General features: G+C 69.4%; 38 protein-coding genes and 1 pseudogene (1 of these 39 running past the window's edge). 31 read left to right on the top strand and 8 right to left on the bottom strand.

Translation table 11 applies throughout. The annotated features are described in order from the left end of the window. Positions 1-858: 858 nt before the first annotated feature. Positions 859-4,494, top strand: coding sequence for a helix-turn-helix domain-containing protein (locus ACIBQ1_RS54110; RefSeq protein ID WP_397290513.1), 3,636 nt, complete (start codon positions 859-861; stop codon positions 4,492-4,494). A 317-nt stretch (positions 4,495-4,811) separates the two neighbouring features. On the opposite strand, the gene ACIBQ1_RS54105 is transcribed toward ACIBQ1_RS54110, so the two are convergent. Beyond that, a complete protein-coding gene (locus ACIBQ1_RS54105; RefSeq protein ID WP_397290511.1) occupies positions 4,812-7,859 on the bottom strand; it encodes a BTAD domain-containing putative transcriptional regulator in 3,048 nt (1,015 codons plus the stop codon). 36 nt (positions 7,860-7,895) lie between these two features. Further along, positions 7,896-8,474 (bottom strand): hypothetical protein, encoded by a 579-nt coding sequence (locus ACIBQ1_RS54100; protein WP_397290509.1) that lies wholly within the window; start codon positions 8,472-8,474, stop codon positions 7,896-7,898. A 1,071-nt stretch (positions 8,475-9,545) separates the two neighbouring features. On the opposite strand from ACIBQ1_RS54100, the gene ACIBQ1_RS54095 reads away from it, so the two are divergent. The 11 genes from ACIBQ1_RS54095 (at position 9,546) to ACIBQ1_RS54045 (ending at position 22,778) form a co-directional block, all read left to right on the top strand. After that, positions 9,546-10,082, top strand: coding sequence for a hypothetical protein (locus ACIBQ1_RS54095; protein WP_397290507.1), 537 nt, complete (start codon positions 9,546-9,548; stop codon positions 10,080-10,082). A 110-nt stretch (positions 10,083-10,192) separates the two neighbouring features. Continuing rightward, positions 10,193-10,786 (top strand): RICIN domain-containing protein, encoded by a 594-nt coding sequence (locus tag ACIBQ1_RS54090; RefSeq protein ID WP_397290505.1) that lies wholly within the window; start codon positions 10,193-10,195, stop codon positions 10,784-10,786. Further along, complete coding sequence (locus ACIBQ1_RS54085; RefSeq protein ID WP_397290503.1) at positions 10,783-11,790, top strand: hypothetical protein; 1,008 nt, start codon at positions 10,783-10,785, stop codon at positions 11,788-11,790. The genes ACIBQ1_RS54090 and ACIBQ1_RS54085 overlap by 4 nt, the downstream gene beginning before the upstream one ends. Before the next feature lie 84 nt (positions 11,791-11,874). Next, a complete protein-coding gene (locus tag ACIBQ1_RS54080; protein ID WP_397290501.1) occupies positions 11,875-14,256 on the top strand; it encodes a S8 family peptidase in 2,382 nt (793 codons plus the stop codon). A gap of 68 nt (positions 14,257-14,324) precedes the next feature. Further along, a complete protein-coding gene (locus tag ACIBQ1_RS54075) occupies positions 14,325-18,068 on the top strand; it encodes an SGNH/GDSL hydrolase family protein (RefSeq protein ID WP_397290499.1) in 3,744 nt (1,247 codons plus the stop codon). Between the two features lie 20 nt (positions 18,069-18,088). Further along, on the top strand, positions 18,089-19,042 hold the full coding sequence (locus ACIBQ1_RS54070; RefSeq protein WP_397290497.1) for an alpha/beta hydrolase: 954 nt from the start codon (positions 18,089-18,091) through the stop codon (positions 19,040-19,042). Positions 19,043-19,292: 250 nt separating this feature from the next. Then, the gene (locus ACIBQ1_RS54065; RefSeq protein WP_397290495.1) at positions 19,293-20,489 is read left to right on the top strand and encodes a sensor histidine kinase; all 1,197 of its coding nucleotides are present in this window, start codon (positions 19,293-19,295) and stop codon (positions 20,487-20,489) included. Positions 20,490-20,498: 9 nt separating this feature from the next. Further along, positions 20,499-21,149: a response regulator gene (locus tag ACIBQ1_RS54060; protein ID WP_397290493.1), complete on the top strand. Its 651-nt coding sequence runs from the start codon at positions 20,499-20,501 to the stop codon at positions 21,147-21,149. Positions 21,150-21,312: 163 nt separating this feature from the next. Next, on the top strand, positions 21,313-21,894 hold the full coding sequence (locus tag ACIBQ1_RS54055) for a hypothetical protein (protein WP_397290491.1): 582 nt from the start codon (positions 21,313-21,315) through the stop codon (positions 21,892-21,894). Between the two features lie 99 nt (positions 21,895-21,993). Further along, entirely contained in the window at positions 21,994-22,272 is a 279-nt protein-coding gene (locus ACIBQ1_RS54050; RefSeq protein ID WP_397290489.1) for a hypothetical protein, read from the top strand. Positions 22,273-22,523: 251 nt separating this feature from the next. Further along, complete coding sequence (locus ACIBQ1_RS54045) at positions 22,524-22,778, top strand: hypothetical protein (protein ID WP_397290487.1); 255 nt, start codon at positions 22,524-22,526, stop codon at positions 22,776-22,778. A 165-nt stretch (positions 22,779-22,943) separates the two neighbouring features. Here the strand turns inward: ACIBQ1_RS54045 and ACIBQ1_RS54040 are convergent, their stop codons facing one another. Beyond that, a complete protein-coding gene (locus ACIBQ1_RS54040) occupies positions 22,944-23,333 on the bottom strand; it encodes a hypothetical protein (protein ID WP_397290485.1) in 390 nt (129 codons plus the stop codon). Between the two features lie 103 nt (positions 23,334-23,436). On the opposite strand from ACIBQ1_RS54040, the gene ACIBQ1_RS54035 reads away from it, so the two are divergent. Further along, entirely contained in the window at positions 23,437-24,105 is a 669-nt protein-coding gene (locus tag ACIBQ1_RS54035) for a hypothetical protein (RefSeq protein WP_397290483.1), read from the top strand. Between the two features lie 2 nt (positions 24,106-24,107). Next, positions 24,108-25,706 carry an ATP-binding protein gene (locus tag ACIBQ1_RS54030; RefSeq protein WP_397290481.1) on the top strand — a complete coding sequence of 533 codons (1,599 nt, stop codon included), beginning with the start codon at positions 24,108-24,110 and terminating at the stop codon, positions 25,704-25,706. A gap of 75 nt (positions 25,707-25,781) precedes the next feature. On the opposite strand, the gene ACIBQ1_RS54025 is transcribed toward ACIBQ1_RS54030, so the two are convergent. Both ACIBQ1_RS54025 and ACIBQ1_RS54020 read right to left on the bottom strand, forming a co-directional pair. Further along, the gene (locus tag ACIBQ1_RS54025) at positions 25,782-26,171 is read right to left on the bottom strand and encodes a hypothetical protein (protein WP_397290479.1); all 390 of its coding nucleotides are present in this window, start codon (positions 26,169-26,171) and stop codon (positions 25,782-25,784) included. Between the two features lie 245 nt (positions 26,172-26,416). Further along, entirely contained in the window at positions 26,417-26,794 is a 378-nt protein-coding gene (locus tag ACIBQ1_RS54020; protein WP_397290477.1) for a hypothetical protein, read from the bottom strand. Between the two features lie 443 nt (positions 26,795-27,237). Here ACIBQ1_RS54020 and ACIBQ1_RS54015 point away from each other — a divergent pair, with 443 nt between their 5' ends. From ACIBQ1_RS54015 to ACIBQ1_RS53995, 5 genes are all read left to right on the top strand, one after another. Further along, positions 27,238-28,797 (top strand): UvrD-helicase domain-containing protein, encoded by a 1,560-nt coding sequence (locus ACIBQ1_RS54015; RefSeq protein ID WP_397290475.1) that lies wholly within the window; start codon positions 27,238-27,240, stop codon positions 28,795-28,797. Continuing rightward, positions 28,770-29,690, top strand: a complete 921-nt coding sequence (locus ACIBQ1_RS54010; protein ID WP_397290473.1) for a hypothetical protein — start codon at positions 28,770-28,772, stop codon at positions 29,688-29,690. The genes ACIBQ1_RS54015 and ACIBQ1_RS54010 overlap by 28 nt, the downstream gene beginning before the upstream one ends. Then, on the top strand, positions 29,588-30,928 hold the full coding sequence (locus ACIBQ1_RS54005; RefSeq protein ID WP_397290472.1) for a hypothetical protein: 1,341 nt from the start codon (positions 29,588-29,590) through the stop codon (positions 30,926-30,928). The genes ACIBQ1_RS54010 and ACIBQ1_RS54005 overlap by 103 nt, the downstream gene beginning before the upstream one ends. 8 nt (positions 30,929-30,936) lie before the next feature. After that, positions 30,937-33,882, top strand: coding sequence for a pPIWI_RE module domain-containing protein (locus ACIBQ1_RS54000; RefSeq protein ID WP_397290470.1), 2,946 nt, complete (start codon positions 30,937-30,939; stop codon positions 33,880-33,882). A 367-nt stretch (positions 33,883-34,249) separates the two neighbouring features. Beyond that, on the top strand, positions 34,250-35,212 hold the full coding sequence (locus ACIBQ1_RS53995; protein ID WP_397290468.1) for a TerC/Alx family metal homeostasis membrane protein: 963 nt from the start codon (positions 34,250-34,252) through the stop codon (positions 35,210-35,212). 71 nt (positions 35,213-35,283) lie between these two features. On the opposite strand, the gene ACIBQ1_RS53990 is transcribed toward ACIBQ1_RS53995, so the two are convergent. Beyond that, a complete protein-coding gene (locus ACIBQ1_RS53990) occupies positions 35,284-35,505 on the bottom strand; it encodes a hypothetical protein (RefSeq protein WP_397290466.1) in 222 nt (73 codons plus the stop codon). Between ACIBQ1_RS53990 and ACIBQ1_RS53985 the strand changes: the two genes are divergently transcribed. The 7 genes from ACIBQ1_RS53985 to ACIBQ1_RS53955 all read left to right on the top strand — a co-directional run bounded on the left by ACIBQ1_RS53985 (position 35,495) and on the right by ACIBQ1_RS53955 (position 41,674). Continuing rightward, positions 35,495-35,974 carry a BTAD domain-containing putative transcriptional regulator gene (locus tag ACIBQ1_RS53985; RefSeq protein ID WP_397290464.1) on the top strand — a complete coding sequence of 160 codons (480 nt, stop codon included), beginning with the start codon at positions 35,495-35,497 and terminating at the stop codon, positions 35,972-35,974. The genes ACIBQ1_RS53990 and ACIBQ1_RS53985 overlap by 11 nt on opposite strands. Before the next feature lie 114 nt (positions 35,975-36,088). Beyond that, positions 36,089-36,817: a two-component system response regulator CseB gene (cseB, locus tag ACIBQ1_RS53980; RefSeq protein ID WP_397290462.1), complete on the top strand. Its 729-nt coding sequence runs from the start codon at positions 36,089-36,091 to the stop codon at positions 36,815-36,817. Between the two features lies 1 nt (position 36,818). Then, positions 36,819-38,078, top strand: a complete 1,260-nt coding sequence (locus ACIBQ1_RS53975; RefSeq protein WP_397290460.1) for an ATP-binding protein — start codon at positions 36,819-36,821, stop codon at positions 38,076-38,078. 173 nt (positions 38,079-38,251) lie between these two features. After that, on the top strand, positions 38,252-38,734 hold the full coding sequence (locus ACIBQ1_RS53970) for a hypothetical protein (RefSeq protein ID WP_397290458.1): 483 nt from the start codon (positions 38,252-38,254) through the stop codon (positions 38,732-38,734). After that, positions 38,731-39,786: an efflux RND transporter periplasmic adaptor subunit gene (locus ACIBQ1_RS53965; protein WP_397290456.1), complete on the top strand. Its 1,056-nt coding sequence runs from the start codon at positions 38,731-38,733 to the stop codon at positions 39,784-39,786. Before ACIBQ1_RS53970 ends, ACIBQ1_RS53965 begins: the two co-directional genes overlap by 4 nt. Further along, the gene (locus ACIBQ1_RS53960; protein ID WP_397290454.1) at positions 39,783-40,472 is read left to right on the top strand and encodes an ABC transporter ATP-binding protein; all 690 of its coding nucleotides are present in this window, start codon (positions 39,783-39,785) and stop codon (positions 40,470-40,472) included. The genes ACIBQ1_RS53965 and ACIBQ1_RS53960 overlap by 4 nt, the downstream gene beginning before the upstream one ends. Continuing rightward, positions 40,469-41,674 carry an ABC transporter permease gene (locus ACIBQ1_RS53955; RefSeq protein ID WP_397290452.1) on the top strand — a complete coding sequence of 402 codons (1,206 nt, stop codon included), beginning with the start codon at positions 40,469-40,471 and terminating at the stop codon, positions 41,672-41,674. Before ACIBQ1_RS53960 ends, ACIBQ1_RS53955 begins: the two co-directional genes overlap by 4 nt. Positions 41,675-41,770: 96 nt before the next feature. Here the strand turns inward: ACIBQ1_RS53955 and ACIBQ1_RS53950 are convergent. Beyond that, positions 41,771-41,953, bottom strand: a pseudogene (locus ACIBQ1_RS53950) (LuxR C-terminal-related transcriptional regulator); the annotation flags it as partial. Positions 41,954-42,485: 532 nt separating this feature from the next. Between ACIBQ1_RS53950 and ACIBQ1_RS53945 the strand changes: the two are divergent. The 3 genes from ACIBQ1_RS53945 to ACIBQ1_RS53935 all read left to right on the top strand — a co-directional run bounded on the left by ACIBQ1_RS53945 (position 42,486) and on the right by ACIBQ1_RS53935 (position 44,899). After that, a complete protein-coding gene (locus tag ACIBQ1_RS53945; protein WP_397290450.1) occupies positions 42,486-42,881 on the top strand; it encodes a hypothetical protein in 396 nt (131 codons plus the stop codon). After that, entirely contained in the window at positions 42,878-44,338 is a 1,461-nt protein-coding gene (locus tag ACIBQ1_RS53940; RefSeq protein ID WP_397290448.1) for a multicopper oxidase family protein, read from the top strand. Before ACIBQ1_RS53945 ends, ACIBQ1_RS53940 begins: the two co-directional genes overlap by 4 nt. A gap of 222 nt (positions 44,339-44,560) precedes the next feature. Then, positions 44,561-44,899, top strand: a complete 339-nt coding sequence (locus ACIBQ1_RS53935; protein ID WP_397290446.1) for a family 1 glycosylhydrolase — start codon at positions 44,561-44,563, stop codon at positions 44,897-44,899. Positions 44,900-45,290: 391 nt separating this feature from the next. On the opposite strand, the gene ACIBQ1_RS53930 is transcribed toward ACIBQ1_RS53935, so the two are convergent. Beyond that, positions 45,291-45,653: a hypothetical protein gene (locus tag ACIBQ1_RS53930; RefSeq protein WP_397290444.1), complete on the bottom strand. Its 363-nt coding sequence runs from the start codon at positions 45,651-45,653 to the stop codon at positions 45,291-45,293. 98 nt (positions 45,654-45,751) lie between these two features. On the opposite strand from ACIBQ1_RS53930, the gene ACIBQ1_RS53925 reads away from it, so the two are divergent. Beyond that, positions 45,752-45,973 (top strand): hypothetical protein, encoded by a 222-nt coding sequence (locus ACIBQ1_RS53925; RefSeq protein WP_397290442.1) that lies wholly within the window; start codon positions 45,752-45,754, stop codon positions 45,971-45,973. Continuing rightward, on the top strand, positions 45,970-46,024 hold the start of the coding sequence (locus ACIBQ1_RS53920) for a nuclear transport factor 2 family protein (RefSeq protein ID WP_397290440.1). Its footprint extends 398 nt past the window's final position; only the first 55 of its 453 coding nucleotides appear in the window; its start codon is at positions 45,970-45,972; the stop codon falls past the right edge of the window. Before ACIBQ1_RS53925 ends, ACIBQ1_RS53920 begins: the two co-directional genes overlap by 4 nt.

Raw genomic sequence — 46,024 nt, 5'->3', positions numbered from 1 at the left:
CAGGGGGAAGCCGGCCGCGCACTGCATGATCCCGGACGTCAAAGACTCAGGTCACGAACCTACAGCCGCGAGTCGCGAGTTAACCAGCAGGATCACGACTATGTTCAAACCCATAAGCCATCTCCGTGGACGCTGGATGCTTATGCACCAGGCCGCTGCCCGGGCTCGGTCCGGCGACCACGAACAGGCCATCGGCGACTACACCGCGGTCGTCACCGTCGACCCGAACGAGTCACGCGCCTATTTCGAGCGCGCTGCCCTCCACCGGCACCTCGGGCGCTTGACCGAGGCCCTGAACGACTACGACCAGGCCGCCCGGCCGGCCCCCGCCCCCCTCCGAGGTGGTCTGCAACCGCGGCAACGTCCGCGTGGACGTCAAAGAACTGGACGGGGGCGTCCAGGTCTCCGTCCTGGTCAGCCGGCGCATCGCGGGACGCTCCCGCCTCGGCCAGCCGGGAATCGGCTGCGACCGCGGCTGACAGGGCCGCCTTGGCGGCCGGAATGTCGTTGTCCTCGGCCAGGAGTCGGCCGCGCAGGCACAGCAGGTGGGGATCGGACGGCGCGAGCGTCAGGCCGGCCTCGACGTCGCGCCGGACGTAGACCCTGTCGCCCATGCCGCACAGGAGCCCGGCCCCGTTCACGTAGGCGTCGACGGCTCCGTCCCCCGTGTGGATCTCCAAGGATCCCAGTACGTGGAATCTCATTATTTGCCCCCTCTTGTCGTGCTGGAGATCTAAGGTCTAAGGCGGCCCAGGGATGTCCGAAATAGCCCTCCGTGGGTCCAGGACAACGCGGCGAAGACTCCGGACAACAAGAGGTGAGTGCGCATTGGGGCGGCCCGAGCAGCCGGTGGATCCGTTGGCCGGTCCCGTCGAAAGGCTCGCCTGGGAATTGCGCCGGCTCAGGGACGAGGCCGGGCGACCGAGCTACCGCGTACTCGCGGAGCGCGCGCATTTCTCGCGGAGCACCCTCGCCGAGGCGGCCACCGGGACGCGGCTGCCCACTCTTGAGGCGACACTGGCGTACGCCGTCGCCTGCGGTGGCGACCCCGCCGAATGGGAGCGGAAGTGGCAGCTGGTCGCGGCCGAACTCGAACGGTCGCAGCGCCGTTGCCCTTACCCCGGCCTGCTTCCGCTGGACGTCGACGCCGCCGACCTGTTCTTCGGCCGGGACGACCTTCTCGAGGTCCTGATGAAGGCCGTGAAGCAGGGACCCCTGACGGTGGTCCGCGGGGCCACCGGCAGCGGCAAGTCCTCGTTGCTGCGGGCCGGGCTGGCCGCGCGGCTGACCGCCGACGGAACTACCGTCACGCTGCTCACTCCGGGCGCGCACCCGCTGTCCCGGCTGCACGCCTCCGACGCGGACGGCGCCGACGTGATGATCGTCGACCAGTTCGAGGAGACGTTCACGCTCTGCGCCGACGAGCGGGAACGCGCCGGCTTCCTCGACGCGCTGAGCGAGCTCGTCAGCGGTCAGGACGGCCCGGCGCTGGTGATCGGGATCCGCACCGACTTCTACGAGCGCTGCATGTCGCATCCCGGTCTGGCCGCAGCCCTCCTCGACAGCGTTCACCTGCAGGTCGGACCCATGTCCGAGCAGGAGATGCGCGCCATCATCACCGAACCCGCCGCCCGGGCGGGGCTGAGCGTGGACCCGGATCTGGTGGTCACGGTGGTGGCCGAGGCCGCCGAGCAGGCGGGGGCGCTCCCGATGGTCGCGCACGCGTTGCGCGAAACGTGGAGCAGACAGCAGGGAGACACGCTGACGCTGGCGGACTACCGGGCCGTGGGTGGCGTGTCCGGCGCGATCGCGCGGACCGCTGAGCACCTGTACGCCGATCTGGAAGCCGACCAGCGGCAGTTGCTCCGCGCCGTGCTGCTGCGGCTCGTCGCCCTGGGCTCGGGCAGCTCCGACACCCGCCGCGGTCTCGACCGGGACGAGCTCGCCGGCATCGGACCCGCCGGCGAACTGGACGCGGTCCTCGACCGGCTCGCCGCCGCCAGGCTCATCGTCGTGGACCAGGACCTGGTCGACATCGCGCATGAAGCACTCCTCACCGGCTGGCCCCGGCTGCGGGAATGGCTCACCGCCGACCGTGAGACCCTTCTGCGGCACCAGCGGCTCACGTCTGACGCGGCCGAGTGGGACCGCAACGGGCGCGGCGAGGACTACCTGTACCGCGGCACTCGCCTCGCCCTCTGGGACGGCGAGGCGAGCTTCGTACCGCTGAACGAGCTGGAGCGAACCTTCCTGGCTGGCTGCCGCTCGAGCGCGGCCGAGCGCGACCGGGCCCGCCGCCGGACCCGTCTCGCCTTCGGCGGGCTGCCGGTCGCCGCCGTCGCGGTCATCGTGCTGGCCGCGCTCGTCCTGGTCCAGGTAGGCAACAGGAACGTCGAGCGCGACCGTGCCGCCTCGGTACGGCTGGCCGCCGAAGCGCGCCGCCAGCTCCAGCAAGACCCGGAACTGGCGTTGCTGTTGGCGATCGAGGCGTACGAGGTGGAGCCCACTCCGGAGGCCGACCTCGTGCTCCGCCAGGCCACTGCAGACTCCCGGCTACGCGGCTCCACCCCGGTCAGCCTGCGCAGGGTTACAGGAATGACGGCCACCCCGGACGGTCGGAAGATCGCGATCTGGGGCGCCGGGTCGGGCCCGGCGGGCCTGGAGATCTGGAGCCTGGACGGTACCGCGCCGCGCCGGGCCGGCCATGTGCTCCAGGCGGATCGGACGGACGGCATCCTGAGCGCCGCGTTCAGCGAGGACGGCCGGCAACTCGTCACCGGAGGCTCCGGAGGAGAACTGGTGCTATGGGACCTGGCGTCAAGCGGTCCGCCCGTGGTTCTGGGGACCGTTGACGGTAGCGTCCACGGCGTCAGCGTCAGCCGGGACGGCAGGATGGCGAGCGCGCACAGCGACGGCGTGCGCATCTGGAAGCCGGGACGCTCCAAGCCCGTCAAGCTCAATGTCCCCGGCCGCGCGGTCAGGAGCGTCTCGTTCAGCCCCAGCGGCCGGCTGCTCGCCACCGGGGGCAACGGATCGCCGCTGCGGCTGTGGGACATGACCCGGGACCGGCCCGTTCTGCAACGCGCGGCCGCGCGCGGTGAGCCGGAGCAGGTGGCCGTCAGCCCGCGCGGACCATGGGTCGCGACCGTCGAAGGCGACGTTCCCCGTGTCTGGGACGCGACGGAGGCGTCTGCCGGCGACTGGATCCCGCAGATCGAGCTGGCCGGCCACCCCCCGAAGCTGAACGGCCTGGTGTTCACCGTGGCCGGGGATCGCATGGCGACCTACGGCGCCGACGGCGTGATCCGCGTCTGGACGACGGGCAGCGACGCCGACCCGCTGGTGTTGCGCAGCCCGAAGGGGAATCCGCGCGGGGCGGCGTTCACCCCGGACGGGAAGTCATTGGTCAGCGTCGATGCGGACGGCTCCCTGCGGACGTGGGACGTCACGGCGGGCGACCCGACACCGAGCGAGGGCAGGCCTCTGGCGCTCAGCGCTGACACGAGCACGGTGGCGGTCAGCGCGGGGCCGGATTCGCTCCTCAGCCCGCGGGACGTCCGCATCAAGATATGGCGCGGCACGACCCCGGCCGAGGTGCACGGCCCGCGTGATGCCGGCTACCTCGTCGCGCTGAGCCCTGACGGCCGGCGGATGGCGGGCATCGGCCGGGCCGGGACCCTGAGCCTGTGGGACCTCACCACCGCCGGCGCGCCAGTCACCACACCCGCGCCCTTCCGCGGCCTCCCGGGCGGCCTGGTGTTCAGCGCCGACGGAAAGCGGATCGTGGCGGGCGCCTTCGACACCGAACCGCAGGTGTGGCAGATCTCCCCGTCCGGCGGGCTGACAGCGCTCACCGGCTGGCACGCCCGGCCCACGGGCCGCGCCGACGGCGACGTGGCACTCAGCCCGGACGGCATGAAACTGGCCGACGCCCGCGACGACCACACCGTCGTCGTCTGGGACCTGACCGGCAAGAGCGAGCCGAAGATTCTTCGCGGCCATGTGGAGGACATCACCGGCCTCGCCTTCAGCCCAGACGGGCTGCGACTGGCCGCCGCGGCCGCGGACGGCGCCATCCGGCTCTGGGACACCGGCGGCCGGGGCGAGCCCGCGGCCGTGCTGCAGGGCGCCGAGAACACCGTCCGTAAGGTGAGGTTCAGCCCTGACGGCACCTGGCTGGTCACCAACGAACCCGCGGGCCACCTGCGGCTCTGGCGGGCAACAGGCGGCGGCGAACCGCTGGAGTTGACCGGCTGGGGCGCGACCGGCAGTCTCGCGGCGTTCAGCCCCGACGGTACACGGATCGTCAGGGGGTTGAGCCCGCAGATCATCCTCGGTCGCCCGTTGGCGACCGGTCTGGGCGACAGCCTCGTCCGGACCCGCGCCTGCGAGGTGTGCGGCCCGGCCGGAACGGTGCTCGAACTGGCCAGATCGCGCCGTACCCGCGAGCTGACCGCGGAAGAACGCCGCAGCCATCTCGGCCCGAACTCCTGACCTGCACCGTTGCCCCGGGGCGTGGGAGTCCAGCGTGGCAGTCGTGGGCGAGCGCGCCGTCCGCTTCATCGACGGCCACCTGCCAGGTATACCGGGGGACGCATCCTGCGCCGAAGCTCGCAGCGGACGGCGTCCAGCATCACGGCCCGGGCGCCGTCGAGATCTTCAACGAGGTCGCTCCGAGCAGCTCCATGATCCGGCGGCCACGCGAAACCGCTGGTAGAGGCGCTTGCGATCGGTGGGCGCCATGCGTCGACGGCGGCCGAGCGTGGTTCTGGCACCCATTCCGGTCGTCTACCGGGCGATCATCGATCTGATCAACGCGCTCCCGCGCTCAAGTGCTTGACAGGGTCGGGAGCTTGAGGGAGGTCCTGGGCGACCAGGACCTCCAGCTCCTCCTCGGTGAGGAGATGGACATCACACAGAATCCGAGCCGACTGGTGCCAGCGCTGCCGCGCCTCGTCCTGCCGTCCAAGATCGTGCAGGGTGTCGCCGAGCCCCCACAGAGTACCGGCCTCCAGCGCGCGGGCACCGGCCTTGTGGTGGAGGTAGGCCGCCCTCCGGTATCCGGCCTCGGCCTCAACGAGCCTGCCGGCGTGTCGGCAGGCATCGGCCAGCGTGTCGGTCGCCGTTCCCTCGCCGTAGGGATTGTCGAACTCCGCCCAGATCTCCAGGCTTCGTCGACTGGCGTCGATCGCGTCGTCCAGCCGGCCCATTCTGATCAGCACCGCGGCCCGGCCGTTGAGTACCATCGCTTGGTAGTCGCGCAGGCCACTGGCTGTCGCTGCCGCTGCCGCCTCGTCCAGGGTGGCAAGCGCGTCGTCGAACCGCCCCAGCTTGCCGTAGGTCGTGCCGAGATTGTGGAGGGTGCCCGCCTTACGCAGGGGCAGACCTGCTCGATCCCAGCACACGAGGGCACGCTCGAACTGCTCGACCGCAGGCTCGAATCGGCCCTGGTTCTTGTGGATGAGGCCCAGATGATTGTGCCCGCGGGCTTGGCCCGCCCAGTCACCAGTCCGGGCGGCCACGTGCAAGGCGTGGTGATGGATCTCGGTCAGATCGGCGAGCCAGCCTCTGTGGCTGAAGGGTCTGTTGAGACTGGAGGCGAGGCCTTCAACCGTGCCGGGATCGTCGGTGCGGCTGGTGGCCTGCCGGGCGACGGCGATGAGGTTGTCGCGCTCCAGCTCGATCCAGTCGATCGCCTCCTGCGGTGCGTCCAGGCCAAGGCCCGGCCGGTCGGCGCGAAGATCTCTGACGATGGGGGAGGTGGGATCGAGCAGAAGGCTGGCCGTTCTGGCTGTGGCGAGGTAATGGTGCAACGCTCGGTGGGTGGCGGCCGCCCGATCGTTCTCCTGGACGATGTCGTCGGCTTGTTCGCGGGCGTAGAGGCGGACCAGGTCGTGCATCCGGTAGCGGCCCGGCCCCGTCGATTCGAGCAGCCGGGCATCCAGGAGGCGGTCCAGTGTGGCCTCCACCGTGTGCTCGGGCCGGTCGGCGAGGGCGGCGGTGGCCGCCGGGGTGTGGGTGGGCGTGTCGAGGAGGCCGAGCAGGGCGAACAGGTGCGCGGCGTCCTGGCCGGCGGGCTCTTCCTTGAGGTGATGGAGGCTGACGGCGATGCCGGCGCGGACGGCCAGGTCGGCATGCTCCAGCGTGTCCAGGCGGCGGGTGGCGTCGGCCAGCCTGGCGGCGAGGTAGGACAGCGTCCAGTCGGGGCGGGCGGCCAGACGTGCCGCCGCGATGCGAAGGGCGAGGGGCAGGCCCCCGCAGAGCTGGACGATCCGCCCGGCGGCCTCCGGCTCGGCGTGAACCCGGCCGGGACCGGCGATCCGGGCCAGCAGCGCGGTGGAGTCGGACGGGTCGAGCCCGGGCAGGTTCAGCTGGCTCGCCCCGTCGAGCGAGGTGAGAGCCTGCCGGCTCGTGATGACGACTGCGCACCCCGACCCGGCGGGAATGAGCGGGCGGACCTGGCGGGTGTCCAGGGCGTTGTCGAGGATGATCAGCACGTTCCGCGCCGAGGTGAGGGATCGGTAGCGGGCCGCGGCCTCGTCGACCGTGGTCGGTACGGCGGAGCCGTCCAGCCCGAGCGAGCGTAAAAGCCGGCCGAGCGCCTCGAGCGGCGACAGAGGCCGGAGGCCGTCGGTGGCGCCGTGCAGGTCGATGTGGAGAACGCCGTCGGTGTAGCGGTCGGCGACGGCGTGCGCCAGGTGAACGGCCAGCGCGGATTTGCCGACCCCGCCGGGACCGCTGATGGCGACGATCGCCGGCGTGCCGGCTTCCGAGGCGGTGAGCGCCTTGTCGAGCCAGGCGAGCTCGACATCGCGGGCGGTGAAGGCGCGGGTGCCGGCGGGCAGCTCGGCCGGGGCGACGACGTGGCCGAGCGTGGCATCCTGCGCCGGAGCGGTCAGATCGAGGACGGGATCGCGAGCGAGGATCGCCTGCTGGAGCCGGCGCAGCTCAGCACTCGGCTCGATGCCGAGCTCCTGGATCATGACGCGGCGAGTGTCCTGGTAGAGCGCGAGCGCTTCCGACGACCGTCCAGCGCGATACAGCGCCAGTATCAGCTGCGCATGCGGCCTTTCCCGCAGCGGGTGCGCCTCGATATGGACGGTCAGATCCGGTATCACCGCGTGGTGATCGCCCGCTGTCATCCGCAGATCGACGTGATCTTCCAGAGCGGTGAGACGTTCCTCCGTCAGACGGGTGGCCTCGATCTGGGCCCACTCCGCCGGCATGCCCGCCAGGGCCTCTCCCCGCCACAGGGCCAGAGCCTGCCGGAACGACCTGTCCGCCGTAACGATCTCTCCCCTGGCTCGGCCGGCACGCGCTTCGCGCACCAGCCGCATGAACAGGTGGGCATCGACGTGATCAGGTGGCACGTCCAGGCAGTATCCACCCGGCGCGGTCACGATGACCTCGTCGAGCGCCCGGGGCGCAAGGAACTCGCGAAGCTTCGACACCACGATGTGGAGCTGCTTCGGCGCCGTCGCCGCCCGGCTCTCCCCCCACACATCGGCGAGGAGCTGGTCAGCGGTGACCACCCGGCCGGCGCTCAATGCCAGCCGGGTCAGCAGGCCGATCCGCCGGCTGCCGGTCAGCGGCAGCACGTCGCCGGCTGCCGTCAGCTCCCACGGGCCCAAGATCTTGATCCCCAGTCCCATCGCACAACCCTCCGTAGGCAGGACCAGCGTTTTATCGGTCATGACCGTTACCTGTTGGAGGGCCTCCTCCGCGATCTTCTGAGTGGCAGGTGACGAATATATCCGGAACACACCGCGTGTTGGCGCGCTGTCGCCGTGTCGTTGCGTGAGCTGCCCCGGGTTCGTTGGAGGCTCCCAAGACTGGACGGCTGGGAGTCGTGCCCGCACCGAGGAAGTACCCCCAAGAGTTGCGTGGTCGCGCCATCAAGATGGTGTTCGACCTGTGAACATGCCCTGGCCGAGGAAGCCGAAGAAGGACCGCGTCAGGGCTGCGGCACGGCCCTCGCCGAGATTGACCGTGTGCGCGCCCACCACCTCGACACCACGGTCGAAAGCCGCCTGCAGCGGCACCTCCGCCGAGGTCACCCGCGGCGAGCCCAGGACCATGACGATGCCGCCCACCTCCACCGCCGACAGGGCGGTGACCAGCCCCTCGGGGGTGTCGGTGACGTCCAGGACGAGGAGCGGTCTGCACTTCCACGGTCCTGGATCCGTGCTGAAGGCAGTGACGGGCTCCGCCCTGCACGCCCTCACCTTGGCTGCGGATCGTGCCGTCGCCATGACCACGTCCGCACCCCGTGCCGCGGCCAACCGACGCACGATGACACCCAGCAGTCCGCCGCCCACCACCCCGACCGGCGCCCCGGCACGCTGCCCACCCACCTCCAGGCCGTACAGCGCCGTGATCGCCAGCTGCCACACCGCCGCCTCGACCAGCGCGACACCGTCGGGCACCTCGTGCAGGTCACCCGCCCGACCGACCGCGATACTCTGATGACCCACGCCACGCAAGGCAACCCGCGTACCTGAGTCAACCCGCGTGCTGGGGGCAACCCCACCCCCGCCGCGCACCTTGCCCGCCGCCATGTACCCCGGCACATGCGGGTAGGCGACGACCGCCGTCGGCAAACCGAGGAGCCGGGCCCGTTCCGTGCCCGGACTCACAACGCTCACCTCGACGTCGACGATCACCTCGTCCGGCGCGGATGGACAGGGGTCCTGCCTGACCACCACCTGACTGACCCCCGGCCGAGGCCAGACCACTGACCGCATATCGCCTCCGCAGCAGCAGGGCGCATTCGTGATCGATGCCGCCTCACTGTACGTCCCCATGCAGGGATCGACCAGATGGTTTCCACCGCCACCTTCATGGGTCCCGCGGGCGCAGATGCAGGTGGACATGCACGTCATGTTTCTAGGCGTTGGCCCACTGCGGCTGCGCCGAACCCCCGCCCCGGCCGCGAGGACGACCTCGGCCCGGTCGGTCTACCGCTGCCGGCGGCGAGAAGAACAGCATCAAAGGCCTCGAGAACTCTGACCTCCGCGGCCGGCGCATCGACCGCTGACCGCCCACGAGTGCATCCGACCTTCAACAGGGAACCCGCGGACTTCCTGCGTAGTACGCGGTATCGCCGAAGCCACCCGACGCCCACCGGCAGTCCGCCATCGTGCGCGACCTCGAAAGGTACGGACTCCTGCGCACCCGCGTCATCGACGAATACCGCTACGCCTCTTGACCAGCGGCGACGACTTTCCGAGCCCCACAGGCCGCCCGCTCCTGAGGGAGGAATACGGCGATGGTTGACATGGCGGCGGGTGCTACCGCGGTGGGTGGAAGCGGACGTCCACCGGATGATTGACGACAGTCAAGGCCGCCCGTGGATACCTTGTCGCATGAACGACCAACGGGCCGCCTCATGTGCGGCAAGCCAGCGCGCCACGCCTGCTCGGCGTGAACACGATCGACCGTCAAGCAGATGCGGGCGAATGTGCCCGTCCTCCAACCGTGGCGACGGGTGTCCCGGCCGCGCTCGGACGTACGGCGGCATCCAGACTTCCGAAAGGTGACAACACGTGAAAGCAGCACAAGTCGCTTCAGCACTGGCCCTCGGCGTTGCCGCCGCTGCTCTTCTCACCACGCCGCCCGCGCTGGCCCACTCCCCCCAGCCGGCCCCGAGCCCGTCCCGCGAACCGGTGACCGGCGAGGGCGACGTGATCATCTCGGAGGAGGTCCACGCGGCGGGGCTGATCAATTACTCCTGCGGGCCGAACTACAACCCGTACGACTACTACCCCGCCAAAGCCGACAGGACCCGGCTGGAGTACGCAGCCGGGACGTCCCGCGGTGGGGCGGGCCTCTACAGCGGTACGTGGGACTCCAACATCTGGTGGGCGTGGGGCAGCGGCCTGCGGGCGGGCGACAAGGTGTCGCTCGACTGGTCCGACACCGGGGGCTCCTCTTATCACGCCTGCCACAAGACGATCGCCAGTGGCGCGAGCAGTGGGACCACGGGCGGGGTCAACGAGGTGAACGGCCGCTACTTCAGAGCCTGCGTGAAGGGCGGCAGCAGTTGGAGGTGCACGAGATGGTGGCACGTCCAGGGTTCGTGAGCAGAGGCTCCTGACCGGTGCGCCCCTTGCGGCCGTACCGGGACTCCCGGCGGTGAGCGTCATGCCGACCGGATCCCTCACACCTTCCGCGCAGAAGGGAGATCCACACGATGACAGGCTCTCGTCCCGCCGTCCGCACGGCCACGCGGGCCGCGGTGACGGTCGTCGCCGCGCTCGCGACCGCGGCGACCGTCCTCCCGGCCGCCGCGCACGCGGACGGCACGTACCGCTGGCAGAACGAGTACACGCGCCAGTACCTGGAGGTCTACAAGAAGTCGAAGGCCAACGGCGGCATCGTGTCCGTCTGGCCCTACAACGGCGGCAAGAACCAGCTGTGGAAGGACACCAAGACCAGCGCCGGCTACTACCGCGTCCGCAACGTGAACAGCGGCAAGTCCATGGACCGCTGGAACTCGGCCTTCTCCCCCAGCTACAACGGCGCCGCATGCCCGGTCACGCAGTGGAGCTGGTGGGGCGGGGTCCAGCAGCAGTGGAAGGGCCGCAGCGTCTACAGCAGCATCTACAACCGCCGATTCCTCATTTGGTACAACTGGCAGGGCTGCCGGGGCGACATCTGGCACGACACTCTGGGCGTGCTGCAGCCCTTCCATTACTCCAACGTCATTCTCTACTCGCGCGAGTACTGCACCGAGGGCCGCTGGATCGGCAAGGGCGAGTGCTTCTGGAGGAGGAACGGCAAATGAGAAAGGGCACACCACCGCTGCTGGCCGCCGGGGCCGTCCTGCTGACCGTCGGAGCCGCGTTCAACCTCCATCCGGCCGCGTACAGCTCCGCCGCCTCCCCGGCTCTCGACCCCGACCCCCTGCCCACCACGGGCGAGGTTCTGCCGGTTCCCGGGCCCACGGGGACGCTCGGGCCGGAGCCGTCCCCGATCCCGGAGCCGGCGCTCACCGCCATCCCGTCGGATCCGGGCCTCCCGATGCCGCTCGATCCGTACATGACGTCCATGGCCGACATCCACACCATCGACCTGGCCAAGGACGCCGCGACCGCCACGTGCATGCAGTCGCTCGGCTTCTCCGCCTGGACGGCGGGCGTCGTACGGAACTGGAACCCCGAGGACTACGTGGAGGCGGATCTGATCGAACCCCTCGACGCCTCCGCGGCCTCCCGGTCCGGATACCCGCGGCCCGCGCTCGACCCCGCGGCGGCGGCCGCCGCTTTGGAGCCCGCGGACCAGCGTGCCCCCACGCCGGAGGAGATGCAGGCCTACGACGGCACCGCCGCCACGACCGGGCCGGGCGAGGCCATCCCCCAGGGCGGCTGCGCGACGAGCGGCGAAGCCCGCGTCCTGGGCCAGGACCACGCCCTGGCCGCCGATCCCCGGCTGCTGGCCGACGACGCGAGCTTCCTCGCCCTGGAGCACACCGCCGTCGCACGGGCCCTGACCCAGTGGGTGAGCTGCATGACGGCCAAGGGGTACGCCTACGACAGCCCGATGAGCGCCCGCGCCGACCTCCGCTGGGCCAACCGGGAGCCCGGTGTGGCCGCCACGCAGGCGGAGAAGCAGGTCGCGGCCGACGACGCCGCCTGCGCGAACGGCGCCGACCTGCTGCCGACGTACCGGGCAGCGAAGCGCGCCTACGAAGAGGTCATGGTGCGGGACCAGCGGCAGGCGCTGACCGAGTCGCTGTCCGTCTTCACCACCTGGGTGCAGCGTGCCAAGGCGGTGCTGGCGGGCCAGTGACCCGCCGGACCGTCCTCGCGGCCGCCCGGCCGGGCCTCGCGCAGGAACTGTGCCGAGGCACGTCCTATGTCGAGCGGAGATCACATGAAGCAATGCCTGGTCCGCCGCCTCATCACCGCGGCCGCCCTCGTGACGGCCCTCGTGACGGTGCCGCTCATGCCGTCGCAGGCGGCCTCTGCGGCGGCGCCCGGCCCTCGCGTGGACCCCGAGTTGGCGGAGAAGCTGTCCGCAGGCGGCGAGGTCCGCGTGAACGTGGTGACGCGGGACCGCGCCGGCCTGTCCGCCGCGGCCTCTGCGGTCGGCCCCGGTCAGGTGATCCAGACGCTGTCGCGATTACCGATGCTCACGCTGCGCGCCGACCGGGCGGACGTGGAGCGGCTGGCCGGACAGCCGGGCGTGGTCAGCGTGTCGGAGGACGTGCCGGTCCCGCCGGCGCTCGCCGAGAGCGTGCCCCTCATCGGCGCGGACCGTACCCGGGAGGCGGGGCTGACCGGTGCGGGCAGCGTGGTGGCCGTCCTGGACTCGGGCGTCGCGGTCCACCACCCCTTCCTCGGCGGGCGCGTCGTGGCCGAGGCGTGCTTCTCCCCCACCGACCCCACCTACGGAGCCTCCAGTCTGTGCCCGGACGGCGCAGACCGGCAGGAGGGGCCCGGAGCGGCGGACGCCGACAGCGGGCCGTGTGCGTACCTGGACTGCGGCCACGGCACCCACGTGGCCGGAATCGTCGCCGGCCAGGAGACCGGCGACGCGGCGGGTGGGGTCGCCCCGGGGGCCGACCTCGTCGCCGTTCAGGTCTACAGCAGGTTCGACTCCTTCTCGTACTGCGGGACCGCCGGACCGCCGTGTCTGCTGAGCTTCGTCAGCGCCCAGCTCGCGGGGATGGAGAAGGTTCTGGAGCTGATCGACGAGGGCGTCCCCGTGGCCGCGGTCAACCTCAGCCTGGGCAGCGGCAGGTACACCGCCCCGTGCGACGACGATCCGCGCAAGCCCGCCATCGACCGGCTGCTCACCGCCGGGGCACCCACGGTGGTGGCCGCGGGCAACAACGGCTACACCGATGCCGTCAGCGCCCCGGCCTGCGTCTCCTCCGCCATCGCGGTGGGCAGCACCACCGACCAGGACGAGGTGTCCTCCTTCGGCAATCGGGGGCCGCTGCTGGACGTGTTCGCTCCCGGGTCGGACATCGTCTCGTCGGTGCCCGGCGGCGGGTGGCAGTCCAAGAGCGGCACGTCCATGGCCGCCCCGCACGTCGCCGGGGCCCTGGCAGTGCTGCGCCAGGGCCGTCCCGACGCCACGCCGGCCGAGATCGAGGCGGCGCTGGAGGACACCGGCAAGCCCATCGTGTACGGCGGCGACACCACTCCCCGCATCCAGCTCGACGAGGCCGCCCTGGGCTCCGCCGCCCGCCCCGGTCCGCACCAGCTCTTCCAGATCCGCACCCGCATCCTCAGCAACGCCCAGATCAGCGCCAACTCCACGATGACGGTCCCGGTCGCGGGCGTCGCCGGGCTTCCCACCGACGGCATCGCCGCCGTCGCGGTCAACATCGCCGCCAAGGGCGACTTCTTCAACACCGGCTCGCTGGCCGTCTATCCCTCCGACGAGCCCGAACCGGAGGGTGACGTGCTCGTCTACGACGCCACCCGGTACGCCTCGACCATGGTCGTGGCGAAGGTCGGCGACGATGGCGCGCTCAAGCTGGAGAACCGCAGCGGCCAGGCCGTCCGCGTCTACCTCGACGTGCACGGCTACACCCTCGACCACGCCGCGGCCACCGTCGGCGGCACCTACCGCCCGGCCGGGCCGTCGCGCATCGCCGACCGGGTGTCGGTTCCGGCGCTGGGAAATCTCGAGCTGACGACGCCCAGCCTGCCCTCCCCGCAGAGCGTCGCCCTGACGGTGCTGGTGAAGAGCGCCTCCACCGGCACGATCCGGGTCTATCCCGCCGGTGAAGCCTTCCCCTCCGACGCCAATGTCGACTACCCCGCCAACATCCCCGTGCAGTTCTTCACCATCGTCAGACCCGGCGCCAACGGGAAGATCAATCTGCATAACCTGGGCGGCGGCGCGGCCGAGGTCTCGGTCGAGGTGAGCGGCTACTACACCACCGCCGAACGCGCCTCCCTCGTCAAAGCGATCGCCCCGGTCCGGGTGAGCGGCGGCGTGACGATCGCCCCTGGCGGCACGTACGTGCTGCGGCCCTCCGGCAGCGGCGACGTCCCCTCGTCGGGTGTCTCGGCCGTCGGCGTCGCCGTCACCGCCGGGGGAACGGCGAACGGCACCGTCGAGGTCGTTCCCCCGGACAGCGCGACCGTCGTACGGACGGTGGCGTACACGGCGGGCAGGAACACGGTCGGCGTCGCCACGGCCGCGCTCCGCCCGGACGGCACGGTCGTGCTGAGAAACACCGGCGCCTCTCCGGTGACGATCTCCGTGGACGTTTACGCCTACTTCAGCACCAGGTAGCCCCTCCCCAGGCTCTGCGGTTCCGCCGACTGCCCCCAGCGTCATCCGCCACCCCCATGGAGCCCATCATGAACAGATCCACGATCAGAGCGCTCGGCACCGGCGCGGCCGCCATGCTGTTCACGACCGGGCTCACCCTTCCGGCGGACGCGGTCGCTCCTCCGAGCACCGCGTCGCCGGAGCAGCCGCCCTCGTCGGTGGCTCCGGCCGAGCGGGACCGCGTGCTGGCCGCGGACTGGCGTACCTCGCCGGACCTCGCCTGGAGCACCGAGGGCGACGCGACCGGCTTCCACCTGCTGACGGCCGAGGAACGCACCGGCTACACCTGGCGCACGCTGGCGACGCTGAGCGAGCCCGGCTTCGACACCGACCGCTGGATCGGCAATGTCTGCTTCACCGCCTCCGGCAGCAAGGCGGTGGCCGTCTACGCGCCGCGCGCCTTCACCAACCAGGCGGACCTGTTCGACCGCGGGGCCTTCACCGCGCTCATCGACGTGCCCACCGGCAAGGTCACCAAGCTGCCGATCCGCTCCTCGCTCGCCTACTTCAATCCCGGCTGCGGACAGGGAGAGCGCAGTGTGATCACGCAGGCCAAGGGAGGGGGTGAACCGGGAGACGCACCGTCGCGCACCCGGCTGTCCGTACTCGACGCGGCTTCGGGACGGCTGGCCGCGCCCGTCGAGCGGGCCGGGCAGGTCACGTCCGCCATCCCCGTGAACGGCGGCATCGTGGCCGCCACCGGCAGCAGCCTGCGGTTGTTTCCCGCGCACGGCAAGCCGCGCGAACTCGCCAGGGCGGCGTCGGTGCCGTTCAGGCTGGCCGCCGACGCCGACGGAGGCGTGGTGTTCATGGAGCATCAGGGGGAGGTCGCCCGCGTGCGCCGCGTGCCGGTCGCCGGGGGCGAGGCGGCGGAGCTGGCCTCGGGGCCGCTCACCGACGTCAACGTGAGCGCCGGAACGGGCGGGAAGGTGTTCCTCACCGGGAGCCTCACGCCCGCGCGGCCGCTGCCCGCCCCGGTGGCCCGCGTGGACGTTCCCGCCGCGGCCAAGCTCTCGTCCCACGGACGGCTGGCCGTCCTGCCGCAGAAGCGGCCCTCGATGGGCTCCGGTCAGGAGCCGTCCGAGGAATGGGTGCGGGCGATGACCTCGCAGCGCCCCGGCGAACCCCAGGTCGTCCACCTGAAGACCAAGATCACGCCCACCGGCAGGGAGACCGGCTTCACGGTACGGACCTCGGACGGCATGCCCGCCGCCGATACCGCCGCGGGCCGCGGGGCAGCGGCGGCCACCGCCGGCTCGGGGACCGGCACGGTCGACACCGGCGCCTACTGTTCCGTGCCGCGCAACGATCCGTACACGCAGGTTTACCAGCCGACGCCGCGCCAGGTCGAGTGGGCCGCGGACCAGGCGGTGGTCGGCAACCTGACGATGCTCCGCCCAACCGGCTGGAAGCAGTCGGGCCTGACGCAGTGGAGACCGCAGGGCGAGTTCCCGCCTCTCGCCCTGGCGGGCGGCGGCCGGGTTCCGGTACAGGTGTTCCTCGGCATCATGTCGCAGGAGACGAACCTCTGGCAGGCCTCGGGCCACGTGCTGCCGGGAAGCACCGGCAACCCACTGATCGGCAACTACTACGGCCGTGAGCTCTACAACGACGATCCGTCCGACGACTGGGTGATCGACTGGGACAGGAGCGACTGCGGATACGGCATCACCCAGATCACCGACGGCATGCGCAAGCAGGGCCACGAGCGTCCCTGCAAGCCGGACGAGAACTTCTGCGAGGTCGCGCTACCCGCCCGGCAGCAGCGGGAGATCGCCGTCGACTACGCCACGAACATCGCCGCCGGCCTGCGCATCCTCCAGGACAAGTGGAACCAGACCCGCAACGCCGGCCTGATCCACAGCAACGGCGATTCGGCGTGGCTGGAGAACTGGATCTTCGCCATCTGGGCCTACAACTCGGGCTTCCACCCGGACCGGCACGACGGCTCGCCGTGGGGGGTGGGCTGGGCCAACAACCCCGCCAACCCCGTCTACCCGGCCAACCGCCACTTCTTCAACAGCAATCCGCACGACCCCGCCGAGCCGCAGCTCTGGCCGTACGAGGAGAAGGTCATCGGCTTCGCCGCCTACTCCATCTCCACGCCTGACGGCCCCGGTTTCCGCCCCGCCTGGTGGGTCAGCGTCGATGACCGCAACGCCGCCAAACCTCCCGTCACGTCCTTCTGCGACCCGGGCAAGAACGACTGCGACCCGGGCGACACGGCAGCGCCCTGCAAGCACAAGGACGCCTCCGGCCAGTACGACCTGAAGTGCTGGTGGCACACCCCGACGTGGTACCGGATGTGCGGCAGCGGCGTGTGCGGCCACGAACTGCTGCGCTTCGACACCTCCTATCCCGAGCAACCCGACGGCACCCACTACACGCCCAACTGCTCGCTCAGCGGCATCCCGTCCAACGCCTACGTCGTGGACGACGTGCCGTCCTCGGTGCCCATCGTGCGCGCGGGCTGCAGCAGGACCTGGGGCGACTACGGCTCGTTCACGCTCTACTTCAACGAGGCCGAACCGGCGCCGTACGTCTCCAGAGTCGACTTCCACCAGCTCGGCGGCGGCTTCGGCGACCATTTCTGGTTCACCCACACGAGGGACGCCACCGATACCGGCCAGCTCAAGTTCGGCGTCACCGGCGTCTGGCGCCCGCCCAGCTCCATGACCGGGTGGACACGCATCAAGGTGCACATTCCGGAGATCGGCGCGCATACCCAGCTCGCTGACTACATCATCGACCCCGGCGGCAACGCGCCGACCCGGCATCGGATCGTGGGCCAGCACTGGCAGAGGAACACCTGGGTGGATCTCGGCGTGTTCCAGCTCAACTCGGGCGCCAGCGTGTCGCTCAGCAACCTGACGAGACGTGCGGAGGGCCGCGACTGGGACTGGGACATCGCCTTCGACGCCATGGCCTTCATCCCTACGAGCAAGCCCAAGGTCGACTACGTGGGCCTCGGGGACTCCTATTCGGCGGGGCAGGGCAACGAGCCGTACGACGAGGTCAGCAACTTCACTCTGGGCACCCGCGGTTCGACCTGCCACCGGTCCAAGGCCGACGCCTTCGCGCGGATGGTCAGATGGCCCGGCTCGTCCGGCACCATCGAGAGCGAGGCGAGGTCCGGCAACGGCGCCACCGGCTTCGCCCTGCTGGCCTGCTCGGGCGCCCAGACCAAGCACGTCACGGGCGACGCATACGCCAACGGCGAGCCGCCGCAGATCGACCAGGGCTACCTGGACGCCGACACCGATCTGGTGACCCTGACGATCGGCGGCAACGACGCCGGCTTCTCCGACGTCATCAGCCGCTGCAGCCTCGGCCTCAACTGCCGCGACGACAGCACCGAGCACGCCATCGCCGCGCTCGACGGCCCGCTCACCGACACCTATACCAAGATCCACCAGAAGGCGCCGAACGCCCGCATCATCGTCCTGGGCTACCCGCACCTGTTCAACGTGCAGAACGAGGCGCCGCTGACCTGCATCAGCTCCTTCCGCATCGGCCAGCTCGACGCCCTGTGGCTCAACGACATGACCGACAAGATGAACGCCGTCAGCACGGCCGCCATCACCCGCTTGCGCCAGCAGGGGGTCGATATCTCCTTCATCGATCCGGTGCCGGCCTTCACCGGCCACGCGATCTGCGACGACGACCCCTACGTGCGCGCGATCGACGTCACCACCGACGGAGCCTCCTACCATCCCAACCCCGCGGGCCAGCGAGCGTACGCCGCGCTGGTGCAGTCCGTGCTGAACAGCTGACCGAAATGTGAGCACCAGTCATGTCGATCTTCATCGCGCGCCCGCTGGTGGCGCTCGCCCTGCTGCTGACCTCCGCCGGCCCGGTCCAGGCCACATCGTCGTCCTCCGAGGTCACCGAGACGGTGATCAAGGAGGGGCGCATCCTCGACCTCACCATCTCCTCACCGCTGATCGACGTCACCGGCAAGGTGCGGTTGCTCCTGCCGCCCGGCTACCGCAAGACCGCGACGCGCCGCTGGCCGGTGCTCTGGTTGCTGCACGGCGGCGGCGGCTCCTACACCGACTGGACCGCGCGGGGCGCCGCCGACGCGATCGTGGGCACCCGCGACGTGCTGGTGGTCATGCCCGACACCGGCACCTGCTCGGGCTACATGGACTGGAAGGACCCCGGCGTCCCGCCGCACAAGTGGGAGTCCTTCCACATGGGCGAGCTTTACGACCTGCTGAAGAACGAGTACCGCGCCGACGACCGGCAGGCCATTGCGGGCCTGTCCATGGGCGGCGGCGGAGCCATTGGATACGCCGCGCGCTTCCCCGGCAGGTTCACCGCCGCCGCCTCCTTCAGCGGAGCGCTCGACAACGACTATCCGGGCAACCCCGGCCTGCCCGCGCTGGCCGCGATCGCGAGCGGCGCGTTGACCTGCGGCGTCACCGTCGAGCAGATCTACGGCCCGGTCGGCGGTGCGTACTGGAACCGGTACAACCCGAAGCACTCGCTCGCAGCGCTGCGCGGAACGAGACTCTACATCGCCACCGGCGACGGCCAGGCGGGCAAGGACCAGGCCGGGGTGGGCAACCCTCTCCTGGTGGACCCGGTCGAGCAGTCGGTGTACGGCATGGCCACGCAGGCCATCGACACACTGGGCGAGCTGGACGTTCCGGTGCGGGTGCACATCAAGCCCTTCCACCGTCACGACTGGCTCAACTGGCAGGGTGAACTACGGCGCTCGATCGACTTCCTGCTCGGCACCTGACGACCAGGTGCGCCCCTTGGGCGAGTCCCTGGACATTCACCCCGACCGGAGCGACGTGACCTCGGCCGGTGTTCGACGAGACGCCAGAGCTCTACGACCGGACCCAGCCGGGATACGCCCTCGCGACGGTCGCTGCCTGCGCTTGCCCGTGACGGCACGCCTCTGTTGCGGCGGCCGCCGCGGCCGGGCATCGTTGAAGCGCCGTTCCCTTCCTGGAGGCGGACCATGACGCTGGTGCGGGGGTGAGGGTTTGTCCGGCAGGCCCGCGTCGTTCGCCCGTCGGCTTTCCGCTCTGGACCCGCGCGTGCTCGACGTCGCCCTGGCGGTCGCGCTGGGCGTCGGCACCTCGTTGTGGGAGGTGCTGGAGCTGGGCAAGGGCCGCCCGGCCGATGCGCCGTCGCTGGCGCTGACCGCGCTGGTGAACGCGCCCCTCGCGCTGCGCAGGCGAGCGCCGCTCACCGTCCTGGTCGTCTCGACGACGGCTGCGCTGCTCTATCACCTGCTCGGCTACCACCCGGGGCTCAACAGCATCGGCCCGCTGCTGGCGCTGTACTCCGTGGCGGCGCACGGTTCCTGGCAGGCCGGCGCGGGCGGGGCGGTGCTGGTGGTGGCCGAGTGGACGCACGCCTCGGTCAACCAACCCGGCGTGGCGCTGTGGTCGGCGCTGGGCCAGTCGCTCATCGTGGGCGGCTGGGCCTTCACCACAGGGACGATCGTGCGCCTGCTGGGCACGCGCGGCAAGCAACTGGCCGCGCTGGCCGGGCAGTTGGCCGCGGAACAGGACGCGGCCACCCGCCGGGCGGTGACCCGCGAGCGGGTGCGCATCGCCCGGGAGCTGCACGACGTCGTGGCACACCACATGTCGGTCATATCTGTACAGTCCGGGTTAGGCCGCTATGTAGCACTCTCCGACCCCGCCACCGCGCACGCCACGCTGGGCGTCATCGCGGACACCAGCCACGAGGCGCTCACCGAAATGCGGCGCCTGCTGTCGATCCTGCGCGTCGAGGCCCACGAGGAGGACGAGGGGCGCTACTCCACGATGTCCCGCCTGAGCGACCTGGATACGCTGGCGGAGCGTATGCGCGCGGCCGGGCTGAACGTCCGGTTGGCCGTCGAGGGGCCGGCCAGGGCGCTGCCGCCGGGGCTCGACCTGTGCGCCTACCGCATCGTCCAGGAGTCGCTGACCAACGTGCTCAAGCACGCCGGGGCCGGCTGGGCGGACATCAACCTGACGTACGCGCCCGACACGCTGACCCTCCGCGTCACCGACGACGGCGCGGGCCCCGCCCCGGGATCAGGCCGTGGCGGGCACGGGTTGATCGGCATGACTGAACGTGTCAGGCTCTACCAGGGAACGATCATCACGGGCGGTCGCCCGCAGGGCGGGTACGAGGTTCTGGCGACCTTTCCACTCTCCCCCTCCGAAGAGGACGAACGGATCTGAGGCAGGGCGATGACCAAGGTCCTGGTGGTGGACGATCAGGTGCTCATCCGGGCCGGCCTGGCGGCGCTGCTGCGAGCCGCCGGGCTGGAGGTGGTGGGCGAGGCCGTCGACGGCGAGGAGGCCGTGCGCCTGGCCGCCGAGCTCCGGCCCGAGGTGATCCTCATGGACATCAGCATGCCGCGCGTGGACGGCATCACCGCCATGGAGCGAATCCTGGCCTCGGCCCCGGGCGCACCACCCAAGGTCCTCATCCTGACCACCTTCGACCTGGACGAGTACGTCTACAACGCCTTACGCCTGGGGGCCAGCGGCTTCCTGCTCAAGGACACCTCCCCCGAGCGCATCATCTCGGCCATCGGCACCGTCGCCGCGGGTGACGTGCTGCTGGCGCCTGGCATCACCAAGCGCCTGATCGAGGCGTTCATCGTCCCGCCCACGCCCCCGCCCTCCCTCGACGGCCTGACCGTCCGCGAGACGGAGGTGCTGTGCCTGGTGGGGCAGGCGCTGTCGAACAAGGAGATCGCCGACCGGCTGTCGGTGAGCGAGGGCACCATCAAGACCCATCTCAACCGGCTGATGAGCAAGCTGGGCCTGAACAGCCGCGCGCAGGCGGTGGTGCTGTCCTACAACTGCGGTCTGGTCAAGCCCGCCGCCCACTGATCGGCGCCTCAGCGGGCGGTGCGTCCGGGATGGCGGATGCCCCGGAGCTTGCGCCGGCGCATGGGCCCGGACGGACGTTCGGCAAGCAGATCACGCGCATCCCACCCGAGGCATCGCCTCCGGCGGCGACGCCGCACGGTTCAGCCCGGCCAGCCCGTTCAACATGCTCGCTGACTCACTGCGCCTGGGCGACTTCGCCGCCGACCAGATCGCCGAGCTCTACGACCAGCACACCCAGGCGACCGGCCAGGAGTTCACCAAGGACGCGATGGACCGGGTCTTCGAGCTGGCGCAGGGACAACCATGGCTGGTCAACGCCCTCGCCCATGAGATCACTTTCGAAATGGGGGTGAGTGGCGCCATCACCACCGCTCGGGTTGATGAGGCCAAGGAACGGCTGATCCAGGAGCGCCCCGTCCACCTGGACGCCCTCATGGCGCGACTGTACGAGCCCCGGGTGGAACGGGTGATCCGGGCGATCATGGAGGGAACACTGCCGGGCACGGACGCTTCCTTCGACGATGACGTCTCCTACGTTCGCGATCTGGGTCTCATCCGGGGAACCGGAGCACCGGAGATCGCCAACCCGATCTACCGAGAGTTCCTGCTGCGGCACTCGCTCCTGTGCGCCGACCTGCTGCGCCGGGAACAGCACGGACCTTTCACCGACGAGGCGCTGGTCCAGGCTCGCCTGAGAATCTTCGGAGCGGCGGATTTCGGCGACGTTTCGAGTGGGCCTTGCTGAGTTCCGACGATATCGGCACGACTGTCAAGGTGACACGACCTACGTCGGCTCAGGCCGGGCCTAAGGTACTTAGGTACCATGGACTCGGGAGGGATAGATATGGCTGCTGCCACGAAGCGTCAAGCACCCCTGAAGATCGACCCTGCGACGGACGAGTTGATCTCCCAGGCTGCGCATTTCCTCGGCATGACCAAGAAGGACCTCGTGTCCGAGGCCGTCAAGGGTTATCTGGAGCAGCGCCGTGAGGAGATCCGCAAAGGCATGATCGAGTCTATGAAGGTGCTGGACGGCTCGCTCGGTTCAAGCGTCGCCGCGCTCACCGGGCTGTCACGCGAGAAGATCGACCAGCTCGGCGGTGTCGGTGAGTGGGAGGACTGATCTCATGTCGGTCCGCCCCACGCTCAGATGTCTGCGCGACGACCTATCTCTACCCGTCCCGTCGGCCCGGACCACACTCGACCAGATCGACCACCCTTTGCTACAGAAGGCAAGCGACCAGTTCGCCGCCCCTGACACCCCGCATGAGCGGATCCGGGCCATCGACGATGTCGTCCTCTTCAAGGTCAAGACCGGCCGATGGCGGGGTGCCGTCCTCTCCGACGAACCCGACTCCGAGGTGCGGGACTGGCTTGTGGCTGCCGGCATTCGCGCAGGCAGCGATACAACGCGACGATGGCCACGAGACCTACGTCGCGATCCGAATCACCGGCTCAGTCCCGATAAACCTCACCGCGATGATTCTTTCTCGCGTTCCCGGCTGCACATTTGATGCTTGGTTTCCCGAGTACACACTGCCCGAACGTGACTGGCTACCCGCCGAACAAGTCTGGTCAAATATGATGGGCCCCAAGGCAGCGTCACAGCTTCTCGACGACATGTTTTAGGGAGACATCGGCCACGTACGGCGGAGCGACCACATGGGCGTCGCTCCGCTATGGTAAAGAACCCCATCCGGCCGCCGGATCATCGTCCTACGTGTGTGACAGGTGCCCGAGTTTTGCTCAGAGCCAATCCCACTGCTGGGAGGGTTTCCGGCCCGCGGGCTTGGATCAGCCTGCCGCAAGCATCTGCAGCAGGCGATCGAAGGCAGTGATATCCGTGCATCCGACCGCACGAGCAAAGGGAATCTCGGCCACGCCCTTGTTGCGCCTTCTTGGAAATCGACGCAAGTTGGAATGATAGCGGAATTCAGAGTTGACGCTCAGACCGCGGATGGCGCCAATCGCCTCAAGCACCGCCAGAGGGGTTTCCGGGTGGATCCTGGTCTCGATCACCTCGCGGAGGGTATGCATGCGGACGAGGTAGATCGTTACGCAGCTTCTTGGATGACCCAATTCGCAGACCTTCTTCACGAGGTGGGTTAATTCATACCCCCTGTCGACCGCAATGTCGACGAGGCGCTGCTCAAACTCCGTCAGGGGGTGCTTGGTGAGATTCACTCGAACTCCTCAATCGACGTCAATCCACACGCCACTCTCAGCCAACGCGATCTTCTGCGATGTCCGGCTCGGCGAACAGCCCACCCATACCTTGGTGATCCACATGCCCCTGACAACCGTCAGGCGCTCACCTTCAATTGGTGGAAAGGTCGCCACCGGCGGCGACCCGGCACGGTTCAACCCGGCCGGCTCGTTCAACGTCCTCGCTGACTCACAGCGCCTGGGCGATTTCACCACCGACCAGATCGCCGGACTCTACGACCAGCACACGCAGGCGACCGGCCAGGAATTCGCCAAGGACGCGGTGGACCGCGTCTTCGAGCTGACCCAGGGACAACCCTGGCTGGTCAACGCCCTCGCCCACGAGATCACTTCGGAGATGGGGGTGAGCGGCGCCATCACCACCGCACAGGTCGACGAGGCCAAGGAACGACTGATTCGGAAGCGCCCCATTCACCTGGACGCCCTCATGACACGACTGTACGAGCCACGGGTGGAACGCGTCATCCGGGCGGTTATGGAGGGAATGCTGCCGGGCAAGGACGCTTACCTCCATGATGACGTCTCCTACGTTCGCAATCTGGGTCTCATCCGGGGAAGCGGAGCGCCGGAGATCGCCAACCCGATCTACCGAGAGTTCCTGCTGCACCACTCGCCCCTGTGCGCCGACCTACTGCGCCGGGAACAGCAGGGGCCTTTCACCGACGAGGCGCTGGCCGAGGCCCGCATGAGGATCTTTGGGCCCTCAGCTCAAGATGGTGGCAGAATGTGACCATGCCAGCACCCCCAGCGAAGTTCTTCAATACCACCGGTCCGTGCGACCCGCAGCGCCACTACATGCTGCCTCCCACACCACGGCTTCCCGAGGCGCGCGCGCTCATCGAGATGGACCGCTACTTTGTGCTGCACGCGCCCCGGCAGACCGGCAAGACGACCACGCTGGCCGCCCTGGCGTCCGAGCTGACCGCCGAGGGCGGCATCGCGGCGCTGATGTTCTCCTGCGAGGACGCCAAGACCGCCGGTGACGATGTTGCTCTTACGGAGGCGGTTCTGCTGGATACACTCCGCGAGGCCGCCGAGGCCTCGGGATGGCCCGACGAACTGCTGCCGCCGGACCCCTGGCCGCAGGCGCAGGTGGGCAGCCGGTTCCGTAAGGCGCTGAGTGCGTGGTGCCGCCGCTGCCCACGCCGGGTCGTGCTGTTCCTCGACGAGATCGACGCCCTGCAAGGCACCAGCCTGATCAGCATCCTCAGCCAGCTCCGCCACGGCCACAACGTACGATCGGGGGGGCGTCCGTTCCCCGCCTCTGTGGTGCTGTGCGGATTGCGCGATCTGCGCGACTACAAAGTCGCCTCCGGCGGCGACCCCGTACGGTTCAGTCCGGCCAGCCCGTTCAACATCCTCGCCGACTCGCTGCGCCTGGGCGACTTCACCACCGACCAGATCACCGAACTCTACGACCAGCACACCCAGGCAACCGGCCAGGAATTCACCAAAGACACGGTGGACCGGGTCTTCGAGCTGACCCAGGGACAACCCTGGCTGGTCAACGCTCTCGCCCATGAGATCACCTTCAAAATGGGAGTGACCGGCACCATCACCACCTGCCAGGTGGACGACGCCAAAGAGCGACTCATTCGGGCCCGCGCCACCCACTTGGACGCCCTGGCGGCGCGGCTGCACGACCCCCGCGTCAAACGAGTGATCGAACCCATCGTGGCCGGCACGTCCCCGGGCACGGACATCGCCTTCGACCACGCCGCCTCCTACGTACACGACCTCGGCCTCATCCGGGGCACCAGAGACCTGGAAATCGCCAACCCCATCTACCGGGAAGTCCTGCTCCGGGTCCTGGGCGACCGCACCGAACGGTTCGTACGCGCCGACCCGCACACCTTCGTACTCCCCGACGGCCGCTTCGACCTGCCACGCCTGCTGGAAGAGTTCGTGATCTTCTGGCGCGAACACGGCGAAGTCCTCATCCAGCAAGAGGGCTATCACGAAGCCGCCTGCCAGATCATCCTCATGGCCTTCCTGCACCGCCTCGTCAACGGCGGCGGCTACCTCGACCGCGAATACGCCGCCGGCACCAAACGCCTCGACATGCTCGCCCGCTGGCCCTACAACGGCCCCGACGGCCAACGACTCATCCAACGCGAAGCCATGGAACTCAAAGTATGGCGACCCGGCGCAGACGACCCCCAACCCGAAGGCCTCGCCCAGCTCGACCGCTACCTCGACCGCCTCACCCTCACCACCGGCGTCCTGGTCATCTTCGACCGTCGCCCCGAAGCTCCACCCTGGAAGGAACGCGGCGGCTTCGACCAGGCGACCACACCGTCCGGCCGCCAGGTCACCGTCCTGCGAGTGTGAAGGGCGTCCCGGGTGCCGTGAGGAGATCCGCAACGGCATGATCGAGTCCATGAAGGTGCTGGACGGCGGCTTGGATCAGCTCGCCGTAAGCGTCTGTAGCAGGCGGTTGAAGGCGGTGACATCTGCGCACTCGACCGAACGAGCGAAGGCGATCTCCTTCACGCCTTTGTTGAGTCTTTTCGGGAATCGACGCAAGTTGGAATTGTGACACAATGCCGAGTTGATACTGAGACCGTGAACGGTCTCAATCGTTGCGAGCACCGCCATTGCGGTTTCCGGGTGGATCATGACTTCGATTACCCGACGAAGGGCTCGCATACGGTCTAAATAGATCGTCACGCGGCTTGCCGGATGACTCAATTCGCAGACGTACTTCAATAGGTGGGTTGATTCATATCCCCGGTCGACCGCAACGTTGGCGAGACTCTGCTCGAACTCCGTCAGAGGGTACCTGGTGAGACCCACTCGAACTCCTCAACCGACGTCAATTCACCCTCGACCATCGCGATCTTCCACGATGACCTGCCCGGCAAACGACCCACCCATACCCTAGCCACCCCTCGCTCGTCCTGGGAGGGTTCGCGCGCCGTAGCCGGCAAGGGCCTGCTACTGAGCTGGGTCGTCAACGCGCAAGACCCGCACGTACGGAACTTCTCCGCAGCGTCACGCCTACGACTGCAGTGAGCAAGAGCCACACGCCCTGACAACCGTCAGGCGCTCACCTTCAATTGGTGGACACGTTGCTTGGACAAACCCATGACGCGTGCCGTATCTGGCTCCGACCAGTGGCTTGTCAGTACTTTCGCGGCCTTGACCGCTAGTTCCGCAGCGCGCTTGGCATGCGCTTCGGCTAGTTCCTTCTCGCGGCTGTATTCCGCCACTACTCTCGCCACCTCCTCAGGGAGATCGAAGACGAACTCCACGGCGGGAGTCTCCTCGGGCCATGCCCAGGCGTGAATCTCCGTCAAGTCGCGCTCCAGCTGGGACAAGGAACTTGCCACACCGACTCCTTCGACCTCACCGCTGGGGCAGCGCGACACCCACCGCCGGTTCTCATACGTGACGACATACGTAATCGTCTTGCTCATCGGCTCATCCTCTCTACGACCGCCTCCAGCCGCTTGACGGCCTCGCGAAAGAGCTCCGGGTCGCGGTCCGGGTCGGCACAAGGAGAATACCGCGCTAGGAAGCATCCTCCTAGCTAAGTAGGAGCATTCCTCCTAGCGTGCAGCCCTTCCCTGATCGCAATCCACCGGGATCGCCGGCTCCGCCGAACTGCTCGGCCATACCCTGGTGCCTCACACTCGCCTGGGAGGTTCCGCGTGCCGCAGCTCGCCTTCGCCAACAGTTTCTGGGAGAGCTTCGACGCTCTGGAGAAGCCGGTCAAGGCGGGCGTGCGTAAGGCCATGAAACGGTTCCAGTAGCTCGCCATCGCCGAGCTGTACGCCGACAAGGGCCTGCACCTGGAGTCTGTGGTGAACGCGCGGGACCCGCGGATGCGGACCATCCGCGTCACCGAGTTCTGGCGCGGATGGTCCTGGCGCCGGACGACGGCACCGACACGTTCCTGCTGCTGAACGTCGTGCCACACGACGAGGCCTACGGCTGGGCGGCCAAGCGGCTCTACACCGTCAACTCCGCCACGCACGCCCTGGAGGTGCGCAACGTCGTCGCCATCGAGCAGCTCACCCCGGCCCTGGAGCAGGCGGCGGCCGAGGCGCCGTCGCTGCTGTTCGCCAAGCACTCCGACGCCGTGCTGCGTGATCTCGGCATCGACGACCAGGTTCTGCGCGCCGTCCGGACCATCATCGACCAGCCGCAGCTGAACGCGTTCGCCTCGCTCCTGCCCGAGGACCAGTTCGAGGTGCTGCAGTATCTCGCGGAGGGGTTCTCGCCCCAGGAGGTCTACCAGCAGGTCGTGGCCGAGCGCCGCCCCGGCGATGCCTCTGCCGACGCGGACCGGAGCCTCGAGCGGGCGATCATCAACACCACGACCCGCATCACCCTGGTGAGCAGCGCGGACGAGCTGACCGACGTGCTCAGCAAGCCGTTCGCCGCGTGGCGGGTCTTCCTGCATCCCTCGCAGCGGCGCGTCGCGTACCGGCCCTCCTACAACGGGCCCGCGCAGGTGACGGGCGGCCCGGGAACGGGCAAGACGGTGGTCGCGCTGCACCGGGTCAAGCACCTGCTCACCCGCTCGCCAGGCAGCCGGATCCTGCTCACGACGTACACCACCGCGCTCGCGGCGGCGCTGCGGGAGAATCTCGAGCTGCTTCTCGACGACGAGAAGCAGCTCGCGAGGGTGGACGTCACCACGGTTAACGCCTACGTCTACCGCGTCGTGCGGGCGTTGGCCGGCCGCACGCCCAAGATGATCGGGGACGCCGACGAGCGGCAGATCTGGCGGCGCGTCATCCGGCGGCTGGACCTGCCCTGGACCGAGCAGTTCCTGCGCCAGGAGTACCGGCATGTCGTCCTCGCGCAGCGGATCAATTCGCGGACCGAGTACCTCCAGGCGCCCCGGCGGGGCCGGGGCACGGCGATCGGGCCGCGGCAGCGGGAGCAGGTCTGGGATGCGGTGGAGGCGTTCACGGCGGAGCTCCGTAACGGCGGCGTCAGCACCCACCTGCAGCTCTGCGCGGAGGCGACCCGCCTGCTCGGCGGCTCCGACCTGAGGCGGTACGGCTTCGACCACGTCATCGTGGACGAGGCTCAGGACCTGCACCCGGCGCAGTGGCGAGTGCTGCGCGCTGCCGTCCTCGACGGCCCGGACGATCTCTTCATCACAGGCGACCCGCACCAGCGGATCTACGACTCCAAGGTGTCACTCAGCTCACTCGGCATCTCCGTGGCCGGGCGAAGCGGCCGACTGCGCATCAACTACCGCAGCACGGCGGAGATCCTGACCTGGTCGACCGGCCTGCTCGACGGGTCGCTCGTCGAGGACCTGGGCGGACAGGGCAACGAGAGCCTGTCCGGCTACCGGTCCCTGCTGCACGGTAAGCGCCCTCGCACGGCCACTTTCCCGAGCGAGCAGGCCGAGGTCGCGGCAGTCTTGGAATCGTGGACGAGGCCGACTCGGTCCAGATGAAGCTGGACGAGATCTTCGCCCCCTCGGCGACACTCGTATCCCCAGGTCCCGAATCCTGGCTCGACCAGTTGCACACCCACAAGATCGAGGAGCTCTCGCGACGCGGCCGGCTGCCCCTCACGGACCAGGACATCGAGCGGTGGAACTCGGCGCTGACCGTCGTCACCGCCGCCACCGACCGGCTTTACCGGCTGCTCATCTCCGGTGGGGAGCTGCGTGACTGGGCGGACATCGAGTACTTCAGCCCGTGGACCCTGCAGGAGAAGCTACTCGGGGACTGGTTCGACGAGCAGCACCCGGGCCCCGAAGGCGTGCACGACGAGCGGCAGCTGTACGAGCCCTACGACGACGATTCGCCAGACGCCGATGAGAGCCACCTCTCCCTGGACTCTCTTCGTTCGCAGCTCACCGAGCTCCTGGACGCCTTCCGCGACGATCCGCTGGGCGACTCCGGCCCGTACGACACGAGCACCGACGACCTGATCGACACCACCCGCGACCTCCTGCACACCCTCAACACGGCCCGTACACGCGCCCGCGTCAAGGCACTGCTCGACAAGCTGATCCAGGGCACACCTGCCTCCGCACGGGACGACGCCTGGCGCGACCTGACCTGCCGGCGGCTCGAGTTCCTGCTCGTGCTGTCGGCTCTCCACCAGCGCCTGGAACGCCTGACGTTCCTCTGGCCCCAGGTCGAGGCCGCCCTCCGGCTGGACTCCACCGGCAACGAACTGGCGAGGCGACCGCCGCTCGACTATGCACCGCTCATCCCCGAGGCCCCGAGGCCCCGATGGGCAACGTCCTCGGCTTCCAGTACCTCCCGGACGAGCGGGAACGCGACGAGGACGGCAACAACAGCGGCACCCTGCGCTTCTTCCGGTGCGCGGGTGTAGGCCGGGAGCTGCTTCTCTCTCTCCACGAGCTGGGCGCAGACCCAGGACAGGGACGCCCGGGACCGCACGTGGTGCTCATGTCGGGAACCAGCTGGGCCGGGGCGTCGACCCGGGCCCATGTCCTGGCGTCTGTGGGCGCCGTGCTCATGCCGTCGGAACGCTCGCTCGACGCGGTGGGGAAGTCGCGGTTCGCCACGCGTTTCCTCTATGACGCCAGCGGAGCGCCTCTGAGCCTGTCCGGCACCGACCCGAAGGTCCGGCCCGCCGCCGCCAGGGCTCTCGCCATGCGCCTGGGCAGCCCTGGGTGGGGTGGCGGCGCGAGCCCGCTGGAGGAGGAGCTGGCCCTCGTCGGGGATGACAACCGGCGCCGGGCGATCCTGCTCGTCGGCAGCTACAAGGAGGCGAACGCCGTCGCCGACACTCTGCACGGGCTGGACCGCTGGCGAGGCAGGGTCCAGGTCCTGGCCGCCGACGACGCCGATCTCGATCAGTCCGTACGCGGCACGGACCCGGCGGTCGCGGAGCACGCCATCACGTTGCGGCGGGGCGACCTCGCCATGTTCGCCGAGGACCACGATGCCGAACTGCTGGTGGCACCCTTGCTGGCGGTCGAGCGCGGGCACAACATCCTCAACACCGATCGCAACGCGGCCTTCGGCACCGCGCTGTTCCTGGCTCGGCCGCATCCCCGTCCCGACGACCTGGCGCTGGCGATCTTCGCCGTGAACGACTGGGTCTGCCGTTTCGTCCGCGACCAAAGGCGGCCCGACAACCGCGAAGGTCCGGCCACGTTCGGCGAGCTCGTCGCCAAGGCCGCCGGACTCGACCGGGCCGGGCTTGACTTCCGCCACGAGGCGCGGCAGGAATGGCGTCGGCTGCTGTCCCGGCGCTACGTCTACTCACGGCTGTCGCCCTGGGAGAAGCGGGCTTTCGCCTGGGATCAGCTGGTCACCATGTGGCAGGTCATCGGCCGGCTCGTACGGGGCGGGGTGCCTGCCCGGGTCGTCTTCGTCGACGCCAGTTTCGCCCCGAAGATGGCCCGCGCGCTGTCCCCCGGCGCGACAGGACCTGTTCCCCTGGAAGACGGCCTTCTGACGGCGCTCCGCTCCATCCTCGCCCCCTACTTCGACAGCGAGGCCGCCACGGCGAACTTCCCCGATCCCGCGGATCCGGCGCTCGCCCGGCTGCTCTACCAACCGCTGTACAACGCCCTGTCCGACCTCGAACACCACAGCTGAGGACCACCGTGCCAGTCAATTACGACTCCATCCGCACCGCCTCCTGGCAGCCCGTCTCGCAGGACGCCGGCGTCGTCGGCCGCTACCGCGCGCTGCGCTTCCCCGAGAACTGGCGCGACACGATCCTCGCGCTCTGCAACCTGGGCCGCCCCGAAGGGGCTGAACCTTATCGCACGGTGCCCACCTACCGCTTCGAACAGGTGATTCAGGCCTTCGCTCCCGACCTTCTGGTGCTGCCCCGTCCGTCCGAGCGCTGGTTGTACGTGCCCGAGGAGGTCGCGGACCCGCTGCCTGGCCCTGTGCTCCGTGCGCTGCTGGACCGCTGGCTGGGGGACTTGCGGCCGGAGTCGGAGCATCGGGCCGCCCTCAAGGACGTCCGCGCCGAGCTGTCGGCGTCCCCGCCGACCTGGGAGCCGGTCGAGGTGGAGCTGCTCCGATGCCCGACGACACCGGGCGGCGGCACGGCCTCGCCCCTCGCGCAGCAATTCACGCTCAGCACCGACTGGCTGGCGAGGCGTGTTCTCGCCCTTGGGCCGTATGAGCATGCCGCCGGTCGCCTCCAGTTCCGAGCTGTGCCACGAGGACCTCGTGACAAGGGTGCCGAGCTGGTCTCTCAACCGCTGCCCTTCGTGTCCGGCACGCGGACCTGGTGGTACTCGATCGTCCTCAACATCACCCTCCACACCGTTCCCTTCGACTCTCTTCCCCGCTTCAACCTGCACTTCGGCGTCCGGCGCTGGGCGACTCGGGTCAGCTCGACGACCGGCAAGGTCCATCTGCCGTACCGTCGCAAGACGACCGTGGTGTTGCGGCCCCGGGTGCCGTACCTGCCCGGCGCGCCGCGCAGCGAGCGCTACGCGCTGGCCAGGGTGGAACGCCGCTGGGACAGGGAGCGGGCGGAGTGGACCACCAGTTGGGTGAACGGCGGCCCGGCCGGCATCCTGCGCGGCATTTCGCTGGCCGAGCCTTTCCCTGGCGCGGAAGAGATCCTTTCGAGCCCCGAGGATTGGCTGGATCAGGGTCTGCGCGCGGGCATCGTCTACAGCACGGCGATGGGCGGCCACGAGGTCAAGGCGGGCCTCATGTCGCATCAGCGTTCCGAGCTCACGGAGTGGGCGGAGCAGGCCCTGCCCGCCGAGATGCGGGCGGCTCCCGCTCTCGTCCGCACGCGGCGCGCGAAATCTTCCAAGCCTCTCAACGCAGCTCCCGCCAGCGTGAAGAAGGAGGACAAGCAAGAAACAGATGTCCGCAGGTCCTCGGAACGGCGGATGAGCGCGGCCTTCGCGATGTCCAGCCTGGCCCCAGACGCCGATCCGGAAACGCTTCCGGTGCTGGAGGCACGGCTTCTCTGGCAGACCCGCGAGCTACGCGAGGCAGCGATCGCGGAACTCGTCGAACAGCTCGGGCTGAAAGGTGATGGCGACGCCATGTCCGAGGAGCAGCACGAGGCTGCCCGCCCCGGCGACCCGGTGCTTTTGGAGTGGCAGTCCGCCGAACTCACCATGCGGCTGCGCTGCATCAAACTGACAGCCGGCCTCGGAGAAGGGCTCGCTCTTGCGCCGAAGGGGACTCCGCGCCCGCTGTCGGCGATCAGCACGGCCGTTCAGGCCCGGCGTACCAGTGCCCGCGGCTGGCTCGCCGAGGACATCACGAACAAGAATCCCACGCTGGCGCTGGTGGAACTCGACCGCAGGGCCGACTTCGAAACCGGCGACCACGACCCCAAGTTCGCTCTCAGGCTCGGCTTCGCCGACGCCGGCGCGGTCACCCAGTTCGTGACGGTGCCCAAGAAGGCCGGCCGATACGACTCGGTGAAGACCCTCGGTCATCGTGTCTCGATGGCCTGGGACGACGGCCTGCGTCAGCTCGGCATTCGCGTGCATCCCGAGCACAGTCTCGGCGAGAGGTTGCCCGCCGGACTAAGGTATGCCGCCATCTGGCTCGTCAGGAAGAATCGCACGGCACGCAACAGGTGGGCGGCGCACGTCCCGATCGCTGTGCTGGTGACTCCGCGGGGCTCCGGCAGCGGCGTCGCCGACGTCCAGGGGTGGGACCCGGAGGCGAATGAGTGGATCTCGTATCCCGCCCTGCTGCTGAAGCTGACGCGGCTCGCGGAGGTCTCCGTTCCCGGCAGTGGGAACGGCGGACAGGGCAGCTATTACCGCGACATGGACCAGCAGCGGCGCGACACTGAGGAGTGGTTGCAGAAGATGCTGCGCTCCCTGCGTGGCACGCCCACGCTGCTCCTCGCCCACGGACAGAACGCCCGCTCACACTGGACGTGGCTCCAGGACGGCCGCGTCGAACCGGACCGTATCCGAGACGGTCATGCGCCGGGCCGCAGGCTCCATCCGGACCTGCGGCTTGTCCGCGTGCGGACCGCACGGGATCGGGAGACTCCTCAGTGGTGGGGTCTCAACCCGAAGGATGAAGCGAACGGACTGCCATCTCACCTGTGGGTTCCTCAGAGTGAGGGTATGAGCCGGGTCTTCTACAGCACCACGCCCAAGCCCGCCCAGTTCAGGACCTCGGCCATCGAAGCCGACAAACTGGCTCCGCGTCCCCGCCGCGGCAGCGAAGGTGGGAGCAGGATCGACACCAACATCCCGGGCTGGAATCCCGGGCTCGTGGAGATCGCCGTTCTCGGGTGCCATCAGGACGACGGTGACGATCCGGAGTCGCTGGCGTTCGCCGTGCATCAGCTGCGTCAACCACCGGACTACCCGCAGGCGCTCGCTCTGCCTCTCCCGCTGCACCTGGCCGAGCTCGGCCAGGAATACGTCCTGCCGACGATCGCCGAGGAGGATGCGGACACCGCAGTCGAGGGCGCGTATTCCACAGAAGGCGACGTGGTTTCAGCGGCCGCAGACGATCCGGACGCAGCCATCGTGGCAGGACTCGGTACCGGCCCGGACTCCGAGGAGGATCGGCAAGCATCAATGCCCGATATGTGACGTGCGGGCTGGATGCCCAGCATCGGTTACAGGCGTTGAGTTCAGTCATCCCCCTGATCATCCGACCCCTTACGTGCTCCTTCCACTATCGGCCCAGATGGCAGCGCCGGTCAAACGCCTTTCGATCACCCGGGAAGCCGCCGAAGTGGAGCTGACCAGGAGGTTCGCCTACCCTGGAAGGGCGAGGGGAGTACTTCCCAAGAGCCGGCCCGGTCAGTACGGGCGTGACCTCGTCCCCGGGCGGCCGCCCGCAAGGTGGTGGCTGAAGGAGACCTCGAACGGCCCGTCCGGTCCGAGGAGGTTCCATGCCCGTCCCTACAGGCCTGATGACGGCTGCCCCGTTGGAGACGATCGGCTCGCCGCAGCTGTGGGCGATCACCGTTGGCTGCCTCGCGCTGCTGCTGGGCGCGGACTTCATCGTGACGCGGCGCCCGCACGAGGTGCGGATGCGGGAGGCTGGTCGGTCTTCTACCTGGCGCTTCCCCTGCTGTTCGGCCTCTACGTGTGGCGTGCGTTCGGGCCGCAGGCGTCGGTGGAGTTCTACACCGGGTACGTGGTGGAGAAGTCGCTGTCGGTGGACAACCTGTTCGTGTTCATGCTGCTGCTGTCGGCCTTCGCGGTGCCCCGCGAGCTCGCCCAGCGGGTGCTGCTGTACGGCATCATCGGGGCACTGGCGCTGCGTGCGGTCTTCATCGCTTTGGGCGCGGCCGCGCTACAGAGCGGCGCCTGGGCGTTCCTGCTGTTCGGCGCCATCCTGATCGTCACCGCGGGCAAGATCCTCGCCGACGCGCTGAGCGGCAAACAGCAGGAAGTGGACATCTCCTCCATGCGCACGATCCGGCTGCTGCGGCGCTTCATGCCGGTCACCGGCGACTACTGCGGCTCCCGCCTGACGGTTCGCGAGGATGGTCGGCGCGCCCTGACCCCGCTGACGCTGGCCATCGTGGCCGTCTTCGCCACCGACATCGTCTTCGCGGTCGACTCGGTGCCCGCCGTGTACGGCGTCACCAAAGACCCCTTCCTCGTCTTCGCCACCAACGCCTTCGCCCTGCTCGGGCTGCGGGCGCTGTACTTCGTGCTGCTGGGCGTGCTGGAGAAGCTACGCCACCTCAACCACGGGCTCGGCGTCATCCTGGGCTTCATCGGAGTCAAACTCGCCCTGCACTGGGCGCACGGCATCTGGCCCACAATCCCGCAGATCCCCACCCTGGTCTCACTCGGCGTCATCATCGTGGTCCTGACGACCGTCACGATCACCAGCGTGCACGCCAACCGCCGCGATGCCCGCCGAGATGTCCAACATGCCACCCTCCCACCCTCGGACGGTTAGGTCGCAGCGCGCTCGATTGCGTAGCTTGACGAGCGTGTCCCACTACACGCTGGTCTCGAACGCCGATCAGATCACGTTCTTACCGAAGCCCAAACCAGCATCCTGCACCGCCTGGCGAGATCCGCCTCCAGCTCGCGCAGCAGATCATCGATCCGGGCCGCACCGGCGACAGCGGCCTGCACATCAACGGACGCCGACATCCCCGTCATCACGGTGACCGCGTCGCCATACGCGCGAGCCAGCGCCGCCAGCGCGGCCTCCAGCTCTCCCCCCGTCGCCGGTGTGCCCGGCACAGCAACGGTCGACGTGACGGTGTTCCGCCAGACCACCGCCGCCGCCCGGGGAGTTCGCGAGCAAGGGGAGATCGCGGAGGCCTCCCGGCTGCTGCGTGGCGCGCTGGCGCTGTGGCGCGGGCGGGCGCTCGACGGGTTGAGCGGAGCCTTCTTCGAGGGCCGCCGCGCCTGGCTCGAACAGCCGCGCGCGTCGGCCATGGAGGAGCGCTGGGCACTCGACATCGAGCAGGGCGACTGTGGCGAGGTGATCGCCGAACTGACGCTCGCGACGGCGGCGGAGCCCTGTCGCGAGCGGTTGTGGGAACTGCTCACGTGGGCCTTCGACCGCGACGGCCGCCGCGGGGAGGCTCTGTCGGCCTACCGGCGGATCGCCCGGTTGCTGGACGACGATCTGGGCCTGGAGCCCGGCCCCGGCCTGCGGAAGATGTACGCCCGGATCAGGACGGCGGCCGACGCCTCACTCGTCTGAGCCACTCCCATGGGCCGTTGATTCTTGGCTGATACATGGCTGAGGCGTCGTGGATGTCCGCGGCGCGCATCCTTGTATCGTCTTTGTGGCTAATGCGTCAGCTTTTGGGGAGAAATGTCGGCTTCGGAGGTCGGTGGCAGGTCGTCGGCTCCGGTGACCGTGCTGCTCGTCGAGGACGACGAGGTGATCCGCAAGTCGGTCGGGATGGTGCTGGAGCGCTACGGCTATCACGTGAGCACCGCCGGCGACGGCCTGACCGGGCTCGAACTGTTCAGGGAGCAGCGGCATGACGTGCTCCTGCTGGACGTGATGCTGCCAGGGCTGGACGGCATCGGGCTGTGCCGGCAGGTCAGAGAGTGGAGCCTGGTGCCGATCCTGATGATGTCCGCACGTGGTGACGCCCTGGACGTGGTGTCGGGGCTGGAGGCGGGGGCCGATGACTACGTCGTCAAGCCGGTCGACACCTCCGTGCTGCTGGCCAGGATCCGTTCCCTGCTGCGCCGGGCCTCCTTCGCCCCGAGCCCCGGCCAGGCCCCGGGTCCGCCCGACGACGGTGCCGGCGACCTGGTCTTCGGGGACCTGACCGTCGATCCCCAGGGCCTGGTGGTGCGCCGCGCCGGTGAGCCGGTCGCGCTCGCTCCCACCGAGCTGCGCCTGCTGCTGGAGTTCGCGGCGAACCCGGGGATCGTGCTGGACCGGCAGACACTGTTGCGCAACGTCTGGGATTACGGCTGGGACGGCGACAGCCGCGTCGTCGACCTGTGTGTGCAGCGGCTGCGCAAGAAGATCGGCGCCGACCGGATCGAGACGGTGCGCGGCTTCGGTTACAAGCTGCGGCGCTGAAGTGGGACAGGCCATCGCCCGGGCGGCACGTGGGCCGCTCAGCTGGAGGTCGCTGCGCTGGAAGATCGCCGCGCTCGTGGCCCTGGCGTCCTGCGCGGTCGCGCTGGCCGTCGGAGTGCTGGTCCACCAGCGCACCTTCGACCGGTCCATGAGTCTGGGCAGGGATCGGGCTTTCAGCGCGCTGCTGATCGTGGTGGACACCTATCGGCGTACAGGCGCCGCACCGGCCGATGCGCCGCAGCCCGCGGAAGTCCCGCCCGTGCTGCTCCAGCGGGCCAGGAGCACAGGCCGGTTCAGCACCTGGTACGACGACCGCCGGCCGGACATTCCCTGGATGTGGGCGGCGCAGGCGATCGACGGCCAGGTGCTGGCCGTGCCGATCGACATGGGCTCGGAGATACGCGATCTGCAGGCCCTGGACCGGACCATCGTGAAGGCGTCGCTGGCCGTGCTCGCGGTTGTCGTACCTCTGGCCGCGCTGGCCGCCGAGGCGCCCAACCGGCGGCTGAGGCGGGTGGCCCGCACCGCGCGGCGGATCGCGGACGGCGACCTGGAGGCCAGGAGCATGATGGGCGGCCGGGGCGGCGACGAGATCACCGAGATCTCGGCCACCATCGATTCGATGGCCGACAGCCTGCGGGACCGGCTGTTGAGCGAGCAGCGCTTCACCGCCGACGTGGCCCACGAGTTGCGCACCCCGCTGATGGGACTGGTCGTCTCGGCGGAGCTGCTGCCGCCGGGCGAAGCCACCGACCTCGTACGTGACCGGGTGCGGGTGCTGCGGGCGCTGGTGGAGGACCTGCTGGAGATCTCTCGGCTGGACGCGGGCGCGGAGCGGGCCGACCGCCGTCCGGTCCCGCTGGGCCAGGTCGTCGAGGAGTCCGTGGCCCGGACGAAGCTTCAGGTCCGGCTGACGGTGACCGGTGAGCCGGTTGTCGACACCGATCCGCGCCGCCTCGACCGGATCATCACGAACCTGGTCACCAACGCCCACCGCCACGGGCGCTCTCCGGTCGAGGTCGCCGTGAACGGCACGACGATCATCGTGCGCGACCACGGCCCCGGATTCCCGGCTGGGCTGCTGGCAGAGGGACCGCAGCGGTTCCGCACGGGTGGGGCCGAGCGTGGCCACGGCCATGGCCTGGGCCTGGCCATCGCCGCCGGGCAGGCACAAGTGATCGGCGCCGATCTCGCCTTCGCCAACGCCCCGGACGGCGGTGGGATGGCCACGCTCCGCCTGCGAAGCGACGCCGACGCGTGATGGCCGGAGTCTTGATACACACCTGATGCGCGGCCGAGCGGCCGCGGATACGCGACCGCGACCGGGTGAAGGTCTGAACCGCGCATTGTGGCTGACGTGCGCCGCTGCGGCGTACCGACCTCTCGGGACGAGAGCAACCGACCCCGCCCGATCACAGCCACGGAAGAAGAGCCATGCCCAGCACACACCACGTTCCTCGTACTCGCGTCGTGCTCGCGACCTTCACCTGCCTCGCCGGCCTGCTGACCGGTTGCGGCAGCGCGGCCGGCTCGAGCGGCGCTGCGAAGAGCTCGCCGGCCTCCGCCGACACGGCCGGCCAGAGGTACACCGAGTGGGAGCTCAAGTTCCGGTCGTGCCTGAGCGACAAGGGCTTCGAGCTGCCGAAGGAGCCTGGCAAGATCGCTTTCGGTGACCGGCAGGACGCGTACAAGGTGGCGGAGGACGCCTGTATCAAGCAGGTCGGCAAGCCGCCGGTGGCCTCCGACGACCAGCCCGCCAAGTCCGGCGCGGACGCGGAGGAGCAGAAGCTCAAGCAGCTCCAGTGCCTGCGCGACCACGGGTATCGCGTCAAGGACCCCGGTGCCGGGCAGGCCCCCCAGATCGAGGTGCCCGAAGGCGTCTCTGAGGACGGCTTGACGAAGTGTCTCAGCCGATGAGGCGCAAGTGGACGCCGGTGATCGCGGGCGTCGCCCTGGGCGCGGCCGTGGCCGTGGTCGGGACGGTGGCGCGGCCTGGAGGCGTTCCCGCCGGGAGGACCGAACGGAAGCACGCGCCGAACACCGCTCCCGTGAAACGGAAGACGCTCCAGGAAACCATCACCGCGCTCGGAACACTGCGCTACGACGCGTCGGCTCGGCTCGACGCCGGCCGCGCCGGGACCATCACCGGCCTGCCGCGCGAAGGCCGCAGGGTGAAGCGCGGCGGCGTGCTGCACTCGATCGACAACCAGCCCGTGGTGCTGTTGCGCGGCAGGCTCCCCATGTGGCGGGCCTTCGGGAGCGGCATGGGCGACGGGCCGGACGTACGGCAGCTGGAGCGGAACCTCGACGCCCTCGGCCACTTCACCGGGATTCCCGACGCCCACTTCGACTGGTTCACGAAGGTCGCGATCCTGCACTGGCAGGATGCCATCGGCGTGAAGGAGACCGGGTCGATCAAGCGCGGTCAGATCGTCTTCGCCCCGGGCGAGGTGCGCGTCGCGGAGCTCCTGGCGCACGTCGGCGACCAGGTGGCGGCCGGTAGCGCCGTCATGAAGCTGTCCGGGCTCGGCAAAGTCGTCATCGCCGATCTGAGGCCCGCCGACCAGAGCGTCGCCAAGGTGCGCGGCAAGGTGACCGTCAACCTGCCCGGCGGCAGGACGGCGACCGGCACCGTCGCCAGGGTCGGCGCTCCCCGGCAGCGGGCGGACGGCGCCGAGAAGACGGTCGTCGTACCGGTGAGCATCACTCTCGACCGTCCCTCCGCGGCAGGCTCCCTCCAGGAGGTTTCCGTGTCGATCGACTTTCCCACCGCCCGTCGCGAAGACGTCCTCACCGTGCCTGTCGCCGCGCTCATGGCCCTCCCGGACGGCGGGTACGGCGTCGAGGTGGTCGGCGACGCGGCGACGACCCGGACGGTCACGGTGAAGACCGGACTGTTCGCCGGCGGCTCCGTGGAAGTGACCGGCGACGGACTCGCCGGTCAGGAAGTCGTGGTCCCGACACTATGAGCTATTCCGTCATCGAACTCGACCAGGTGGTCCGCGACCACGGAAGTCCGCCGGTGCGCGCGGTCGACCACGTGTCGCTGTCGGTGGCCCGCGGCGAATTCGTCGCCGTCGTCGGCCCCAGCGGCTCGGGCAAGTCGAGCCTGCTCAACATCATCGGCACCCTCGACCGGCCCACGAGTGGACGTACGACCATCGACGGCCACGACGTCGGCCTGATGGACGACGCGGCGCTCTCGGCGCTGCGCGCGTACCGGATCGGGTTCGTCTTCCAGCAGTTCCATCTCACGGACGGGGTCAGTGCGCTCGACAACGTCGCGGACGGCCTCATCTACACCGGGACACCCCGTGCCGAACGGCGCCGCCGGGCCACGGCGAGCCTCACCCGCGTCGGCCTGGCCCACCGCCTCGACCACAAGCCCCACCAGCTGTCCGGCGGTGAACGGCAGCGCGTCGCCATCGCCCGGGCGACGGTGTGCGACCCGACGCTGCTGCTGGCGGACGAGCCCACCGGCAACCTCGACCAGCGCTCCGGTGCGGGCGTGATGGAACTGCTGCACGAGCTCAACGCCACGGGCACCACCATCGTGGTGATCACGCATGATGTGCGACTCGCCGAGCAGATGCCGAGGCGGATCACCATCCAGGACGGCCGCGTGGTCGAGGACCATCAGGCGGCACCGGCATGAGCCGCGGACATCAGGCCGGGACACGCCGGTCACGCCTGCTCCGCTCGGACGTCTACCGGCTGGGCGCGTCGGGGCTGAGATCACGGCCCACCCGGGTCGTCCTCTCCGCACTTGGCATCGCGATCGGCATCGCCGCGATGATCGCCGTCGTGGGCATCTCCACGTCGAGCCGGGCGAAGCTGAACGATCAGCTCGCGTCGCTCGGCACGAACCTGCTCACTGTCCGCCCCGGCACCTCGCTCACCGGCCAGGACGCCACTCTGCCTGCCGAATCCACCGGCAAGGTCGGGCTGATCCGCGGGGTCTCGATCGCCGGAGCGGTCGCAACGTTGCCGGACGTCAAGGTGTACCGGAGCCGGCTCATCAATCCCGACAAGTCCGGCGGCATCGACGTACAGGTCGCCGACCTCGCTCTCCTCAGGCTCCTCGACGGCACGCTGCGCCAGGGAACATGGCTCACCAAGGCGACCACGCGCTACCCCACCGTCGTGCTCGGCGGCATCGCCGCCGACCGGCTCGGCATCGTGAGCCCTGGAAGCCAGATCTGGCTCGGCGGCACCCAGTTCACGGTCATCGGGATCCTCGACGCCTTGCCGCTCGCCCCCGAGCTGGACACCTCCGCGTTCATCGGCGCGACGTTCGCCACCGCGCGGTTCGGCTGGAACGGCAAACCGACCACCGTCTTCGAGCGCTCCGCCGACGCGGAGGTGGAAACGGTGCGGAGGCTCCTGCCGCGCACGGTGAACCCGGAACATCCCGAAAGTGTGCGGGTCTCCCGACCCTCCGACGCTCTGGCGGCGAAGAACGCCGCGGACCTCACCTTCACCGCCCTTCTGGTCGGGCTGGGCTCGGTCGCACTGCTCGTCGGAGGCATCGGCGTCGCCAACACCATGGTGATCTCCGTACTCGAACGTCGCAGGGAGATCGGGCTACGGCGCGCACTGGGCGCCACCCGAGGACACATCCGGACCCAGTTCCTGGCAGAAGCCCTCCTGCTGTCCGCACTCGGCGGGCTCGCCGGGACCGTCATCGGGTTCGGAGTCATCGCGGTGTTCGCCGGGACGAACGGCTGGCCCATCTCGGTGCCCCCCGCCGTGTTCGCCGGTGGCATCGGCGTGACCATGCTGATCGGCGCCGTCGCCGGCCTCTATCCGGCGATCCGCGCGTCGAGGACACCGCCGACAGCCGCCCTGAACGGCTGACCACGCCGCTAGGTCAGAGCCTTGAGTATCCGCGCGAGCTCGGGCCCGGGAGCTCACTCCGAGCTTGGGGAAGATCCGGTGCAGGTGGGTGCCGACGGTCCGGTGAGAAAGGTACAGCCGTTGGCCGATCTCCCGGTTCGTCAGCCCCTCCGCAGCCAGCTGCGCGATGTTCAGCTCGTGCGGGGTGAGCTTGTCCCACGCGTCCGGGTCCCGGTTCGCGCTCGGCTCCCCCGCGCCGCGCAGCTCCCGTCGTGCGCGCTCGGCCTCCACGCCGGTCATCGTCAGCACGCGCAGGCCCGCGATCGACGCCGCGGAGACGGCCTCCGCTACGAGCGCGGACTTCCCGATGCCGGCCTCCCCCCGGATGAGAAAGCCGCTGCGATCCCCGGGGCCGTCGATGAGCTCGGCCTCCCGTCCGAAAAGCGGCATGGTTCGGCACTCCTGACGTCGATGTCCCCGGCTGTCTCCCCCCAGCTGTGCGCGAGACCCTACCGAAGACCAAGTCGGCACGCCGTCATCGCGCACCGAGCTCACCGCTGTGGGGATGGGCGGGGCCGCCCGGCCCATTCCTGAGCAGCCCTGCCATGGCGTGTATACGCGTCGTCAACCGTTGGTATGCAAGCGGCGCCTAGGGTCGTACCGGGCCGAGTTTGCCTGAGGCCAGACCTGCAGCCGGACTGCACTCGAAGGAGATTCGTCACCACGGCCGAAAATCGAGGAGGACTGTGGTGCGGCTCTGCGCGTCAGGCGCGATCACGGCCACCGACTACCCCGAATCCTTTATCACCCGAGCACTCGCAGGAGATCGACCTTGACCATGCACCAGACCGTCACCGCTTCTTCTTCCTGGACCACGCATGCACTGCGGGCCGTGGTGGCCCTGCATGTCGTCGCGCTGCTGTTCCAGGCGGTGACGGCGGGAATGCTGCTGTCCACGCCCGGCGGCCGGGCACTGCACACGATCTCCGGAATCGCCCTGCTCGTCATCGGTCTCCTCCACCTGATCGTGGCGATCCTGGCGTGGAAGCCCGGCGGTGGGCAGGCGGAATTCATGGTCGCGGCCGCGTTGCAGCTGGTGTTCACACTCGTGGCGGCGAAACTCGGCGGGGCAGGCGTGAAGACCCTGCACCTGCCGCTCGGGGTGCTGCTGTTCGGTGGCGGCGTCGTGCAGCTCTTCCGGGTGCTGGCGCAGCCTCGCACGGCATGACCCCGACCCGGCGCGATGTGCTGCGGCTGCTCAGGCTCGGCGCGGTGGCGGTGTCCGGGGTGTCCGGCTGCTCGCTGCCGGCCGGTACGCCGCAGCCGCAGCTGCTGGCCAGTGCGGCGCCGCTGCCCAAGCCGTACGCGGTGCCGCTGCCCGTGCCCGAGGTGGCCGAGCCGGTCAGGAGCGCGGGTGGGGCCGACTACTACGAGCTGGTGGAGCGGGCGGCCGAGGTCGAGCTGCTGCCTGGGCTTCGTACTCCAATATGGGGATATGGCGGTCAGTTCCCCGGGCCCACCATCATGGCGCGCAGCGGCCGCCGTACCGTCGTGAAGCTGGTCAACCAGCTCGGCGCGCCGACCGTGCTGCACCTGCATGGCGGGCACACGCCGCCGGAGTCCGACGGCTTCCCGACGGACCTGGTGGCGCCCGGGGCCTCTCGCGAGTACGTGTTCCCACTGGAGCAGCGGGCCGCCACGCTCTGGTACCACGACCACCGCATGGACTACACCGGACCGCAAGTGTGGCGCGGTCTGGCCGGCATGTTCCTGGTACGCGACGCCGAGGAGGAGGCGCTGCCGCTGCCCGCCGGGGAACGCGACCTGCCGCTGCTGATCTGCGACCGGTCGTTCGCCGCCGACGGCACCCTGCTCTACCCGGCGCTGGAGAACCGGCCGGGCGTGCGGGAGGCGTACATGGGGGGTGTGCTCGGTGACGTGATCCTGGTGAACGGGGCGGCGTGGCCCGAGGCGCGGGTGGCCAGGGCCCGCTACCGGCTGCGGTTGTGCAACGGGTCCAACGCGCGGGCGTACGAGCTGGCCACCGGCGGCCCGATGGTCCAGATCGGCAGCGACGGCGGGCTGCTGAGCGTGCCGCGCACGGTGCGGCAGATTCGGCTGTCGCCGGGCGAGCGCGCCGACGTGATCGTCGACTTCGCCGCCCACAAGGTGGGCCAGTACGTCGAGCTGCGGAACCTGGCGGGGGAGGGCCCGCAGGCGCGGGTGATGCGGTTCGCGGTGGACCGCGACGAGCCCGATGACTCGGCCGTGCCGCCGCGGCTGTCCACCGTCGAGGTGCTCGATCCCGGTAAGGCGACCGTGACGCGGGACTTCGAGTTCAGCAGCGGCAGCATGCACGGCGGCATCGGCTGGCTGATCAACGGCCGACCGTTCGACCCGAGGCGCATGGAGGCCAGGCCCAAGCTCGGTGACATCGAGGTGTGGCGGCTGACCAGCGACGTGGCCCACCCGGTGCACCTGCACCTCGACCACTTCCAGGTGCTCTCGGTCAACGGCGAGCGGCCGGTGGGACCGCCGGAGTGGAAGGACACCGTCGAGCTGCGCGACGCCCAGACCGTCGAGATCGTCACCCGGTTCACCGACTACCGCGGCCGCTATGTGCTGCACTGCCACAATCTCGAACACGAGGACATGGCGATGATGGCCGGCTTCGAAGTCGTGTGACCATACGGTCACCTCGTGGGGGCGGCGGTCCCGTAAGCCGCGTCCAGGCGCCCGGGGGTCCCACCGCGGGCCAGGGGTTTCCACGGGCGCGACGCACCCGCGCGGTGCGCGAGCGTCGTCCCAGGATCGAACCGGCGACCCGGGCGCGTTCACGCCCCCGGAGCAGGAGAAAAGATCACGACGACTGAAGGCTTCGAACTGGGACTCAACTCGTTCGGGGAAGTGGCCGGCAGCGGCGACCGCGTTCTGAGCGACACCGAGACCGTGCGGCTGATCGTCGAGGAGGCCCGGCTCGCCGAGTCCGTCGGACTCGACGTGTTCAGCGTGGGTGAGCACTACAGGCAGGGCCACAACGACTCGGCGGCGCCCGTGCTGCTCGCGGTGATCGCGACGGTGGTGCACTGGTCCGCACTGGATAACTATGAGTGGGGCTCCTACCGTCCGACATTTGGCTTGATCGCCTGGGACAAAGACACGTTCGAGCGGACACCGAAGCCGAGCGCCGCTTGGCTCGGCGAGATCGCCCGTACGAGCGTCTTGAGCCACCCAGACCGTCCATAGGCTCTGAGCCGCGCTTTGTCGGTTCAGGACCCGTACCGTCACCAGCGGGGTGCAGGCAACCACGCTCGCGCCCGCAAGGCGCCGTGGATCTATCAGCGGCTACGGCCCACGACCGGAGCTGTGTCAACGGCCAAGTGCCCACTTTTTTCATGGCCACGGACAAGCTGGATGTGGCGGGTGCGCTCGCGATGTTTCCCGATGTGACGTGCGGCTGGACCGGAAAGCCCAGCGCCGTTCAGCGGTTGGATCGAGGAGAGGACGCCTTTGGAGGCGACTTGGCTGTTTCGGGCGCTGGGGCGTCCACCGACCCCTGTCACTGGCGAGGGCCAGGTCGGGCGGGTCAGCGTTCGATGGTGATGACGGTTCGGCTCACGCGCACCCGGCGATACCCTCAGGACGAGTTCTCCCACGCCAGGCGCACCACCAACTTCCGGATCTCCTTGCGCGTCCTCGGACGGCCGGACCGATGCGGATACGTCCACCGATCTCGGACCAGGCGCCGGTGCCAGGCCAGCAGGGTGGCCGGCGTCACCAGTCGATGAGCCCGCAACCCGGGCGGCAGGAACCGTGCCAGCGCGGCCAGGACCGCCCGATCAGCCCAGTCCGGCTTCGGCCGGGTGACTTGCCTCCGCACTATCGCCACTTCATGCCGCAACACCATGATCTCGACATCCTTGACCGCCTCGCTCCGACCCAGCAGCGCCAGCCGGCCGAACACCCGGAGCACGATCAGATACAGGAGACGGAGAGACACAAGAACCGATCTTGCCCGTACCACCGCATCAGGTCGATCCGCAGGTCAAGCGCCCTGCGATGACTTTTGAAGCGGTACATGGTGTAGCCGGGCCCACCATGGCCATGGCACTGCAGGCCGCCTATACCGAACGGCTGGTCAGTGCCCTGCGTAACCTACGCCCCGAACTGGACGACGAGCACGCGGAGATGATCGTGAGAGCGGTGTTCCTCTTGGTCAACGGCGCGGTTTCGCTCGGCCCCGCGACACGGTTCTCCGAGCAGCGCATGCGCGCGTTGCTCGGGAGCATGGCCGGCGCCTGCCTGGAGGTGCCGGCGTGAGCGACCGGATCGGGATCGAGGACCGGTTGGCCATCGTGGAGACGATCAACC

It is taken from the genome of Nonomuraea sp. NPDC050153 (assembly GCF_044460125.1).
In the GTDB taxonomy this organism is placed as follows: Bacteria; Actinomycetota; Actinomycetes; order Streptosporangiales; family Streptosporangiaceae; genus Nonomuraea.
Note: the sequence above shows the minus strand (reverse complement) of the source record. Positions and strands in the feature narration are given on the sequence as shown.

Excerpts from the sequence above, each read along its gene's own strand:
- ACIBQ1_RS54085 (WP_397290503.1), top strand. The coding sequence starts at position 10,783 with ATGAGAAAGGGCACACCACCGCTGCTGGCCGCCGGGGCCGTCCTGCTG.
- ACIBQ1_RS54080 (WP_397290501.1), top strand. The coding sequence starts at position 11,875 with ATGAAGCAATGCCTGGTCCGCCGCCTCATCACCGCGGCCGCCCTCGTG.
- ACIBQ1_RS53955 (WP_397290452.1), top strand. The coding sequence starts at position 40,469 with ATGAGCCGCGGACATCAGGCCGGGACACGCCGGTCACGCCTGCTCCGC.
- ACIBQ1_RS53960 (WP_397290454.1), top strand. The coding sequence starts at position 39,783 with ATGAGCTATTCCGTCATCGAACTCGACCAGGTGGTCCGCGACCACGGA.
- ACIBQ1_RS54035 (WP_397290483.1), top strand. The coding sequence starts at position 23,437 with ATGCCCCTGACAACCGTCAGGCGCTCACCTTCAATTGGTGGAAAGGTC.
- ACIBQ1_RS53940 (WP_397290448.1), top strand. The coding sequence starts at position 42,878 with ATGACCCCGACCCGGCGCGATGTGCTGCGGCTGCTCAGGCTCGGCGCG.
- ACIBQ1_RS54070 (WP_397290497.1), top strand. The coding sequence starts at position 18,089 with ATGTCGATCTTCATCGCGCGCCCGCTGGTGGCGCTCGCCCTGCTGCTG.
- ACIBQ1_RS54005 (WP_397290472.1), top strand. The coding sequence starts at position 29,588 with ATGGGCAACGTCCTCGGCTTCCAGTACCTCCCGGACGAGCGGGAACGC.
- ACIBQ1_RS54075 (WP_397290499.1), top strand. The coding sequence starts at position 14,325 with ATGAACAGATCCACGATCAGAGCGCTCGGCACCGGCGCGGCCGCCATG.
- ACIBQ1_RS53925 (WP_397290442.1), top strand. The coding sequence starts at position 45,752 with ATGGCCATGGCACTGCAGGCCGCCTATACCGAACGGCTGGTCAGTGCC.
- ACIBQ1_RS53970 (WP_397290458.1), top strand. The coding sequence starts at position 38,252 with ATGCCCAGCACACACCACGTTCCTCGTACTCGCGTCGTGCTCGCGACC.
- ACIBQ1_RS54015 (WP_397290475.1), top strand. The coding sequence starts at position 27,238 with ATGGTCCTGGCGCCGGACGACGGCACCGACACGTTCCTGCTGCTGAAC.
- cseB (WP_397290462.1), top strand. The coding sequence starts at position 36,089 with ATGTCGGCTTCGGAGGTCGGTGGCAGGTCGTCGGCTCCGGTGACCGTG.
- ACIBQ1_RS54060 (WP_397290493.1), top strand. The coding sequence starts at position 20,499 with ATGACCAAGGTCCTGGTGGTGGACGATCAGGTGCTCATCCGGGCCGGC.
- ACIBQ1_RS54090 (WP_397290505.1), top strand. The coding sequence starts at position 10,193 with ATGACAGGCTCTCGTCCCGCCGTCCGCACGGCCACGCGGGCCGCGGTG.
- ACIBQ1_RS54055 (WP_397290491.1), top strand. The coding sequence starts at position 21,313 with ATGCTCGCTGACTCACTGCGCCTGGGCGACTTCGCCGCCGACCAGATC.
- ACIBQ1_RS54030 (WP_397290481.1), top strand. The coding sequence starts at position 24,108 with ATGCCAGCACCCCCAGCGAAGTTCTTCAATACCACCGGTCCGTGCGAC.
- ACIBQ1_RS54020 (WP_397290477.1), bottom strand. The coding sequence starts at position 26,794 with ATGAGCAAGACGATTACGTATGTCGTCACGTATGAGAACCGGCGGTGG.
- ACIBQ1_RS53965 (WP_397290456.1), top strand. The coding sequence starts at position 38,731 with ATGAGGCGCAAGTGGACGCCGGTGATCGCGGGCGTCGCCCTGGGCGCG.
- ACIBQ1_RS54050 (WP_397290489.1), top strand. The coding sequence starts at position 21,994 with ATGGCTGCTGCCACGAAGCGTCAAGCACCCCTGAAGATCGACCCTGCG.